49 protein-coding genes (2 of these 49 running past the window's edge) are annotated in these 57,331 nt (G+C 70.8%); 25 read left to right on the top strand and 24 right to left on the bottom strand.

Going from position 1 to position 57,331, the window contains the following annotated elements; genetic code table 11:
* The 3 genes from ACFYY7_RS08320 to ACFYY7_RS08330 form a co-directional block, all read left to right on the top strand.
* Window positions 1–1,277: the 3' portion of an ABC transporter ATP-binding protein gene (locus ACFYY7_RS08320; protein WP_388658646.1), read on the top strand. The gene continues 496 nt to the left of window position 1, outside the view; only the last 1,277 of its 1,773 coding nucleotides appear in the window; its start codon lies beyond the left edge, outside the window; the stop codon is at window positions 1,275–1,277.
* A gap of 4 nt (window positions 1,278–1,281) precedes the next feature.
* Window positions 1,282–1,455, top strand: a complete 174-nt coding sequence (locus ACFYY7_RS08325) for a hypothetical protein (RefSeq protein ID WP_388658649.1) — start codon at window positions 1,282–1,284, stop codon at window positions 1,453–1,455.
* Between the two features lie 163 nt (window positions 1,456–1,618).
* Entirely contained in the window at window positions 1,619–3,652 is a 2,034-nt protein-coding gene (locus ACFYY7_RS08330; RefSeq protein WP_388658652.1) for a M4 family metallopeptidase, read from the top strand.
* A gap of 82 nt (window positions 3,653–3,734) precedes the next feature.
* Here the strand turns inward: ACFYY7_RS08330 and glgP are convergent, their stop codons facing one another.
* Window positions 3,735–6,341, bottom strand: coding sequence for an alpha-glucan family phosphorylase (gene glgP, locus ACFYY7_RS08335; protein WP_388658655.1), 2,607 nt, complete (start codon window positions 6,339–6,341; stop codon window positions 3,735–3,737).
* 587 nt (window positions 6,342–6,928) lie between these two features.
* Here glgP and ACFYY7_RS08340 point away from each other — a divergent pair.
* The 5 genes from ACFYY7_RS08340 (at window position 6,929) to ACFYY7_RS08360 (ending at window position 16,354) form a co-directional block, all read left to right on the top strand.
* Complete coding sequence (locus ACFYY7_RS08340) at window positions 6,929–8,977, top strand: alpha-1,4-glucan--maltose-1-phosphate maltosyltransferase (protein WP_388658657.1); 2,049 nt, start codon at window positions 6,929–6,931, stop codon at window positions 8,975–8,977.
* Window positions 8,974–10,680 (top strand): maltose alpha-D-glucosyltransferase, encoded by a 1,707-nt coding sequence (gene treS, locus ACFYY7_RS08345; protein ID WP_388658660.1) that lies wholly within the window; start codon window positions 8,974–8,976, stop codon window positions 10,678–10,680. The genes ACFYY7_RS08340 and treS overlap by 4 nt, the downstream gene beginning before the upstream one ends.
* Before the next feature lie 238 nt (window positions 10,681–10,918).
* Entirely contained in the window at window positions 10,919–12,322 is a 1,404-nt protein-coding gene (locus ACFYY7_RS08350; protein WP_388658663.1) for a maltokinase, read from the top strand.
* A gap of 55 nt (window positions 12,323–12,377) precedes the next feature.
* Window positions 12,378–14,813 (top strand): 1,4-alpha-glucan branching enzyme, encoded by a 2,436-nt coding sequence (gene glgB / locus ACFYY7_RS08355; protein ID WP_388658666.1) that lies wholly within the window; start codon window positions 12,378–12,380, stop codon window positions 14,811–14,813.
* 317 nt (window positions 14,814–15,130) lie between these two features.
* Entirely contained in the window at window positions 15,131–16,354 is a 1,224-nt protein-coding gene (locus tag ACFYY7_RS08360; RefSeq protein WP_388658668.1) for a hypothetical protein, read from the top strand.
* 124 nt (window positions 16,355–16,478) lie between these two features.
* Here ACFYY7_RS08360 and ACFYY7_RS08365 read toward each other — a convergent pair whose 3' ends face one another.
* Together ACFYY7_RS08365 and ACFYY7_RS08370 are read right to left on the bottom strand one after the other, a co-directional pair.
* Window positions 16,479–16,709, bottom strand: a complete 231-nt coding sequence (locus ACFYY7_RS08365; RefSeq protein ID WP_388658671.1) for a hypothetical protein — start codon at window positions 16,707–16,709, stop codon at window positions 16,479–16,481.
* Window positions 16,710–16,803: 94 nt separating this feature from the next.
* A complete protein-coding gene (locus ACFYY7_RS08370) occupies window positions 16,804–18,036 on the bottom strand; it encodes a helix-turn-helix domain-containing protein (protein WP_388658673.1) in 1,233 nt (410 codons plus the stop codon).
* A gap of 476 nt (window positions 18,037–18,512) precedes the next feature.
* Here ACFYY7_RS08370 and ACFYY7_RS08375 point away from each other — a divergent pair, with 476 nt between their 5' ends.
* Entirely contained in the window at window positions 18,513–19,562 is a 1,050-nt protein-coding gene (locus ACFYY7_RS08375; protein WP_388658675.1) for a MarR family transcriptional regulator, read from the top strand.
* A gap of 249 nt (window positions 19,563–19,811) precedes the next feature.
* A complete protein-coding gene (locus ACFYY7_RS08380; RefSeq protein ID WP_351260051.1) occupies window positions 19,812–20,165 on the top strand; it encodes a beta/gamma crystallin domain-containing protein in 354 nt (117 codons plus the stop codon).
* 43 nt (window positions 20,166–20,208) lie between these two features.
* Here the strand turns inward: ACFYY7_RS08380 and trxA are convergent, their stop codons facing one another.
* The 3 genes from trxA to ACFYY7_RS08395 form a co-directional block, all read right to left on the bottom strand.
* Complete coding sequence (trxA, locus tag ACFYY7_RS08385; RefSeq protein WP_351260053.1) at window positions 20,209–20,550, bottom strand: thioredoxin; 342 nt, start codon at window positions 20,548–20,550, stop codon at window positions 20,209–20,211.
* A gap of 3 nt (window positions 20,551–20,553) precedes the next feature.
* A complete protein-coding gene (locus ACFYY7_RS08390; protein WP_351260055.1) occupies window positions 20,554–20,958 on the bottom strand; it encodes a MerR family transcriptional regulator in 405 nt (134 codons plus the stop codon).
* Window positions 20,959–21,066: 108 nt separating this feature from the next.
* Window positions 21,067–22,425, bottom strand: a complete 1,359-nt coding sequence (locus ACFYY7_RS08395) for a cation:dicarboxylate symporter family transporter (protein ID WP_388658680.1) — start codon at window positions 22,423–22,425, stop codon at window positions 21,067–21,069.
* Between the two features lie 168 nt (window positions 22,426–22,593).
* On the opposite strand from ACFYY7_RS08395, the gene ACFYY7_RS08400 reads away from it, so the two are divergent.
* Entirely contained in the window at window positions 22,594–24,285 is a 1,692-nt protein-coding gene (locus tag ACFYY7_RS08400; RefSeq protein WP_388658683.1) for an ATP-binding protein, read from the top strand.
* On the top strand, window positions 24,282–24,956 hold the full coding sequence (locus ACFYY7_RS08405; RefSeq protein ID WP_376308227.1) for a response regulator: 675 nt from the start codon (window positions 24,282–24,284) through the stop codon (window positions 24,954–24,956). The genes ACFYY7_RS08400 and ACFYY7_RS08405 overlap by 4 nt, the downstream gene beginning before the upstream one ends.
* A gap of 98 nt (window positions 24,957–25,054) precedes the next feature.
* Here ACFYY7_RS08405 and ACFYY7_RS08410 read toward each other — a convergent pair whose 3' ends face one another.
* Both ACFYY7_RS08410 and ACFYY7_RS08415 read right to left on the bottom strand, forming a co-directional pair.
* Complete coding sequence (locus tag ACFYY7_RS08410; protein WP_388658686.1) at window positions 25,055–26,314, bottom strand: vanadium-dependent haloperoxidase; 1,260 nt, start codon at window positions 26,312–26,314, stop codon at window positions 25,055–25,057.
* A gap of 68 nt (window positions 26,315–26,382) precedes the next feature.
* Window positions 26,383–27,075, bottom strand: coding sequence for a hypothetical protein (locus ACFYY7_RS08415; RefSeq protein ID WP_388658688.1), 693 nt, complete (start codon window positions 27,073–27,075; stop codon window positions 26,383–26,385).
* A gap of 341 nt (window positions 27,076–27,416) precedes the next feature.
* Between ACFYY7_RS08415 and ACFYY7_RS08420 the strand changes: the two genes are divergently transcribed.
* From ACFYY7_RS08420 to ACFYY7_RS08430, 3 genes are all read left to right on the top strand, one after another.
* The gene (locus ACFYY7_RS08420; protein ID WP_388658691.1) at window positions 27,417–27,905 is read left to right on the top strand and encodes a sigma-70 family RNA polymerase sigma factor; all 489 of its coding nucleotides are present in this window, start codon (window positions 27,417–27,419) and stop codon (window positions 27,903–27,905) included.
* Window positions 27,902–28,603: a zf-HC2 domain-containing protein gene (locus tag ACFYY7_RS08425; RefSeq protein ID WP_388658694.1), complete on the top strand. Its 702-nt coding sequence runs from the start codon at window positions 27,902–27,904 to the stop codon at window positions 28,601–28,603. The genes ACFYY7_RS08420 and ACFYY7_RS08425 overlap by 4 nt, the downstream gene beginning before the upstream one ends.
* Window positions 28,604–28,840: 237 nt before the next feature.
* Window positions 28,841–29,482, top strand: coding sequence for a helix-turn-helix domain-containing protein (locus ACFYY7_RS08430; protein WP_388659751.1), 642 nt, complete (start codon window positions 28,841–28,843; stop codon window positions 29,480–29,482).
* Window positions 29,483–29,510: 28 nt separating this feature from the next.
* Here ACFYY7_RS08430 and ACFYY7_RS08435 read toward each other — a convergent pair whose 3' ends face one another.
* Both ACFYY7_RS08435 and ACFYY7_RS08440 read right to left on the bottom strand, forming a co-directional pair.
* Window positions 29,511–30,518, bottom strand: a complete 1,008-nt coding sequence (locus ACFYY7_RS08435; protein WP_388658697.1) for a helix-turn-helix domain-containing protein — start codon at window positions 30,516–30,518, stop codon at window positions 29,511–29,513.
* Between the two features lie 225 nt (window positions 30,519–30,743).
* A complete protein-coding gene (locus ACFYY7_RS08440; RefSeq protein WP_388658698.1) occupies window positions 30,744–31,769 on the bottom strand; it encodes an ATP-dependent 6-phosphofructokinase in 1,026 nt (341 codons plus the stop codon).
* A gap of 238 nt (window positions 31,770–32,007) precedes the next feature.
* On the opposite strand from ACFYY7_RS08440, the gene pta reads away from it, so the two are divergent.
* The 3 genes from pta to pyk all read left to right on the top strand — a co-directional run bounded on the left by pta (window position 32,008) and on the right by pyk (window position 36,960).
* The gene (pta, locus tag ACFYY7_RS08445; RefSeq protein WP_388658700.1) at window positions 32,008–34,134 is read left to right on the top strand and encodes a phosphate acetyltransferase; all 2,127 of its coding nucleotides are present in this window, start codon (window positions 32,008–32,010) and stop codon (window positions 34,132–34,134) included.
* Window positions 34,135–34,138: 4 nt separating this feature from the next.
* Window positions 34,139–35,455, top strand: a complete 1,317-nt coding sequence (locus ACFYY7_RS08450) for an acetate kinase (protein WP_388658702.1) — start codon at window positions 34,139–34,141, stop codon at window positions 35,453–35,455.
* 74 nt (window positions 35,456–35,529) lie between these two features.
* The gene (pyk, locus tag ACFYY7_RS08455; protein WP_388658705.1) at window positions 35,530–36,960 is read left to right on the top strand and encodes a pyruvate kinase; all 1,431 of its coding nucleotides are present in this window, start codon (window positions 35,530–35,532) and stop codon (window positions 36,958–36,960) included.
* A gap of 93 nt (window positions 36,961–37,053) precedes the next feature.
* Here pyk and ACFYY7_RS08460 read toward each other — a convergent pair whose 3' ends face one another.
* The 4 genes from ACFYY7_RS08460 to ACFYY7_RS08475 form a co-directional block, all read right to left on the bottom strand.
* The gene (locus tag ACFYY7_RS08460; protein ID WP_388658707.1) at window positions 37,054–38,328 is read right to left on the bottom strand and encodes a hypothetical protein; all 1,275 of its coding nucleotides are present in this window, start codon (window positions 38,326–38,328) and stop codon (window positions 37,054–37,056) included.
* Complete coding sequence (locus tag ACFYY7_RS08465) at window positions 38,318–38,884, bottom strand: DUF6114 domain-containing protein (RefSeq protein ID WP_388658710.1); 567 nt, start codon at window positions 38,882–38,884, stop codon at window positions 38,318–38,320. Before ACFYY7_RS08465 ends, ACFYY7_RS08460 begins: the two co-directional genes overlap by 11 nt.
* A 93-nt stretch (window positions 38,885–38,977) precedes the next feature.
* A complete protein-coding gene (locus ACFYY7_RS08470; protein WP_388658711.1) occupies window positions 38,978–39,619 on the bottom strand; it encodes a DUF6230 family protein in 642 nt (213 codons plus the stop codon).
* A 599-nt stretch (window positions 39,620–40,218) separates the two neighbouring features.
* Window positions 40,219–41,196: a tetratricopeptide repeat protein gene (locus ACFYY7_RS08475; RefSeq protein WP_388658714.1), complete on the bottom strand. Its 978-nt coding sequence runs from the start codon at window positions 41,194–41,196 to the stop codon at window positions 40,219–40,221.
* Window positions 41,197–41,539: 343 nt separating this feature from the next.
* Between ACFYY7_RS08475 and ACFYY7_RS08480 the strand changes: the two genes are divergently transcribed.
* Entirely contained in the window at window positions 41,540–42,169 is a 630-nt protein-coding gene (locus ACFYY7_RS08480) for a TetR/AcrR family transcriptional regulator (RefSeq protein WP_388658716.1), read from the top strand.
* 8 nt (window positions 42,170–42,177) lie between these two features.
* On the opposite strand, the gene ACFYY7_RS08485 is transcribed toward ACFYY7_RS08480, so the two are convergent.
* The 4 genes from ACFYY7_RS08485 to ACFYY7_RS08500 all read right to left on the bottom strand — a co-directional run bounded on the left by ACFYY7_RS08485 (window position 42,178) and on the right by ACFYY7_RS08500 (window position 46,245).
* Window positions 42,178–43,878 (bottom strand): methylmalonyl-CoA mutase, encoded by a 1,701-nt coding sequence (locus ACFYY7_RS08485; protein ID WP_383715320.1) that lies wholly within the window; start codon window positions 43,876–43,878, stop codon window positions 42,178–42,180.
* A 100-nt stretch (window positions 43,879–43,978) separates the two neighbouring features.
* A complete protein-coding gene (locus tag ACFYY7_RS08490; RefSeq protein ID WP_266729642.1) occupies window positions 43,979–44,311 on the bottom strand; it encodes a DUF3817 domain-containing protein in 333 nt (110 codons plus the stop codon).
* An 85-nt stretch (window positions 44,312–44,396) separates the two neighbouring features.
* Entirely contained in the window at window positions 44,397–44,906 is a 510-nt protein-coding gene (locus ACFYY7_RS08495; RefSeq protein ID WP_356086444.1) for a MarR family transcriptional regulator, read from the bottom strand.
* A 10-nt stretch (window positions 44,907–44,916) separates the two neighbouring features.
* Window positions 44,917–46,245, bottom strand: a complete 1,329-nt coding sequence (locus ACFYY7_RS08500) for an MFS transporter (RefSeq protein WP_388658720.1) — start codon at window positions 46,243–46,245, stop codon at window positions 44,917–44,919.
* Between the two features lie 75 nt (window positions 46,246–46,320).
* On the opposite strand from ACFYY7_RS08500, the gene ACFYY7_RS08505 reads away from it, so the two are divergent.
* Complete coding sequence (locus ACFYY7_RS08505) at window positions 46,321–47,319, top strand: DUF5937 family protein (RefSeq protein ID WP_388658723.1); 999 nt, start codon at window positions 46,321–46,323, stop codon at window positions 47,317–47,319.
* 57 nt (window positions 47,320–47,376) lie between these two features.
* Here ACFYY7_RS08505 and ACFYY7_RS08510 read toward each other — a convergent pair whose 3' ends face one another.
* Entirely contained in the window at window positions 47,377–47,670 is a 294-nt protein-coding gene (locus tag ACFYY7_RS08510) for an MTH1187 family thiamine-binding protein (RefSeq protein ID WP_014048385.1), read from the bottom strand.
* On the bottom strand, window positions 47,667–48,017 hold the full coding sequence (locus tag ACFYY7_RS08515; RefSeq protein WP_093544066.1) for a DUF3817 domain-containing protein: 351 nt from the start codon (window positions 48,015–48,017) through the stop codon (window positions 47,667–47,669). Before ACFYY7_RS08515 ends, ACFYY7_RS08510 begins: the two co-directional genes overlap by 4 nt.
* Window positions 48,018–48,264: 247 nt before the next feature.
* On the opposite strand from ACFYY7_RS08515, the gene ACFYY7_RS08520 reads away from it, so the two are divergent.
* From ACFYY7_RS08520 to ACFYY7_RS08535, 4 genes are all read left to right on the top strand, one after another.
* The gene (locus ACFYY7_RS08520; RefSeq protein ID WP_388659754.1) at window positions 48,265–48,897 is read left to right on the top strand and encodes an AIM24 family protein; all 633 of its coding nucleotides are present in this window, start codon (window positions 48,265–48,267) and stop codon (window positions 48,895–48,897) included.
* Complete coding sequence (locus ACFYY7_RS08525; RefSeq protein WP_388658726.1) at window positions 48,897–49,547, top strand: AIM24 family protein; 651 nt, start codon at window positions 48,897–48,899, stop codon at window positions 49,545–49,547. Before ACFYY7_RS08520 ends, ACFYY7_RS08525 begins: the two co-directional genes overlap by 1 nt.
* The gene (locus ACFYY7_RS08530) at window positions 49,544–50,308 is read left to right on the top strand and encodes an AIM24 family protein (RefSeq protein ID WP_388658729.1); all 765 of its coding nucleotides are present in this window, start codon (window positions 49,544–49,546) and stop codon (window positions 50,306–50,308) included. The genes ACFYY7_RS08525 and ACFYY7_RS08530 overlap by 4 nt, the downstream gene beginning before the upstream one ends.
* Window positions 50,309–50,433: 125 nt before the next feature.
* Window positions 50,434–50,910 (top strand): MarR family winged helix-turn-helix transcriptional regulator, encoded by a 477-nt coding sequence (locus ACFYY7_RS08535; RefSeq protein ID WP_266729648.1) that lies wholly within the window; start codon window positions 50,434–50,436, stop codon window positions 50,908–50,910.
* A gap of 144 nt (window positions 50,911–51,054) precedes the next feature.
* Here ACFYY7_RS08535 and ACFYY7_RS08540 read toward each other — a convergent pair whose 3' ends face one another.
* Together ACFYY7_RS08540 and ACFYY7_RS08545 are read right to left on the bottom strand one after the other, a co-directional pair.
* Complete coding sequence (locus ACFYY7_RS08540) at window positions 51,055–52,554, bottom strand: ATP-binding protein (RefSeq protein WP_388658732.1); 1,500 nt, start codon at window positions 52,552–52,554, stop codon at window positions 51,055–51,057.
* A complete protein-coding gene (locus tag ACFYY7_RS08545) occupies window positions 52,551–53,213 on the bottom strand; it encodes a response regulator transcription factor (RefSeq protein ID WP_351265598.1) in 663 nt (220 codons plus the stop codon). Before ACFYY7_RS08545 ends, ACFYY7_RS08540 begins: the two co-directional genes overlap by 4 nt.
* A 119-nt stretch (window positions 53,214–53,332) precedes the next feature.
* On the opposite strand from ACFYY7_RS08545, the gene ACFYY7_RS08550 reads away from it, so the two are divergent.
* A complete protein-coding gene (locus ACFYY7_RS08550) occupies window positions 53,333–53,947 on the top strand; it encodes a PepSY domain-containing protein (protein WP_388658735.1) in 615 nt (204 codons plus the stop codon).
* Between the two features lie 20 nt (window positions 53,948–53,967).
* Here the strand turns inward: ACFYY7_RS08550 and ACFYY7_RS08555 are convergent, their stop codons facing one another.
* Together ACFYY7_RS08555 and ACFYY7_RS08560 are read right to left on the bottom strand one after the other, a co-directional pair.
* Window positions 53,968–56,271, bottom strand: a complete 2,304-nt coding sequence (locus tag ACFYY7_RS08555) for a protein kinase (protein WP_388658737.1) — start codon at window positions 56,269–56,271, stop codon at window positions 53,968–53,970.
* Between the two features lie 28 nt (window positions 56,272–56,299).
* Window positions 56,300–57,331 carry the end of a protein kinase gene (locus ACFYY7_RS08560; RefSeq protein WP_388658740.1) on the bottom strand. Its footprint extends 1,479 nt past the window's final position, so 1,032 of the gene's 2,511 nt are visible here — the last part of the coding sequence; its start codon lies off the right edge, out of view; the stop codon is at window positions 56,300–56,302.

Below are 57,331 nucleotides of genomic sequence, written 5' to 3' on the forward strand. Positions count from 1 at the left end.
GTGCGGTCTTCGTACTGGACCCGCTGCTCGGCGTGTGCGGGGTGCTGGGCCTGCTCGGGATCTGGTTCGCCGCCCGCTGGTATCTGCGCCGGGCGCTCACCGCGTACCTGGCCGAGGGAAGCGCCAACTCGGCGCTCGCGGAGCAGCTCGCGGCCACCGCCGCCGGGGCCCGCACCATCGAGGCTCTCGGGCTTCAGCAGCGCCGTATCACCGCCTGCGAGGAGGCCGTCGAGGAGTGCTGGAAGACCCGGACCAGGACGCTGTTCCTGCGCAGTGTGCTCTTCCCGGCCGTGGACGTCTCGTACGTCGTTCCGGTGGCCGGTGTCCTGCTGGTCGGCGGCGTACTGCACGACCACGGCGCGGTGAGCCTCGGCGCGGTGATCGCCTCGGCCCTGTATCTGCGGCAGCTCTCCCAGCCCCTGGACACTATTCTCCAGCGGCTGGAGCAGCTCCAGAGCAGCAGCGCCTCCTTCGCCAGGGTCGAGGGCCTCGCCCTGGCGGCGCACGTACCGCCGGCCGCCTCCCCCGCACCGGCCGACGACCGGATCGAGGTGACGGACGTGCGTTACTCCTACGACGGCGGGGACGACGTCCTGCACGGTGTCGGCCTGACGGTCCGCCCCGGCGAGCGGCTCGCGGTCGTCGGTCCCTCCGGCGCGGGCAAGACCACCCTGGGCAGGCTGCTTGCGGGCATGGAGGCACCGCGCACCGGCTCGGTGACGGTCGGGCGGGTCCCGGTCGCCGGCCTGGACCCCGAGCGGCTGCGCAGGCACGTCGTGCTGGTCACCCAGGAGCACCACGTCTTCCTCGGCACGGTCCGGGACAACCTGAGGATCGCCTCGGCCGACGCCACCGACGACGAACTGCGCGCGGCGCTCGCCGCAGTCGGCGCCGACTGGGCCGACGAGCTGCCCGACGGCCTGGACACCGATCTGGGCCACGGGGCGCACCGGCCGGACGGCGCACGGGCTCAGCAGCTCGCCCTGGCGCGCGTGGTGCTGGCCGATCCGCACACGCTGATCCTCGACGAGGCCACCGCGCTCCTGGACCCGAGGACGGCCCGGCACACGGAGCGGGCGCTGGCTGCCGTGCTGGACGGCCGGACGGTCGTCGCCGTCGCACACCGCCTGCAGACGGCTCACGACGCCGACCGGGTGGCGGTGATGGAGGACGGCCGGATCACCGAACTGGGCACCCACGACGAGCTCGTGGCGGCCGACGGCGCGTACGCCGCGCTCTGGCACTCCTGGCACGGCGAACGGCCGCCGTCCTCCTGAGTGGATGGAAAAGAATGAGCCACATTTCTACGCCATCTCGGCCAGCGGCGACCACCCGTTCCTCAACTCGTTGTTCGAACACGAGGAGTTCGAGCTCGACCTCGGCGTTCTCTTCGAATTCGGGCTACGGAGGACGCTGGACGGCATCGCGGTGGTGATCGGCGAAACGTCCGCTTAACGAACATGACCTTTCCGGCAACGAACGACTTCCGGCCAACTTGTTGACGCGGTCCTGACAGGAATGGCCTTCGGCTGACACTCTTCACCCCGTTCTGCGCACTTCTCGCTCACCCCGGACGGCTCACCGTGCCGCCGGTACCCCCCTCGCAGAAGGAGTCCGCGTGAGATCCACGCCCAGCCGTCGTGCCACCGCGACCGGCGCTCTGATAGCCGCAGCAGCCCTCATCGCAGTCGGAGTACAGACCGGTACGGCAACTGCCACCCCCGGCAGCACGACCTCGGCGGTACCGGCGTCCGCCGGCGCCAACCAGGGTTCCCTGGCCAAGCAGCTCTCCCCGTCCCAGCGCGCCGAGCTGATCCGCAAGGCAGACGCGAGCAAGGCGGACACGGCCAAGGACCTCGGTCTCGGATCCCAGGAGAAGCTCGTCGTCCGGGATGTCATCCAGGACAACGACGGCACCACGCACACGCGTTACGAGCGCACCTTCGCCGGGCTCCCCGTGCTCGGCGGCGACCTGGTCGTCAAGGAGTCCAAGGCCGGGGCGACCCAGGGCGTCACCAAGGCCTCCAAGGTGACCAGCGGTCAGCTCAAGGCCGTGGACCTGAAGGCGGACGTCGCGCCCGCCAAGGCGGAGAAGCAGGCGCTCGGCCTCGCCAAGGCCGAAGGCTCCAAGAAGACCGAGGCCGACCGGGCGCCCCGCAAGGTGGTCTGGATGGCGCAGGGCAAGCCGCAGCTCGCGTACGAGACCGTCGTCGGCGGCCTCCAGCACGACGGCACCCCCAACGAGCTGCACGTCATCACGGACGCGGCCACCGGGGCGAAGCTGTACGAGTGGCAGGGTGTCGAGAACGGCACCGGCAACACCCAGTACAACGGCCAGGTCACCCTCGGCACCGCCCCGTCGTACACGCTGACCGACACGGGCCGCGGCAACCACAAGACCTACAACCTGAACCACGGGTCGTCCGGCACCGGGACGCTGTTCACCAACTCCACGGACGTGTGGGGCAACGGCAACCCGTCGAACGCCGAGACGGCCGCCGCGGACGCCCACTACGGCGCGGCCGAGACCTGGGACTACTACAAGAACGTGCACGGCCGCACCGGTATCCGCGGTGACGGTGTCGGCGCGTACTCCCGCGTCCACTACGGCAACGCCTACGTCAACGCCTTCTGGCAGGACAGCTGCTTCTGCATGACGTACGGCGACGGCGAGGGCAACGTCAAGCCGCTGACCTCGCTCGACGTGGCCGCGCACGAGATGTCGCACGGTGTCACCGCCGCCACCGCCAACCTGGTCTACAGCGGCGAGTCCGGCGGCCTGAACGAGGCCACCTCCGACATCTTCGCCGCGGGCGTGGAGTTCTACTCCAACACCACCGAGGACCCGGGCGACTACCTCGTCGGCGAGAAGATCGACATCAACGGCGACGGCACCCCGCTGCGCTACATGGACAAGCCGAGCAAGGACGGCGCGTCCAAGGACGCGTGGTACTCGGGCATCGGCAACATCGACGTCCACTACTCCTCGGGCCCGGCGAACCACTTCTTCTACCTGCTCTCCGAGGGCAGCGGCGCCAAGGTCATCAACGGGGTCTCCTACGACTCCCCGACCTCCGACGGCCTGCCGGTGACCGGCATCGGCCGCGCCAAGGCCGAGCAGATCTGGTTCAAGGCGCTCACCACCAAGTTCACCTCCACCACCAACTACGCGGCGGCCCGCACCGGCACCCTCGCCGTGGCCGGTGAGCTGTACGGCACGACCAGCGCCGAGTACAAGGCGGTCGGCGACGCCTGGGCGGCCATCAACGTCGGCACCCGTGACGGCGGCAACCCGGACCCGGGCGGCAAGGTCTTCGAGAACAAGACCACGGTCAACATCCCGGACCGCGGTGCGGCCGTCACCAGCTCGGTCAACGTCACCGGCATCACCGGCAACGCGCCCAGCGCCCTCAAGGTCGACGTGGACATCACCCACACCTACCGCGGTGACCTGGTCGTCGACCTCGTCGCCCCGGACGGCACGGCCTACCGGCTGAAGAACTCCTCGGCCGGCGACCCGGCGGACGACGTCCGCGGCACCTACACGGTCAACGCGTCGTCCGAGGTCGCCAACGGCACCTGGAAGCTCAAGGTCCAGGACGTCTACTCGGGTGACAAGGGCAAGATCAACAGCTTCAAGCTCACCTTCTGAACCACTCACCGGTCATGACCCGGTGACCACCGCCCGGCAGGAGCTCACGCCCCTGCCGGGCGGTTCCATGTCCGGCAGGCCCTCAGCGCATCAGCACGCCCGCACCGTCCACCGCCGCCTCCGCGGGCAGCGCCACCAGGCCCAGTTCCGCCCCGGTCTCCAGCAGCGGATGGGCCGGCAGCACCCGCACCGTGTAGCCGTACGGCCCCGTGCGGTCGAGGGCGAGCGGCCCCTCGTAGAGCCAGCGGCCGTCCAGGTCCTGGCCCCCGGCCGGTTTCAGCGGGAAGAGACGGCCGTCCGAGATCCCGTCGGCGGCGTCCACCCGGCCGGCCACCGCCTGCACCTCCACGTCGTCCGGCTCCAGCACCCCGAGGGCGACCCTGACCCGGAGCAGCAGCGTCGAGCCCAGCTCGGCCGAGCCGTCCGCCGAGGTGGGCGCCACGGCCTCCACGTGGTCGACGGCCACCCGGGGCCAGGCGGCACGGACCCGGGCCTTCCAGTCGGCGAGCCCGCGCGCCGTCGGCGGGTCCAGCGCACGCCGGGCGTGCGCGGCGGGCGCGTACAGCCGCTCCACGTACTCGCAGACCATCCGGTCGGCCAGCACCTTGGGACCGAGGGTGCCCAGCGTGCGGCGGACCATCTCGATCCAGCGCCCCGGAAGGGCCTGATCGCCGCCCCGGTCGTAGAAGCGCGGCGCGACCCGGTCCTCGATCAGCTCGTAGAGGGCGGCCGCCTCCAGATCGTCCCGGCGGTCCTCGTCCAGGGCCAGACCGTCGGCGGTCGGGATCGCCCAGCCGAAGTCCGGCTCGAACCACTCGTCCCACCAGCCGTCGAGCACCGAGAGGTTGAGGCAGCCGTTGAGCGCCGCCTTCATCCCGCTCGTACCGCAGGCCTCCAGCGGGCGCAGCGGGTTGTTCAGCCATACGTCGCAGCCCGGGTAGAGCTTCTGCGCCATGGCCATCCCGTAGTCCGGCAGGAACACGATGCGGTGGCGCACCCGGGGGTCGTCGGAGAACCGCACCAGCTCCTGCACCAGCCGCTTCCCGCCGTCGTCGGCGGGGTGGGCCTTGCCGGCGACGACGATCTGGATCGGGCGGTCCGGGTGGAGCAGCAGCTCCCGCAGCCGGTCGCGGTCGCGCAGCATCAGCGTGAGCCGCTTGTACGAGGGGACGCGCCGGGCGAAGCCGATGGTCAGCACGTCCGGGTCCAGCACGGAGTCGATCCAGCCGAGCTCGGCCGGCTCCGCACCCCTGGCACGCCAGGAGGCGTGCAGCCGTTCGCGGACCTCGGTGACCAGCTGTCCGCGCAGGAACCGCCGCAGCTCCCACAGTTCGCGGTCGGGGACCTCGGTGGCGGAGTCCCAGCGGCCCGGTGTGCCGCCGTAGCGGTTGCGCAGCCGGAAGACCTCGGGCGCGACCCAGGTGGGTGCGTGGACCCCGTTGGTCACCGAGGTGATCGGCACCTCGGCCGGGTCGAAGCCCGGCCACAGCCCGGCGAACATCTGCCGGCTGACCGAGCCGTGGAGGGTGGAGACGCCGTTGGCCCGCTGGGCGAGCCGGAGTCCCATCACCGCCATGTTGAACAGGCCCGGCTCACCACCGGGGTAGGTCTCCGTGCCCAGTTGCAGGATGCGTTCGGCGGACACGCCCGGGAGTTCGCCGTCGTCGCCGAAGTGCCGGGCGACGAGTTCGCGGTCGAACCGGTCGATCCCGGCGGGCACGGGTGTGTGGGTGGTGAAGACGGTGCCGGCCCGGACGGCCTCCATCGCGGAGTCGAAGTCCAGGCCTGTGCCGGAGAGTTCCCTGATGCGTTCGAGGCCGAGGAAGCCGGCGTGCCCCTCGTTGGTGTGGAACACCTCGGGTTCCGGGTGTCCGGTGAGGCGGCAGTAGGTGCGCACGGCCCGTACGCCGCCGATGCCGAGGAGCATCTCCTGGAGCAGCCGGTGCTCGCTGCCGCCGCCGTACAGCCGGTCGGTCACCTCGCGTTCGCCCGGCGCGTTCTCCTCCACGTCGGAGTCGAGCATCAGCAGCGGTACGCGACCGACCCGGGCCTGCCAGATGTGGGCGTGCAGCGAACGGCCGCCGGGCAGGGCCAGCACCACCCGGCTCGGGGTGCCGTCGGCCTCGCGCAGCAGGGTGACCGGGAGCTCGTTGGGATCGAGTACCGGATAGTGCTCCTGCTGCCAGCCGTCGCGCGACAGGCTCTGGCGGAAGTAGCCGTGCCGGTAGAGCAGGCCGACCCCGACGAGGGGGACGCCGAGGTCGCTGGCGGCCTTGAGGTGGTCGCCGGCGAGGATGCCGAGCCCGCCGGAGTACTGGGGCAGCGCCGCGGTCACCCCGAACTCGGGTGAGAAGTAGGCGACGGCGGCCGGGAGTTCCGCGCCCAGCCCCAGTTGTTCCTGGTACCACCTGGGTCCTTCCAGGTAGTCCCGGAGGTCCTGGGACGCCTCGGTCAGCCGGTGCAGGAAGCGCTCGTCCCGGGCCAGCTCGGCGAGGCGGCCCGCGGACACGGCGCCGAGCAGCCGCACGGGGTCGCGCTCCGCCGCCTCCCGGATCTCCGGGTCGACGGCCTGGAACAGCTCACGGGTCTCGGTGTGCCAGGACCAGCGCAGATTGCGGGCGAGGTCGCTGAGCGGTTGAAGGGTGTCGGGGAGGACTGGACGCACGGTGAATCGACGAATGGCCTTCACGTGTTCCACCTTCGCAGGGGACGTACGGATCCGAGGGGACGTACTCCGGTGCGTCCCCCACGCCCGTTCCGGCACATCGGCCACACAGGTAATGGCCGATTCCGTTCCCCCGTTCGGTCTTGTGGCACTCCGCACCAGAAGGAAAGCTGCCCAGTGGCGTCCAAAGGGGCATCAGAGGGCCCGTGAACGCGGGTCGATGCCCGGTGCGAAAAGGTCGTCAGAGAAACGCCCGAGTATTTGACAAACCACCGGATTGGCCCACCTGGAATCGTGGGAAGGCTTCTCCGGCAGGTCGCCCGGATGCGCACCGGGTGCCATATGAACGATGCCCGGACGCAGCACGAATGCGAGGCATCCACGAGCCGGTTTCCATCCGGTTCACATCCACGAAACATACCCGTGCCCCGGCCATTCGACTGCCATTCGAGTGAATGCGGACAGGAGCGGCCATGCCCACACCCCGTCAGCCGTCAACGGAGCAGCTAGAAAGGACCGAACCCATCGGTCGCGGTGCGCGAATTTCGCCCTCCGCCGCTGTGCCGCGCCCCGCTCGACCCCGGTCCCGCTCCCAGTCCCCAGGTGATTCCATGATCGGTCGCATTCCCGTCCTCGACGTCCTTCCCCTCGTCGACTGCGGCAGAAGGCCCGCCAAGGCCGTTGCCGGTGAGACCTTCCAGGTCACCGCGACAGTCTTCCGCGAGGGCCATGACGCCGTCGCCGCCAATGTGGTCCTGGTGGACCCGGGCGGGCGCCCCGGTCCCTGGACGCCGATGCGCGAGCTGGCCCCCGGCACCGACCGCTGGGGCGCCGATGTCACCCCGGATTCGGAGGGCCGCTGGACGTATACGGTCGAGGCCTGGAGCGATCCGGTCGCCACCTGGCGGCAGCAGGCCGGGATCAAGATTCCGGCCGGGATCGACACCGCGCTCGTCCTGGCGGAGGGCGCTGCCCTGTACGAGCGGGCCGCCGAGGGCGTACCGAAACGCGACGGGCGCGAGGCGGTGCTGGCCGCCGTGGACGCGCTGCGCGACGAATCCCGTCCGGGCGCCGCCCGGCTGGCCGCGGCGCTCGTCCCCGAGGCGCGGGCCGCGCTCACCCGTCATCCGCTGCGCGAACTGGTCAGCGCGTCCCCGCCGCTGCCGCTGGTGGTGGAGCGCCGGCGGGCCCTGTTCGGCTCCTGGTACGAGCTGTTCCCGCGTTCCGAGGGCGCCAGGGTCGAGCAGACCGGCCCGCCCACGAAGCGGAGGAGCAGGGCGGCGAAAGGGGCGAAGGCGGCCGAGGTCCCGACGAGGATCGTCGGCGGCACCTTCCGCACCGCCGCCGAACGGCTGCCCGCGGTCGCCGCGATGGGCTTCGACGTGGTCTACCTGCCGCCCGTCCACCCGATCGGGACCACCCACCGCAAGGGCCCCAACAACGCGCTCTCCGCCGCCCCGCACGACGTGGGGGTGCCGTGGGCGATCGGCTCGGCCGAGGGCGGTCACGACGCCGTCCATCCCGATCTCGGCACGCTCGACGACTTCGATCATTTCGTGGCGACCGCCCGTGATCTCCGCATGGAGATCGCCCTCGATTTCGCGCTCCAGTGTTCTCCCGACCACCCCTGGGTGGAGAAGCATCCGGAGTGGTTCCACCATCGCGCGGACGGCACGATCGCCCATGCCGAGAATCCGCCGAAGAAATACCAGGACATCTATCCGATCGCCTTCGACAAGGATCTGGGCGGACTGGTCGCGGAGACCGTGCGCATTCTGCGGTTCTGGATGGATCACGGCGTACGGATCTTCCGCGTCGACAATCCGCACACCAAGCCGGTGATCTTCTGGGAGAAGGTGATCGCGGACATCAACCGGACCGATCCCGATGTGATCTTCCTGGCCGAGGCATTCACCCGGCCCGCGATGATGAAGACGCTCGCGACCATCGGATTCCAGCAGTCCTACACGTATTTCACCTGGCGCAACACCCGGCAGGAAATCACCGAATACGTCATGGAGTTGTCGGGCGAGACCGCTTCCTACATGCGGCCCAACTTCTTCGTGAACACCCCGGACATCCTGTCCGGCTATCTCCAGGACGGAGGCCGCCCGGCCTTCGAGGCGCGGGCCGTACTCGCCGCGACGCTCTCCCCCTCCTGGGGTGTGTACGCGGGCTACGAGCTGTGCGAGAACACCCCGGCCGGGCCCGGCAGTGAGGAGTACCTCGACTCGGAGAAGTACGAGATCCGCCCCAGGGACTGGGAGGCGGCGGAGCGCGAGGGCCGTTCGCTGGCCCCGCTCATCACCACGCTCAACCGCGTCAGACGCCGCAACCCGGCTCTGCAGCAACTGCGCGACGTGCACTTCCACTCCACCGACAACGACGCGTTGATCGCGTACAGCAAGCGTTCGGGTTCGAACATCGTTCTGGTGGTCGTCAACCTCGACCCGCACCACACCCACGAGGCCACGGTCTCGTTGGACATGCCGCGACTCGGCCTCGACCGGCACGATCGCGTGCCGGTGCGCGACGAGCTCACCGGCGACACCTATCACTGGGGCAGGACCTTCTACGTGCGCCTAGAGCCGGGCGCCTCGCCCGCGCACGTCGTCGTCCTGCGACCGTCCCCGCCGACCGGAGGGTCACCCACACCATGATCGTCAATGAGCCTGTCCACGACACGTTCGAGGACACCCCGGCCAAGGACCGCGATCCCGACTGGTTCAAGCGCGCCGTCTTCTACGAAGTCCTCGTCAGGTCCTTCCAGGACTCCAACGGCGACGGCATCGGCGACCTCAAGGGCATCACCGCCAAACTGGACTATCTCCAGTGGCTGGGCGTCGACTGCCTCTGGCTGCCGCCCTTCTTCAAGTCGCCGCTGCGCGACGGCGGCTACGACGTCTCCGACTACACCGCCGTGCTCCCGGAGTTCGGCGACCTGGCCGACTTCGTGGAGTTCGTCGACGCCGCGCACCAGCGCGGTATGCGCGTGATCATCGACTTCGTCATGAACCACACGAGCGATCAGCACGACTGGTTCCAGCAGTCCCGCACCGACCCCGACGGACCGTACGGCGACTACTACGTCTGGGCCGACGACGACAAGCAGTTCCCGGAAGCCCGGATCATCTTCGTCGACACCGAGACGTCCAACTGGACCTTCGACCCGGTGCGCAAGCAGTACTACTGGCACCGGTTCTTCTCCCACCAGCCCGATCTCAACTACGAGAACCCGGCGGTGCAGGAGGAGATCATCTCCGCGCTCCGCTTCTGGCTGGACCTCGGCATCGACGGCTTCCGGGTGGACGCCGTGCCGTACCTCTACCAGCGGGAGGGCACCAACTGCGAGAACCTCCCGGAGACCCACGACTTCCTCAAGCGGGTCCGCAAGGAGATCGACGCGCACTACCCGGACACCGTGCTGCTCGCCGAGGCCAACCAGTGGCCGGAGGACGTCGTCGACTACTTCGGCGAGTACCAGGCCGGCGGCGACGAGTGCCACATGGCGTTCCACTTCCCCGTGATGCCCCGGATCTTCATGGCGGTACGGCGCGAAAGCCGCTACCCGGTCTCCGAGATCCTGGCGAAGACACCGGCGATCCCGAAGAACTGCCAGTGGGGCATCTTCCTGCGCAACCACGACGAGCTCACCCTCGAAATGGTCACGGACGAAGAACGCGACTACATGTACGCGGAGTACGCCAAGGACCCGCGGATGCGGGCCAACATCGGCATCCGGCGGCGGCTGGCACCGCTGCTGGACAACGACCGCAACCAGATCGAGCTGTTCACCGCGCTGCTGCTGTCACTGCCCGGCTCCCCGATCCTCTACTACGGGGACGAGATCGGGATGGGCGACAACATCTGGCTCGGCGACCGGGACGCCGTGCGCACCCCGATGCAGTGGACGCCCGACCGCAACGCCGGGTTCTCCTCCAGCGACCCCGGGCGGCTCTACCTCCCCACGATCATGGATCCGGTCTACGGCTACCAGGTCACCAACGTCGAGGCGGCGATGGCCTCCCCGTCGTCGCTGCTGCACTGGACGCGGCGGATGATCGAGATCCGCAAGCAGAATCCCGCCTTCGGTCTCGGCTCGTACAACGAACTGCCGTCGTCCAACCCGGCCGTGCTCGCCTTCACCCGTGAGCACGGGGACGATCTCGTGCTGTGCGTGCACAACTTCTCGCGGTTCGCGCAGCCGACGGAGCTCGATCTGCGGTCGTTCGAGGGGCGTCATCCGGTGGAGCTGATCGGCGGGGTGCGCTTCCCCGCCGTCGGCAAGTGGCCCTACCTGCTGACTCTGGCCGGGCACGGTTTCTACTGGTTCCGGCTGCGCAAGGACGCGCCGCCGAGCTGACCCGAAAGCACCTCCCACCACCAACAGCGGGGCGGTTTCCGCCGCCCCGCGCGGGGCACCCTCCCCCACACCGCACACGTACGGCCCCTTCCGGGCCCCATCTGGCGTTTTGATCCCATCGAGTCGAGTCCGTACGGACCATCCTGACCCGACACGTCCCGCACAGCCGGACAGCTATTGCCGCAATCCGGGACACTCTTCGCATCCTGTGGTGTGCCCGGGGAAAGGACGCGATGCCATGTCGGAGGCTGCATCCCTTCGGGTCGCCCTGGCCGACAGCCCAGCCCTGCTCCCGTCTCTCGCCCCCCTGTTGCACGACTGGCTGCCCCGGCAGCGGTGGTTCGCGGGCAAGGGGCGGCCGGTCACCGCGTTCTCGCTGGTGTCTGCGACCGAGATACTGCCGGTGGGCACCGGTTCCGTCGCCGCCGGAACCGGAATCGGACTGCTTCATCTGCTGGTCCGGGCCCATCAGCCGGCCACACCCGCGCAGTCGCCGGACGACTGCTACCAACTGCTGCTCGGCGTACGGGCGATGCTGCCGCCCCGGCTGGCACCCGCGCTCATCGGCCGGGTGAGCGAGGGGCCGCTCACCGGCCGCACCGTCTACGAGGCGCTGCACGATCCGCACCTGGCCGAACTTCTGCTGGAACGATTCCGTACGCCCGGCACCCTGGGCGCGCTCCGCTTCGACCGGAGCGGCCCGGCCATCGCGGCGGGGCTCGCACCGCGGCTGCTCGGAACCGATCAGTCCAACACCTCGCTGGTCTACGGCGACGCCTACATCCTCAAGATCTTCCGCCGGATCTTCCCGGGCACCAACCCCGATCTGGAGCTGCCGCTCGCGCTGGCGCGGGAGGGCTGCGGGCGGGTCCCCGCCCCCGTCGCCTGGTTCGAGGCCGCCACCGCCGCGAAGCCGCTCACCCTCGGGGTCCTCCAGCCGTTCCTGAGCGGTGCGCAGGACGGCTGGCAGCTCGCGCTGCGCGCCCTGGCCGCGGGCCGGGACTTCACCGCCGAGGCCCACGCGCTGGGCCGGGCCACCGCCGAGGTGCACACCGCGCTGGCCGCCGCCCTGCCGACGCCCGCCCTGCACCGCGCCCAGACCGAGCACCTGGCCGCCGCGATGGTGCGCCGGCTGGAGGCCGCCGCCCAGGCGGTACCGGAACTCGTGCCGTACGTCCCCGGGCTGCGCACCGCCTTCGACGCGGTGGCCGCACTCGGGCACCGGGGGCGCGACTGGGCGGCCCAGCGGGTGCACGGCGATCTCCACCTCGGCCAGACGCTCCGCGCGGCCGACGGTTTCTGGTCACTGATCGACTTCGAGGGCGAACCGGCCAAACCACTGCCCGAACGCCGCCGGCCGCAGCTCCCGGTGCGCGACGTCGCCGGGATGCTCCGCTCCTTCGACTACGCCGCCCGCTCGCACCGCCCGTGGAACGCCGACTGGGCGGCCCGCTGCCGGACCGCCTACTGCGAGGGGTACGCCCGCGCCTCGGGCGCCGACCCGCGCGGCGAACCGGAGTTGCTGCGCGCCCACGAGACCGACAAGGCGGTGTACGAGGTGCTGTACGAGGCACGGCACCGGCCCGACTGGCTGCCGGTCCCGATGGCCGCCATTCACCGCCTGGCCGCCGCCGACGCCTGACGGCCGGGCACGCGCTCCCTTCTTCCCCCCAACCCCTTCCGAGGAGGCTGTCCCCGTGACCGCCCGCAAGCCGTCCCGCAGAACGCCCGCCCCCACCGAGGCCCCCCGGGCCGAACCACCGGCACCCGAGGCGGTGGCGTCCCCCGCGGCCCCCGCGTCACCGCCGTCACCGCCGTCACCGCCGTCACCGGAACCGGCCGCCCCGGCTGGACGGAAGAAGAAGCCGGCGTCCGAGCAGGCCGGCGCCGCATCGCCCCGCCCCCGCCGGACCACCACCGCTGCCCGGGGCGTACGCCAGGCCCACCCCCTCGACGACGCCGACCGGGGCCGGCTGCTCGCCGGTGAGCACCACGCCCCGCACGACCTGCTCGGCGCCCACCCGGTCCGCGGCGGGGTGACCTTCCGGGTGCTGCGCCCGTACGCCCGGTCGGTGACCGTGCTCGCCAAGGGGCTGCGGGCGCAGCTGCACGACGACGGCGACGGCTTCTTCTCCGGGCTGCTGCCGATGCCCTCGCTGCCCGACTACCGGCTCCTGGTCGCCTACGACGACAACGAGATCGAGATCCAGGACCCGTACCGCTTCCTGCCCGCGCTCGGCGATCTCGATCTGCATCTGATCGGCGAGGGGCGGCACGAGGAGCTGTGGACCGCCCTCGGCGCGCAGCCCATGGAGCACCAGGGGGTGGCGGGCACCCGGTTCACCGTGTGGGCGCCCAACGCCCGCGGTGTGCGGGTCGTCGGGGACTTCAACTACTGGGACGGCACCGGCTTCCCGATGCGCTCGCTCGGATCCACCGGGGTGTGGGAGCTGTTCCTGCCCGGGATCGGGGAGGGCGCGCTCTACAAGTTCGACATCTGCCGCCCGGACGGCTCTCACACGCTGCGGGCCGACCCGATGGCCCGGTACGCCGAGGTGCCGCCCGCCAACGCCTCGATCGTGACGGCCTCGCACCATCAGTGGCGGGACCAGGAGTGGATGGCGCACCGCGGGGACGTCCCGGTGCACGAGGCGCCGGTCTCGGTGTACGAGGTGCACCTGCCGTCCTGGCGACCGGGCCTGACCTACCGCCAGCTCGCCGCCCAACTCCCCTCCTACGTAAGGGATCTCGGGTTCACGCATGTGGAGCTGATGCCGGTCTCCGAGCATCCCTTCGGCGGTTCCTGGGGGTACCAGGTCACCGGGTTCTACGCCCCGACGTCGCGCATGGGCACGCCCGACGACTTCCGGTTCCTCGTCGACTCCCTGCACCGGGCCGGGATCGGAGTGATCGTCGACTGGGTGCCGGCGCACTTCCCGCGCGACGACTGGGCGCTGGCGGAGTTCGACGGCCGTCCGCTGTACGAGCACTCGGACCCCTCGCGGGCGGCGCATCCCGACTGGGGCACGCTGGAGTTCGACTTCGGGCGCACCGAGGTGCGCAACTTCCTGGTGGCCAACGCCACTTACTGGTGCGAGGAGTTCCACATCGACGGGCTGCGGGTGGACGCCGTCGCCTCGATGCTCTACCTCGACTACTCGCGCAAGGACGGCGACTGGTCCCCGAACGAGCACGGCGGCCGGGAGAACCTGGACGCCGTCGCCTTCCTCCAGGAGATGAACGCCACCGTCTACCGGCGCAATCCGGGTGTCGTGACCATCGCCGAGGAGTCCACCGCCTGGGACGGCGTCACCCGCGCCACCCACCACGTCGGCCACCACGGATTCGGGGGTCTCGGCTTCGGGCTGAAGTGGAACATGGGCTGGATGCACGACTCGCTGGTGTACGTGTCGAAGGAGCCGGTGCACCGCAAGTACCACCACAACGAGATGACCTTCTCGATGGTGTACGCGTACAGCGAGAACTACGTCCTGCCGATCTCGCACGACGAGGTGGTGCACGGCAAGCGTTCGCTGGTCTCCAAGATGCCCGGCGACTGGTGGCAGCAGCGCGCCAACCACCGGGCCTACCTCGGCTTCATGTGGGCCCACCCGGGCAAGCAACTCCTGTTCATGGGCCAGGAGTTCGCGCAGGGGGCGGAGTGGTCGGAGGGCCACGGACCGGACTGGTGGCTGCTCGACCCCTCGTACGCGGCGGAGAGCGACCACCGGGGCGTACGCACCCTGGTGGGCGACCTGAACGCGGTGTACGCCGAGACCCCCGCGCTCTGGCAGCGCGACACCGTCCCGGAGGGCTTCGACTGGGTGGACGGGGGCGCCGCCGAGGACAACGTCTTCGCCTTCCTGCGCTACGACGCGCACGGCTCGCCACTCCTCGCGGTCAGCAACTTCTCCCCGGTGGTGCGGCACGACTACCGCGTGGGCGTCCCGGACGTGCCCGGGGACCGGGTCGCGTGGGCGGAGGTCCTCAACACCGACGCCTCGCGGTACGGCGGCAGCGACGTACTCCACCCCGGACCGCTGAAGCCCGAACCGGTGGCGGCGCACGGCCGTCCCGGCAGCATCCTGCTGACGCTGCCGCCGCTGGCGACGGTCTGGTTCCGGCCGGTCTGAGCCGGGGTACGCGGCCCGCGACCGCCTCGTTCCCCCGCTCGCGGGCCGTCAGGGCCCTTCGCCCGGATCCGGCCTGGCCCAGACGGGCCCCGATGCCGCACGGCGCGCCGGGTGTTGCCCGTCCGGGCCACCCCGGTCTGCCCTCTGGCCCCTGGCCCCGCGATCAACCGCCGCGTATCCAGGAAGGGTTGCTGTTCCTTCGTGGGAAAGGCCCTCTCTTCGTGCACGCCCGAGAGAAAGACAGAACTCCACGGACCGAATACCGCCGTACCGCGGCCCGCACCCCCGCAGGGGGCGGGGCGCCGCCGAGGGGCCCCATGGCGCTGCAGGCCGTCTCCGGGAACGCCGCCGTCGTCCAGATGCTCCGCAGAGCCGGCCACCCCTGGGCCCAGGAACAGCACCAGCACGACGCCGGCGACAGCCACCACCGGGCCGAACAGGCACAGCAGCCGGGCGTGCGGCGCGTGCCCGCCCCCGCGGACCTCTCCGTCCAGCGGCTCGCCGTTGAAGACGCGCCTTCGTCGTGGCACGGGCAAGCGGTGCGGCGTTCGGGCGAGGGCGCCGACGGAGTCTTCTTCGTGGGCCCGCCGGGGGCGGAGGTCGTGATCAAGCCCCTGCCGTCCACAGGCAATGTGGAATACGCCCATCGGTTCCTGGAGCACATGGACATCCGGGCGCCCCGGATCGTCCGCCACGCGGTCACCTCGCGCGAGGGGCAAGCGATCCATGACCTCCTGATGCGTAACCAGGCAGTGGGCCGGACCCCGGAAGAGATTCCGAATCAGCTGAGCTCCGCCCAGGCATTCCTCGTCATGGAGAAAGCCCCGGGAGCCACGCTGCAAGGCATGGACGCCAATGCGGCGCTGCAGTTCCTGGGCGACGGGGAAGCGTTGCGGAAGACCGGCCGCACCATGGTCGCCGATGCCTTCCTCGGCAACGACGACCGGATAGTGGGCAGCAGGGTCAACCTCGGAAACTTCCTGTACCAGGCGGCGGCAGCCATCGCGCCGACAGCACAGCTCACCGCGATCGACAACAGCTCCAGGTTCACGGCCCCGCAGGTCCTTCCCACCCGAGCGGGCGGCAAGAGGCTGGACGACAGGCTCGCGGTGAAGCTCGGCTACCTCCAGATGCTCCGCCATCCCGCCCGCACCAACCCGTTCATCACCAAGTTCCTCCAGAGGTTCCGCCAGGCCCACCAGAACAGCCCGGCGGTCACCGCGATCCTGGACGACGACGCGCAGTCCGGACCGATCAAGGACCGGCTGGGAGAAGGGATCGCATCAGCGTTCGCCGATCTCGCGACGGTCTTCACCGGCAACGCCTCTCTGCTGCGTGCCATCGGTTCGGGCTACGACGAGGCGAGTGCCGAGAACCGGTCCGTCTCCGGAGCCAAGGCCGCCGCGAAATACGTCTCGGACACCCAGAACGGCCTGACGCACGACCAGGCGGTCGACGAGCTGATCGGCTATGTGGAACGACGCTGCGCCAAGGACAAGCTGCCCACTGGCCTCAAGTGGGTGGGCCAGCTGGTCGCCTGATCTTTCGAGATGGCGACCGGCCTTCCCCTCGTAGCGTAGATGCCTGGATTGCAGGGGAAGTTGGGAGTCTTGCACTCGGGCCGATACACCCAGCGCTCGTCGCACTCGGCGGCTCGGGGACTGCTCATGCTCCGCGCCTGGATTCGGCTTTGAGGGCGGCGAGGCGAACGGTCAGCTCCTGGCGCGAGGAGAGCACCTCAATACTGTCCGGCTGGGCGTCCCACGACAGTCCGCCGCTGATCGGGCGGAGCTGGATGAGCCCGCCGATGGTCCCCATCACAACGCCGAAGCGATCGGCTTTCGTGTCCTTGACTACCGCCCCGAGCCGGGGTTCGGTCTGCTGGTTGTTCGCCATGCCGAAGACGGTACGTACGGGCTGCGTACCGAACCAGATGCGGAGTGTGGCACTCTCGCAACTGCTCGCCGGGCTGTACCACGCCTCGTAGTTGTTACCCGGCGACACCCAGATGGACCGCCATGTCGCGCATGTCCTCGGTGAGCGTGCGCTTCCGGCCGGCCAGGATGTCGCTCATGATGTATCGGGCCATTTGCTGGTGTCTGAGCCACTCGGGAGAGGCCCGCCTGATGGCGTTCAGCTCGTCCATCGCATCCTGATGGGAGCCGAGCTTCGCGTGGGCTCCGGCGACGTCGAGACGGTGCCGGTCCCAGTTGTTCGCGCTCGGGCGGCCAAGCCTCTTCAGTGCCTTGCGGCTCAGGGCTCCCTCGTCGGCCCGGCTGAGCACTCCGCGGGCATCGCCGATGAGAGAGAGGTCTTCGATCGCCTTCATCTCAGCCGTGACAGGCCCGAAGGTGGACCAGTGCTCCCGGAAGTCCATGTGTTCGGCATCCAGGGCCGAGGCTGCAGCCGCAACCATGCGCCGAGCCTCCTTGGCAACCTCGGGACGGTTGTTCCGCACTGCCGCGGCGGCTACGCGCTGGCACAGCTCCCCCCAGACGGCAAGTTGCCCCGGCAAGGCGTTGGACATGCGCGGCTCCACCTCGACAGCCGTGACGGTGGCCAGGCGCTCAGCTTCGTCGAATCTGTCCTGTCGCAGAAGGAGCCAGCCCATGCCGACGACCCCGGTGGCGGCGAGGAGAGTCTGCCCGGCCTCGCGGGCGTCCCTGATGCCCCGTGCGAGGGCGTGGTAAGCCATGTCGTAGCGCCGGATCTGAGTGAGGTATTTGCCCGTCAGAAGAAAAGCACTGGCCCTGACAGTGGTGGCCCTCTGTCGCGATTCCCCCGCGTCGCTGAGCACGACGGCGGCCTCGGCGGCACTCAGGATAGTCGGCAAGCGCTTCGCGACGGAGTCGTAGCGGTCGGCTTGGTAAAGGGCATGGGAGTCGCCGATGTCCCGCTGGATGGAAGCCAGGCTGACTTCCTGCTCAGGTTCCGCGAGAACCCCGGACAGTCCGACAGGGGGCATGAGCGCGCGGCGTAGTTCCATGAGGCGGGCGCTGTCGCCTTCGTCTCCACGGACAGGCTCGGGAGCCGCGGTCTCGAAGAGGCTGGATGTGGTGGTGCCGAGTGCCCTGGCCAGCATGTGAAGTGTCTCGACCCGCACACTTCCGCCTTGCTCAGCCTTCCGAACGACACCCAGGGAAAGGCCCGCCTGCTCGGCGAGCTGTTCCTGGCTCAGGCCGACGCGGCGACGGAGGTTACGAATGTTCTCGGACAGCGGCATGGGCTCACCTCTCTTCCAGAGTACGTCCGTTGGGATCGATAGCAGCAAGTCATTCCGTGACGCATCACGCCCGGGTGGTGACCGCTCCCGACTCCGCCGGCCGAGACAACGCCACCCTGCGGTCCGCAACCCGAGTTCCGGGCTTCGAGGGTCGGGGTTCGAGCTCCGGGACCGGCTGGCTCACTCTTTCGTGGGTACGAGGAAAGGGCCGGGTCCGAGGCTTGAGCTTCGGGATTCGGAGGGCGAGATCCGGGAGTCGGGGTTCGAGCGCTCTTTTTCAACCGGTAGGCAAAAGAAGGGGGTTGGGAAAACCTCCCTAGCCTCCCCGACCCGTCACGACCAGCAAGTACGACTAATCCGGACCGGCTTGCGGCGCACTGTCACGGCTGCTTACGGTTCCCTTGACCAAGCGACCCCGGACGCGGTGTTAGAGCACCGGCCGGGGTCTCACCCCAAGATCGACGGAGACCGATCCCGTGGCTAGTGAGAACCTTAGTCCTGCCCTGCGCGCACCCGCATCCTCGCGCCCGTACGCGAAGGCCAATCCCGGTTACGGCAAGCGATCCACACCGGACCAACACCCGCCGCGCGCCGACGACTTCATGCTGCTGCCCGAGCGCGAGCGCTACATCGCCGGGTTCGTCGACCATCTGCCCGACGGCGCGGCCATGGACATCAAGTCGCTCGCCAAGAGCATCCCGCTGTACGGACAGATGGCCGTCGGCAGTGCCCTCAGGGCGTTGGGAGTGGCCGGTCACCTGCGACACGCCCGGTGCCGGATCGAGGTGCGCGGCCAGGTCCGCTGGACCACCCGGACCTTCTGGTCCCGCACCGCCCGCGACAACGAATGGTGGGGCACCTTTCTGGACGACGAGAACAGCCGAGCACCCCAGGAGGCGATCGTTCCCCTGTCGCCCCGGGGTCCTGCGGAAGTCCCCGCTCCCCGGGCCGAAGCACAACTGCCGGTCCCGGTCCCCGCGCCCCCGGCCGAGCCCCCGGCGAAGCCCACCTCGCCCGCTCCCGCCCCCGCCGTACCGCAGCAGCGAAACCCTGAGCCGGCCCCGGCATCCCCCTCGCCCGCGTACCTCGCCCTGGCCCAGCTGGGCCGAATCGAACCGCGCCTGGCCCTCTCCGCCGCCGACTGCGCCGTTCTGGAATCCCTGGCCGCCGAGTGGCTCACCAGGGGCGTGGACGCCGACTACCTCACCCGCGCCCTCACCTCCGGCCTCCCCACCCAGGTCGACTCCCCCATCGGCTTCGTACGCCGCCGCCTCAACGACAAGATCCCGCCCCACCTGCCCACCACTCCGACACCGGCCGCACCCGGCACCCCCGTCCGCCGTCTGATGCTGGAATGCACCGAGTGCGGCACACCCGGCCCGCCCGATGCGCTCCCCGACGGCCTCTGCCGCACCTGCCGCGAGCCCGAGTCGGGGGCTGCCCCGGCCGGGCCCGCCGACCCCATCGTCGAACGTGACATCCACGCACTGGTCGGCAACCTCCGCGACCTGATGAGAGCCCCCTGATCGCCGCCACCACCCACCCGAGCCGGGCCCGGACGACTGGCCGCCAGGCCTGAGCCTGGGGCGGTCCGAGATCACGAGAGTTTGAAATCGCCCTTGACCCCGGCGCATTCGGTCAGGCATTCACGTTCAGGTGATTTCCCTTCCAGGCCCTCCTGAATGGGTGATCGACTTCGTACGATGCTTGCTCAGCACCGATGTCCACGTCGCCGAAGTGGGCTGCTGGTTCCATATTCAATTCAAGGGGAAACTATGACCTCGAAAAAGAGGAACGTTGTGCGCACGATGGCCGCGGCGCTTGCCGCAGCCGCCGCGTTCACCCTGGCCGGGCCGGCCGGAACCGCTTCCGCCATCGACCACGTGACCTGCGACCCGGACGCGGGTTTCCTGAAGATCTGGTCGCACGACGGCAGTGGGCACGACAGCGTGGACTGCTATGCGAATCGCGGGAAGACCGACTTCGGCGGGTGGTGGGTCGACCAGATCTCCACGGGGAACAACGACGTGAAGTACTACGACGCCAATGGCGACGTGGTGAAAATCCCCCGGTGGTCGAACATTAAGTATTCGAACGTGCCGAAGGTCGCTGCCATCGAAATCCTGTAGGGATTTCCTCCAGGGACGTTCCGCAGTCCCGGTCGCGCTCGCCTCACGCCGTCTCGAAGACCTCTTCCAGTTCCTGGAGGAGCTTGCGCCTGGGGCGGGCGCCCACCATCGACTTCACGGGTTCGCCGCCCCGGAACACCATCAGGGTCGGCGCCGCGAGAACGGCGTACCGGCTCGCGATGCCGGGGCTGGTGTCGATGTCCAGCTGGACGACCTCCATGCGGCCGGCCAGCTCGGTGGCGACGGCGCTGAGCACGGGGGCGAGTTGGCGGCACGGGCCGCACCAGTCGGCGGTGAACTCGACGAGCACCGGGCCGTCTGCCGCGAGGACCTCGGTGTCGAAGGTGGCGTCGGTGACCTCGGCCACGCCCTCTGCATGAATCATCTGTCATCCTCCCAGTTCACAACGCGGTTCCGGACCGCCGGGGAGCGCCGCCCCGGCCTCCAGCTCGGCCCTGGCGAGCTGAGCACCCACCTCGGCGCGGACCGTCCGGAGCTGTTCGATGAGCGAGTCGAGCTCGCCGAGCTTGCGCCGGTAGACGGCGAGCGAGGCGGGGCAGGCGTCACCGGCCGGGTGGCCGGCGCGCAGGCACTCGACGAACGGCCGGGTCTCCTCCAGCTCGAACCCGAAGTCCTGCAGGGTCCGGATCTGCTGGACCAGCCGCAGGTCGTCCTCGTCGTACGCGCGGTAGCCGTTGTCGGCCCGCCGGGCCGGCAGCAGTCCGCGGGACTCGTAGTAGCGCAGAGTCCGCGTGGTCGTCCCGGCCCGTTCGGCCAGCTCCCCGATTCGCATGTCCTCGACGGTAGACCTTGACGCCGACGTCAAGGCAAGCGCGAAGGGGCCGCCGCGGGGGTCCCCGCGACGGCCCCTTTCCGGTGCCCGTTTCCGGTGCCGGTGTGGTTACGCCTTCGCCACCGCGTGCTGCTCGTCGCCGTCGCGCGGCTCCGGGACGCCGTGCACGTCGGCGTCCTGGTTGAGCATCTGCTCGTTCCACGGGAGCGCGCCGGAGAGCACCTTGTCCACCCGCTCCTTGTCGATCTCCTTGGTCCAGGTGCCGACCAGGACGGTGGCGACCGCGTTGCCCGCGAAGTTCGTCATGGCGCGGGCCTCGCTCATGAAGCGGTCGATGCCGACGATCAGGCCGACGCCGTCGACCAGGCCGGGGCGGTGCGACTGGAGGCCGCCCGCGAGGGTGGCCAGGCCCGCGCCGGTGACTCCGGCCGCGCCCTTCGAGGCGACGATCATGAAGAGCAGCAGCGAGATCTGCTCACCGGCGCTCAGCGGGTCGCCCATCGCGTTGGCGATGAAGAGCGAGGACATCGTGAGGTAGATCGCGGTGCCGTCGAGGTTGAAGGAGTAGCCGGTCGGCACGGTGATCCCGACGACCGGGCGGCTGACCCCGAGGTGCTCCATCTTCGCGATGAGCCGCGGCAGGGCGGACTCGGAGGAGGAGGTGGAGAGGATCAGCAGGAACTCGCGGCCCAGGTACTTCAGCAGGGCGATCAGGTTGACCCCGGCGACCAGCCGCAGGATGGCACCGAGCACCACGAAGACGAAGATCGCGCAGGTGAGGTAGAAGCCGATCATGATGATCGCGAGGGACTTCAGCGCGTCCACGCCGGTCTCGCCGACCACCGCCGCCATCGCGCCGAACGCGCCGACCGGGGCCGCCCACATGATCATGGCGAGGATGCGGAAGACGAGGCGCTGGATGTGGCCGATGCCGCGCAGCACCGGCTCGCCGGCCGAGCCCATGGCCTGGAGCGCGAAGCCCGCGAGCAGGGCGACGAGCAGGGTCTGGAGCACTTCGCCCTCGGTGAAGGCGGAAACGATCGTGGTCGGGATGATGCCGAGCAGGAAGTCGGTGGTGGACTCGCTCGCCCCGGCCGCCTGCTTCTCACCGGCGGCGCGTACGGCTTCGGTGAGGTGGAGGCCCTGGCCGGGCTCCAGGAGGTTGCCGACGAGCAGACCGATGGCCAGCGCGACGGTCGACATCACCAGGAAGTAGCCGAGGGCGAGGCCGCCGACCGCGCCGACCTTGGCTGCCTTGCGCACCGAGCCGACGCCCAGCACGATCGTGCAGAAGATGATGGGCGAGATCATCATCTTGATCAGGTTCACGAAGCCGGTGCCGATCGGCTTGAGCTCGACGGCGAATCCCGGGGCCACGAAGCCCACCAGGATGCCGAGCGCCACCGCCGCGATCACGGCCAGATACAGATAGTGCGTGCGGTCCCGCTTGGCGGCTGCCACTCCCACGGGGGTTCTCCTCGGCTCGTCCGGATCACTCCCCCGTCCCTGGGGGGTGCAAGGGCTGTCCGGCGGATCCGGGCCGGAAAAACCCTTGGTGAATATCTCGCTCCCTGTGATGCCGGTCACCATTGCGTGCATTTCGTTCACGTGTTTTCGGCCAGGCAGACTGGTGCCATGCGTCTCCCCCGTCCCCGGACCCGCCCGCGCAGCCTGGCCGGTCAGCTCTTCGCCATGCAGGTGGTGCTGGTGGCGGCCGTGGTGGCGGGATGCGCGTTCTTCGCGTACGTATCCGGCAGCGCGCAGGCGAAGGAGACAGCGACCCGGCAGGTCAGGGCGGCCGCGCTGGCGATCGCCGACTCGCCGTCGGTACGGGAGGCGATCGGCACCCCGGACCCTTCGGCCGTGCTTCAGCCGTACGCGGAGAGGGTCCGCAGGGACACCGGGATCACCTTCGTCACGATCATGTCCCCGGAGCGGGTCCGCTGGACGCACCCGGACGCCGACCGGATCGGTGAGACGTTCCTCGGGCACACCGCTCGGGCGCTGCGCGGCGAGACGTTCACGGAGACGTACACCGGCACGCTCGGCCCCTCGATCCGGGTCGTCACCCCGGTCCGGGACGGCTCCCGGATCATCGGGCTGGTCAGTGCGGGCATCACGGTCGAGCGGGTCTCCTCGCAGGTGCGGGCGCAGCTCGGGGCGCTGGGCCTGGCGGCGGGCGGGGCGCTCGCGCTCGGCGGCATCGGCACGTATGTGATCAACGCCCGGCTGCGTCGGCACACGCACGGGATGAACGCCGCCGAGCTGAGCCGGATGCACGACTACCACCAGGCCACGCTGCACGCGGTGCGCGAGGGGCTGCTGATGCTCGACGGACGGCGCCGGATCGCGCTGATCAACGACGCGGGCCGGGAGCTGCTCGGTCTGGGACCGGGTGCGGTGGGGCGCAGGGTCGCCGAGCTGGAGCTGCCGGCGCCGCTGACCGGTGCGCTGCTCGCCTCCGAGGAGCGGGTCGACGAACTGCATCTGACGGCGGACCGGGTCATCGTGGTCAACACCCGTCCGGTGGTGGGCGGGGAGCGGCGCGGCACCGTCGTGACGCTGCGCGATCACACGGAACTCCAGGCGCTGTCCGGTGAGTTGGATTCCGAGCGGGGGTTCACCCAGGCGTTGCGCTCGCAGGCGCACGAAGCGGCGAACCGGCTGCACACCGTCGTCTCGCTGATCGAACTGGGCCGGGCCGAGGAGGCGGTGGGCTTCGCCACCGCCGAGCTGGAACTGGCCCAGGCCCTCACCGACCGGGTGGTGGGAGCGGTGGCCGAGCCGGTGCTGGCCGCGCTGCTGCTCGGCAAGGCGGCACAGGCGAACGAACGGGGGGTGGAGTTGGTGCTCGCGGACGACAGCCTGATCGACGACGGCGACCTGCCGACGACACTGTCGCACCGGGATCTGGTGACGATCCTCGGCAATCTGATCGACAACGCGGTGGACGCGGCGTCGGAGGCGGTGACCGGTGTGCCGGGCACCGGGTCCGTGCCCGCCCAGCGAGGACCGGGGAACGGGCGGGCCGCCCGCGCCCGGGTCACCGTCACCGCGCTGGCCGGGGAGGGCGAACTGCTGCTGCGGGTCGCCGACACCGGGGCCGGGATCGATCCGGCGGACGCCGCCGAGGTGTTCGAGCGGGGCTGGTCGACGCATGGAGCGGGCCGGGGCATCGGGCTCGCCCTCGTACAGCAGGCGGTGCACCGCAACGGCGGCACGGTCACCCTGGACGGCGGGGCGGACGGCGGTGCGCGGTTCACCGTGCGGCTGCCGCCGGCCTTCGCCGGGCCCACGGCGCACACCACGAAGGAGGCCACGGCGTGATCCGGGTACTGATCGTCGAGGACGATCCCGTAGCCGCCGACGCCCACCGGCTTTACGTGGGCCGCGTCCCCGGATTCACGGTGGCGGCCGTGGCGCATTCGCGGGCGGAGGCGGTGCGGGCGCTGGACCGTACCCCGGTCGATCTGCTGCTCCTGGATCTGTACCTGCCCGACGGGCACGGTCTGCAACTGCTGCGCTCGCTGCGCGCGGCCGGGCACTCGGCGGATGTCATCGCGGTGACGTCGGCGCGCGATCTGGCGGTGGTCCGGGAGGGGGTGTCGCTCGGGGTCGTCCAGTACGTGCTGAAGCCGTTCACCTTCGCCACCCTGCGCGACCGGCTGGTGCGCTACGCGGAGTTCAGGGCGGCGGCCGGTGAGGCGAGTGGCCAGGACGAGGTGGACCGGGCGATCGGCGTACTGCGCGCCCCGCAGCCGGCCCGGCTGCCGAAGGGGCTGAGCAGCCCGACGCTGGAGGCCGTCACCCGCGCCCTGCGGGCCGCCCCGGACGGGGTGACGGCGGCGGCGGCCGGGGAGGAGCTGGGCATCTCGCGGATCACCGCGCGCCGATATCTGGAGCATCTGGTGACGGTGGGGCGCGCGGTGCGCAGTCCGCAGTACGGCCAGATCGGGCGCCCGGAGCTGCACTACCGGTGGGTGACCCGCAACGGCTGACGGAGCGGCGGCACCCGGGCCCGCGTCCTCGCCGACTCGACGTGGACGCGGGCGCGGGCGCGGGCGCGGGCCCGGACGGCGGTGTTCGCCCGGCCGCTTCAGTGCTCCTTGAACAGCGACCGGGCGTGGCTCAGCCCGTACTTGGCGACATCGGTGCCCAGTTCGACCCCGGCCTCGTCCGCGAGTCGGGTGTGGATGCCCAGCCAGACCCGCGCGTCCATGTTCTCCAGCGTGAGCTGGTGCCATGCGGTGTAGCTACGGACGACGCCCGGTGCTGTGCCGCTGGTCAGGGTGAACGGGGCCGTGCGCGGTCCCACGAGGGCGGTGAGAACGGTTTCCGTCGCGCCCGCGTAGGTGTTGTGGCCACTGGGGTAGTCCGGGTGCGCCGGGGTGGTGTGCAACGGGGTCCATGACGGGTCGGCCGCCATGTCGCCGACGCCGGCCCGGATCGCGGTGACGGGGCGCCACAGCGGGTAGGTGTACTTGCTGTCGGAGGTGGCGATCTGGGTGTCCACCAATGTGGCGTGGGCCAGGGCGACGAGCTCGGCCTGCTTGGCCGGCGGCCGGTGGGACGTGGCGGCGAGCGCGACGCGAATCGGCTTGGTCCACAGGGCGAGCGACGAGTCGAACCAGAAGTTGGCCGTGTCGGTCTGCCGCGCGGTGCGCGCGGTGCTGTTCAGCTCGCCGAAGTCCCGGACCTCCTTCAGGTCGGTCCGGTACCGCTCGGACGTCGGAGCGGGCGGCGCGGGCAGCCGGAACTGGTCGGCGCTCTTCAGCAGGAAGGGCCGGGCGAACCTGCTGCCGTTCTGGATGGCGGGGGCGAACGCGGGCGGGGTGGGCTGCCAGACGCCCGGCGCGGCCGGCGGCACGGTGAAGGGGGCGTTCACGGAGGCCGCGTCGAGGCCGTCGCCCTCGCGGTCGTGCAGGACCTCCAGCGCCTGGCGTTCGCCCGCCGCGACGCCCAGGGTCTCGGCCGGGCCGTCGGGAGTCCGGTCCAGGGTCTCCCGCAGGGCGGCATCCAGCTCCGGGGCACGGGTGGGCGCCAGCTCGACCAGGGCGCGGTGCACCGCGGCGGCCAGCGCCGCGTCCTGGTAGTCCCGGCGGTCGACCCCGGACGGCACATGCTGCAGGGCCCGCGCCGCCGCGATCCAGCTGATCGCCCAGGTGCGGTTGTTGGTCACCGGAGGCAGCGCCGATCCGGCCGTCGCGATCGTGTCGGCCGTGGTGTCGTACCAGGCGAGCGCCACGGAGGTGCGGTCGTGCCCGGACGCAGGGGCGGCGACGCCCGGCGCCGCGCCGGAGGCGACCAGCAGTGCCGTGGAGGCCGCCAGGGCCGCACGGGTCTTCGAAATTTTCACGGGAGCAGCTCCTGATGGTGGGATGGGGCCGGATGCCGGCAGCAGCGTTCCTCCTGACCCGGTGGTGTTCAGGCGGGGTCGGCGTCGATGTGGAAGGGGACGGTGACGATGTTGGAGGCGACGCCCATCCGGTCCAGGTCCTTGGCGCCGATCTTCCCGTCGCCGTCGAGATCCTTCACGACGGCGGGTGCGTCGTTGTAGATGCCGTCGTGGTCGAGGTCGTCGACGACCGCCACGGTCAGGGTGGTGTCGACGTTCTGCCCCACGATCGGGGCGCCGACGATCCAGGTGTCCCACAGCTCGGTCGTGTGCGGGGTGCGGTCGGTGACGCCGGAGAGGTTGAACAGATTGGCCAGGTTGGTACCCGGCCCGGAGAAGCCGGGGAGGGTGCTGTTGGTGGTGGAGTCCAGCACGACCAGTCCAGGGATCTTTTCGTCCCGGCCGGTGGAGAACGTACCGGGGAAGGGGGCGGTGTCGTTGTGCGCGGCAGGGCCGGTGAGCTGGAGCCCGTTGTAGCCGGTCTGGGCCAGGGTCTTGCCCCGGAAGGAGAGCTTCAGGTCCACGATCCAGCCCTTGCCCTCCACGCCCGCGTTGTCCCCGCGCTCGGGCGCGACGACCTTCACCTTGACCGGGTGCTTCGCGGCGGACGGCCTGTCCAGGCTCGACGCGTTCGCGCTGGACAGTCCGAAGGCCGTGGCGCCGAGGCCGAGGATCACGGCCGCACTCGCGCCGAGGGTCCAGCCGAGCTTGTTCTTCCTCATGACTTGTCCTCCTGGGTGTCTGGGGCTTGCGGCCAGGTGTACGACCGCCTGTGGCACCCGGTTCAATCCGCGGGTGAACTCGTACCCCCCGCTCGTCGTACACGTAGCTGCGAGGCGCACGATCAGTGCCTCAGGACACCAGAAGCCGCAGGTCGCAGCCGTCCTCCAGGACGGCGCAGCCGATGCGGTCAGGTATGGAAGTGAGTCGGATGGACCGGATCCGGTTCCGCGCCGCCCCGGGGCGCGGACTGTCAGCCGCCCGCGGTTCGGGCCCGGCGCTGCTCCGAGCGACCCCAGCCCGCGAGACGAGGACATCGAGCGTGACGCCGGACGAGCAGTTGATGACTGCGTTGTACACCGAGCACCACGATGTGCTGCTCTCCTTCGTGCGCAGGTACGTGCGCAGCCCTGAGCAGGCGGAGGACATGGTGCAGGAGACTCTGTTGCGGGCATGGCGCAGCATCGACAGGATCGAACCGAGCCAGGCCACCCTCCGTTCCTATCTCTTCACGATCGCCCGCAACGTGCTCACCGACAGCTGGCGTGCCGAGCAGCGGCGTCCGGAACCGCTCTACGACGACGAGGCGCTCGCGGCCGTACCTTCTGCCGATGACGTGGAGGCGGCGCTGGAGGGCCACGTGATCACCGCGGCGCTGGAACGCTTGTCCGGCGAGCACCGTGATGTGATCCAGGCTCTGTACTTCGAGGGGCTGACCGTTGCCGAGTCCGCGTCACGACTCACGATCCCGGAGGGAACGGTCAAGTCCCGCGCCTACTACGCCGTACGCAACCTGCGCGCAGCCTTTGAAGAAATGGGAGTTCTGCGGTGAGCACCGACCACGATGACGTGCGCATGCTGATCGGCGCATATGTGCTGGGCGGTCTCGGCGAGACCGACCGCCGCGTCCTGGAGTCCCACCTGCCCATGTGCCAGGAGTGCCGTGACGAGCTCGCGAGCTCGGCCCCGCTGGCCGGACTGCTCCGCCGCGCCCCGGCCATGCCCGCGCCCCGCCCCCCGGACGCGCGCGAGACCGGCACCGATGCGGCGCCGCCTGCTTCGCCGGCCGGGCTCGGCCGCCTGCTGGAGCAGGTCCGCACCGCCGATGCCGTACGCAGGCGCCGGGCCCGTCGGCAGTGGCTGGCACTGGCCGCGGCCCTGATCGTGGTCGCCGGGCTCGGAGTGGGGTCGATGCTGCAGTTCCGGCATCCGGCCGGCCCGGACGGCCCGGCCACCGCCTTCACCTCGGCCGCCGGGTACTCCGTGTCCGGCCGTGCCACGCTCACGGACAAGCCCTGGGGCACCGCGGTGAGCGTCACCCTGGCCGACCTGCCCGCAGGAGCACCAGGACCCTTCGTCCTCCAGGTCTCCTCGGTGGACGGCCGCAAGGAGCAGGCGGCCACCTGGGCGATCACTCCCAACGGCAGCGCCGCCGTGACGGGGGCGAGTGCCGTGCGCCTTCCCGACATCCGGTCCATCTCCGTGATGGACCACGAGGGACGCCTGGTCGCCACGGCCCGACCGCTCTGACCGGCCTCGACCGCCATCCCGCGGGCCGCTCCGCCGACGGCCCGCGGGACGGTCCCGCCTGCCCCGGCGCGGGGGCGGCACGGGAAGCCGGTCGCGCGTCTAGGACGTTCCTACGATCCGTGGATATCGGTGGAACACACCGTAGTCATTCCATGCCTTGACTCCTACCGTGGGGCCGTGCACCCGTCCCCGCCGTTCAACGCCCCCGCCGCCCGCCGACTGCGCGAGGCCCTGGGGATGCTTCCCGGCCATGTCGCCTACGGGCTCGGGGCCCAGTACGGGCTCCGGGTCAGCACCGAGACGGTGGTCGCCTGGGAGCGCGGGCTCGCCTCGCCGAACGAGTACGAACTCACGGCGCTGGCCGGGGTGTTGTGGTGCTCGCCGGGCGAACTGCTCACCGCCGCGCGCACCCTGCGGGAGCACCGGGTGGCCAAGGAGCTGGCGGTGGAGGAGCTGGCGCGGCTGCTGGGGCTGTCCACCTCCGCGTATCTGCGGATGGAGGATTCGGGGCGCTGGCGCGGCAACGAACGCCAGTCCGCGGTGCTCGCCGAGGTGCTGGGGCTGACGCCCGCCGGGTTCGTGACGGTGTCCGGGCGGGACGAGGAGCTGGCGGATCTGCTGCGGGGCGCGGTGACCACGCGCTGGCAGGCCCATCTGCGGCCGGTGGCCAAGCTGGTGCCGCTGGAGCGCGGGTTCCTCCAGGACGTGCTGGAGCAACTGCACACCGACTACCAGGCGCTGATGGTGTCGACGCTGAGCTGGAGCAGCACGGGTGCGGAGCGGGCCGGGGCCACGGGCGACTCGGGGCGGGTGTTCCTGGCGGAGATCCTGGAACGGTTCTGGCGGGCGGCGGGGGTGCCGGGGCCGGACGGCCACTGAGCCGCCCCGCCCCTTCCCTCGTACGCGCTCAGCCGCCGGCCGTCTCCGTGACCACCGGGTCGAAGGAGAACAAGCTGCCCCGGTCCGCTCCGTCGCAGCTCGCCTGCACCAGCTTGGCGCCGCGTTCCTTGCTGTTCCCCTCGGCACCGACGCACAGGCGGGTGTGGGCGGGACGGATGCGGTACCCCTCGACGGGACGGCCGACGGGCTCGATCAGGAACTCCTCCGCATCGCCACGCTTGCCGCACCCCTGGTCCTGCAACCCGGCTCCGGCATCCCGCATCCCGTCCCAGATTCCGGTGCAGCCCAGGTCGTATTCCGGGTGATCGGTCACGATCCGCCAGGCGTCGCCGTCCAGCGGCTTGAGGGAGAAACTCGGGATCGTCTCCTGCTCGCACGGCACCTGGTACAGCCGCCCGCTGTCGCTGCCCCGCTTCTCGGAGAGGCAGAACCCGGAGTGCACGGACCGTATCTGCACCGTCCGCCCGGCCACGGGCCCGCTCACGGGGGCGGCTTCCTTCCCGTCGTCGCGTACGAGGAGGGTGACGGTCACCGCGGCGGCGGCGAGCACGACGAGCCCGACGGCGGCCGCCAGAACCTTCCTGGACCGGGGCCGCCGGGCCGGGGCCGGTTCGGGGAACGGGACGGTGGGCGGCTCGGACGAGTGCCCGGCGGTGGCTTCCGGTGCCGCCCCGGACTCCTCCCCCGTCCCGGCCCGCTCCCCGTGCACGGCGAGTTCCTTGCGTACGGCGAGCCACTCCGCCACCTCCGCGGGCCCGCAGCCGCAGGCCCGTACGAAGGCGGCGAGGAGCTCCTCGCGCGGGACCGATGTGCGCCCCAGCATGTTGGCGATCGTGGAGCGCGGCAGCACGTCCCCGACCGCGTCGGCCCGCTGGGCCAGTTCGCGGTACGTCAGACCCGACGCCTCCTTGAGCACCCCCAACAGGGCTATGAACTCGGGCGCGTTGCGCGCCCCACGAGGATCCGGAGCTCTGCCCTCGACGACCATCTGCTGTGCCTCTCCCCTGGATTCCACGCCCGGACAAGGTTGGGACATGTCCCGGACAGGGACAAGCCTTGTTGATCCGGTCCGTCGGCTCAAGAGTTGTTTCCGGCACCGCGGCCCGTCCGGATCCGACCATCCGGAACGGCCCCGGACGCCGGGGGAACGGCGAGCGGCCCTGACCGTCCACGGGGGGACAGTCAGGGCCGCAGGGTCGTCCGAGCGGGGCCGCGGTCGTGCGGCCGGGGCCGAAGCGGGTCAGAAGACCGACTCGGCCTCGTCCATCCGGTCCTTGGGCACCGTCTTGAGCTGTGTGATCGCGTCGGCAAGCGGAACCATCTCGATCTCGGTACCGCGCAGTGCCGTCATCCGGCCGAAGTCGCCCCGGTGCGCCGCCTCCACCGCATGCCAGCCGAAGCGGGTGGCGAGCACCCGGTCGTACGCGGTCGGCGTGCCGCCCCGCTGCACATGGCCGAGAATGACCGGCCGGGCCTCCTTGCCGAGCCGGGTCTCCAGCTCGATGGCCAGCCGGTTGCCGATGCCCTGGAAGCGCTCGTGGCCGAACTGGTCGATCTCGCCCTTGGCGTACGGCATGGAGCCCTCCGCCGGGTGCGCGCCCTCGGCCACGCAGATGACCGCGAACTTCTTGCCGCGCGCGAAGCGTTCCTCGATCATCTTCACCAGGTCCTCGACCTGGAAGCGGCGCTCGGGGAGGCAGATGCCGTGCGCGCCGCCGGCCATTCCGGACTCCAGCGCGATCCAGCCCGCGTGCCGGCCCATCACCTCGACGACCATGACCCGCTGGTGCGATTCGGCCGTGGTCTTGAGACGGTCTATGGCGTCGGTGGCGACGCCCACGGCCGTGTCGAAGCCGAAGGTCCGGTCCGTGGCGGAGATGTCGTTGTCGATGGTCTTGGGGACGCCGACGACGGGCATGCCCGCGTCCGACAGCATCCGGGCGGCGGTGAGGGTGCCCTCGCCGCCGATCGGGATGAGGGCGTCCATGCCGTAACGGCGGCTCAGCTCGGCACAGTTCTCGGCGGCCTCGCGCAGCCGGTCGCGCTCCAGCCGGGCCGAGCCGAGGATGGTGCCGCCCCGGGCGAGGATGCCGCTGACCGCGTTGAGGTCGAGGGGGCGGAAGTGTCCGTCGAGGAGGCCCTTGAACCCGTCCTCGAAGCCGATGACTTCATCGCCGTGGCCCACCACGGCGCGGTGCACGACCGACCGGATCACTGCGTTCAGACCTGGGCAGTCGCCGCCTGCGGTGAGAATTCCGATGCGCATCGTGCCTTGTCTCCTGCTCGCTAGTGCCGTGCATTTCGGGGGACGTCCACTGAATCCCCCGTACCGTGAGCCACGACGATTGTCCCACGCCTGGTCTGGACCTCGCGTTCGCCGTCCTCCGGGACGGCTCCGCGGCCCCCGCGCGGGACGCTTCGCCCGGCGGGCGACGCCTCGGTTCCCGCGGGTATCGTCAACATGGCAATACCATCCCAAACCGCAATTGGACGGGAGAACACGCGTGACGCGCAGCGTGTACGTGACCGGGATCGACCGGGGAGACGGCCGGCAGGTCGTCGATCTGGGAGTCATGGAGCTCCTGACGCGTCAGGTGGACCGGGTCGGGGTGTTCCGGCCACTGGTCCACGACGGACCCGATCGTCTGTTCGAGCTGCTCCGGGCCCGCTACCGGCTCTCCCAGGACCCCGCATCGGCCTACGGTCTCGACTACCACGAGGCGTCCGCGCTCCAGGCGGAACAGGGCACGGACGAGCTGGTCTCCCGGCTGGTCGACCGGTTCCACCAGGTGGCCCGGAAGTACGAGGTGGTGCTGGTGCTCGGCACCGACTTCGCCGCCACCCAGCTCCCCGACGAGCTGGCCCTCAACGCCCGCCTGGCCAATGAGTTCGGCGCCTCGGTGATCGCGGTGGTCGGCGGGAAGGGGCAGACCGCGGAGTCGGTGCGGGCCGAGACCCGCAACGCCTACCGCGCGTACGCCGGACTGGGCTGCGACGTGGTCGCGATGATCGTGAACCGGGTGGCGGCCGAGGACCGCGACGCCATCGCGGAGCGGCTGACGGCCACGCTGCCCGTCCCCTGTTCGGTCCTGCCCGACGACGCGGCGCTCTCCGCGCCGACCGTCGCCCAGATCACCGCGGCGCTCGGCGGCACGGTCCTGCTCGGCGACGACTCCGGGCTGGCGAGGGACGCGCTGGACTTCGTCTTCGGCGGCGCGATGCTGCCGAACATGCTGAACGCGCTGACGCCGGGCTGCCTGGTGGTCACGCCCGGGGACCGGGCGGACCTGGTGGTCGGCTCGCTGGCCGCGCACAGCGCCGGGACGCCGCCCATCGCGGGGGTGCTGCTGACCCTGGACGAGCGCCCCGGCGAGGAGATACTCAGGCTGGCCGCGCGACTCGCACCGGGCACCCCGGTCGTGTCGGTGGCCGGCGGATCCTTCCCCACCGCGGCCCGGCTCTTCGCCCTGGAGGGCAAGCTGAACGCCGCGACGCCCCGCAAGGCGGAGACCGCGCTCGGCCTCTTCGAGCGCCATGTGGACACCGGCGCCCTGCTGGAGCGGATCTCGGTGGCCCGCAGCGGCCGCGTCACCCCCATGATGTTCGAGCACGAGCTGCTGGAGCAGGCCCGCGCCGACCGGCGCCGGGTCGTGCTGCCGGAGGGCACCGAGGAGCGGGTGCTGCGCGCCGCCGACGTACTGATGCGCCGCGACGTCTGCGACCTCACCCTGCTCGGCGACCCCGACGTCATCCGCAAGAAGGCCGCCGACCTCGGCATCGACCTCGCCGGCACGCAGCTCATCGACCCGCAGACCGCCGAGCTGCGCCAGACCTTCGCCGAGCGGTACGCCCAGCTGCGGGCCCACCGCGGGGTCACGGTGGAGCTGGCGTACGACGTCGTCGCGGACGTCAACTACTTCGGCACCCTGATGGTCCAGGAGGGGCTCGCGGACGGCATGGTCTCCGGGGCGGTGCACTCCACCGCGGCGACCATCCGTCCCGCCTTCGAGATCATCAAGACCAAGGCAGCCGAGCGAAGCTCGTCGGGCAGGGCGGTGGCGGGCGACGGGAGGGCAAAGCCGGACGCCTCGATCGTCTCCTCCGTCTTCTTCATGTGCCTCGCCGACAAGGTGCTGGTGTACGGCGACTGCGCGGTCAATCCGGACCCGGACGCGGAGCAGCTCGCCGACATCGCGGTGCAGTCGGCGGCCACAGCCGCCCGGTTCGGCGTGGAGCCGCGGATCGCGATGCTGTCGTACTCGACGGGGACCTCGGGATCGGGCGCCGATGTCGACAAGGTGCGCGCGGCGACGGACCGGGTCCGCGCGAGCAGGCCGGACCTGAGGATCGAGGGCCCGATCCAGTACGACGCCGCGGTGGAGCCGAGCGTCGCCGCGACGAAGCTGCCCGGCTCCGAGGTGGCGGGCCAGGCGACGGTGCTGATCTTCCCGGACCTGAACACCGGCAACAACACCTACAAGGCCGTGCAGCGCTCGGCGGGCGCGGTGGCCGTCGGACCGGTGCTCCAGGGGTTGCGGAAGCCCGTCAACGACCTGTCCCGGGGCGCGCTCGTCCAGGACATCGTCAATACCGTGGCCATCACGGCGATCCAGGCTCAGGGCAAGGAGTGAACGGATGACCACCCCGACCACAGCGGGTTCCACCACGGCGGGCGCGTACCGCGTGCTGGTCCTCAACTCCGGCTCCTCGTCGGTGAAGTACCAGCTGCTGGACATGAGCGACCGCACCCGGCTCGCGGTGGGGCTGGTCGAGCGGATCGGCGAGGAGACCTCCCGGCTGGTGCACACCCCGCTGACGGGCGGCGGCGCCGAGCGGCGTGAGCGCACCGGCCCGATCGCCGACCACGAGGCGGCGCTGAAGGCGGCGGCGGAGGAACTGGCGGCCGACGGGCTCGGCCTGGACTCCCCGCAGCTGGCGGCGATCGGCCACCGGGTGGTGCACGGCGGGCTGCGGTTCACCGAGCCCGTGGTGATCGACGACGAGGTGCTGGCGGAGATCGAGCGCCTGGTCCCGGTGGCCCCGCTGCACAATCCGGCGAACATCACCGGCATCCGTACCGCCATGGCCCTGCGGCCGGACCTTCCGCAGGTGGCGGTCTTCGACACGGCCTTCCACACGACGATGCCGGAGTACGCGGCGCGGTACGCGATCGACACCGAGACCGCCGACGCGCACCGCATCCGGCGCTACGGATTCCACGGCACCTCGCACGCGTACGTCTCCCGCAGGACCGCCGAACTGCTGGGACGCACCCCCGAGGAGGTCAATGTCATCGTGCTGCACCTGGGCAACGGCGCCTCGGCGTCGGCGGTGGCCGGTGGCCGGTGCGTGGAGACCTCGATGGGGCTCACGCCCCTGGAGGGGCTGGTGATGGGCACCCGCTCCGGGGACATCGATCCGGCCGTCACCTTCCATCTGATGCGCGTCGCGGGGATGTCGGCGGACGAGGTCGACGCACTGCTCAACAAGAAGAGCGGTCTGGTCGGCCTCTGCGGCGACAACGACATGCGGGAGATCCGGCGCCGGATCGACGAGGGCGACGAGCGTGCGGCGCTGGCCTTCGACATCTACGTGCACCGGCTGAAGAAGTACATCGGCGCCTATTCGGCGGTCCTCGGCCGGGTGGATGCCGTGGCATTCACGGCGGGGGTCGGGGAGAACTCGGCACCGGTGCGGGAGGCTGCCGTCGCCGGTCTCGAAGAGCTCGGCCTGGCGGTGGACGCGGATCTGAACGCCGTACGGTCCGACGAGCCCCGGCTGATCTCGCCGGACTCCGCACGGGTCGCGGTCGCCGTGGTGCCGACGGACGAGGAACTGGAGATAGCCGTACAGACCTTCGCGCTCGTCGGACAGGCCCACGGCATGGCCGGCGGGGCCGCCCGCGACGCCGTCGGCCAGGCCCGCGACGCAGTCGGACAAGCCCACAACTGAGCACCCCCGCGCCCCTTTGTACCTTCCACCAGACGGAATATTCCGTAGCGAAACAAACCGATAGGATCCGCCTCATGCGCCGTTCCAAAATCGTCTGCACACTCGGTCCCGCCGTCGACTCGCACGAGCAGCTCGTCGCTCTGATCGAGGCCGGCATGAGTGTGGCCCGCTTCAACTTCAGTCACGGCAGCCACGAGGAGCACCAGGGTCGTTACGACCGGGTCCGCAGGGCCGCCGCCGAGACCGGGCGGGCGATCGGTGTGCTCGCCGACCTCCAGGGCCCGAAGATCCGCCTGGCGAAGTTCGCCGAGGGCCCCGTCGAGCTGGTCCGCGGGGACGAGTTCACCATCACCGCCGAGGACGTCCCCGGCGACAAGTCGATCTGCGGCACGACCTACAAGGGCCTGCCGGGCGACGTCGCCAAGGGCGACCCGATCCTGATCAACGACGGCAACGTCGAGCTGAAGGTAGTCGCGGTCGAGGGCCCCCGGGTGAAGACCATCGTCATCGAGGGCGGTGTCATCTCCGACCACAAGGGCATCAACCTGCCCGGTGCGGCGGTCAACGTCCCGGCCCTGTCCGAGAAGGACATCGACGACCTGCGGTTCGCCCTGCGGATGGGCTGCGACCTGGTGGCGCTGTCCTTCGTGCGGGACGCCGACGACGTCAAGGACGTCCACCGGGTGATGGACGAGGAGGGCCGCCGGGTCCCCGTCATCGCCAAGGTCGAGAAGCCGCAGGCCGTCGAGCACATGGAGGGCGTCGTCATGGCGTTCGACGGTGTGATGGTCGCCCGCGGTGACCTGGCCGTCGAGTATCCCCTGGAGAAGGTCCCGATGGTGCAGAAGCGCCTGGTGGAGCTCTGCCGGCGGAACGCCAAGCCGGTGATCGTCGCGACCCAGATGATGGAGTCGATGATCACCAACTCGCGGCCGACCCGCGCCGAGGCGTCCGACGTCGCCAACGCGATCCTGGACGGCGCGGACGCGGTCATGCTGTCGGCCGAGTCCAGCGTGGGCGCGTACCCGATCGAGACGGTCAAGACGATGTCGAAGATCGTCGTGGCCGCCGAGGAGGAGCTGCTCTCCAAGGGCCTGCAGCCGCTGGTCCCGGGCAAGAAGCCCCGCACCCAGGGTGGTTCGGTGGCCCGTGCGGCCTGCGAGATCGCGGACTTCCTGAACGGCCGGGCGCTGGTCGCCTTCACCAAGTCCGGTGACACGGCCCGCCGGCTCTCCCGCTACCGCGCGGCGCAGCCGATCCTTGCCTTCACCACGGACGAGTCCACCCGCAACCAGCTCGCGCTGAGCTGGGGCGTCGAGGCCCACGTCGTGCCGCACGTGGACAACACGGACGCGATGGTCGACCTGGTCGACGGCGAGCTGCTGAAGCTGGGCCGCTACAACGAGGGCGACACCATGGTCATCACGGCCGGTTCGCCCCCCGGCATCCCGGGCACGACCAACATGGTCCGGGTGCACCACGTCGGCGGCGGCAGCCGCGACTGACGTACCCGTCACGCCTGGACGAACGACCGTGGGCCGCACTCCTGACGAGTGCGGCCCACGGCCCTTTGCGGCTCCCGGACGGGACGGTGCCGGCTAGCTGTTGGCGCCGGTGAAGTAGTTGTGCAGCCCGGGAATCCTGAGCGAGCCGCCGAACTGGCCGGCCTGGGTGACCTTGACCTTGGTGAAGAAGGCGAAGGGCACGTTCAGCGGAGGCGGTGTCTCCGGGCTGAACGTCACCGGGATGAGGCCGAAGAGGTTGCCCTTCAGCTCCTCCGTGTACATCGTCACCGTGCCGTGGCGGATGGTGGACTTGGAGCCCTTCCGCGCCTCGACATGGGCCGTCGTTCCGGCCGGACCGACGGTCTTCTGGTGAAGGTTGTCGATGTCGATGGAGCTGGCGGTGAACTTCAGCACCTTCTTGACCTTGCCGCCGTACGTCTTCACCTCGACGATGCCCTTGTAGTCGAGCCCGCTGAGGGTGAGCATCGAGCTCTCCAGGATCCACGGGTCGTCCGGGAGCAGCGGGACGCCGGTCTCCAGATCGGCCGCGGCCAGTGCCTCGGGGTCGGCGGTGGGACACGGGAAGCGCTCCTTGGCGCCGTCCGGGATGTCCTCGTCCTTCTTGGCGTCGAGCCCCTTGACGTCCTCGTCGAGCTCCTCGACCGACTTGCCTGCCTTGTCGGCGGCCTCGCGGATGGCGGCGGCGGTCTTGTCGGCCGTCTCCCTCGCGGCGTCGGCGGCCTTCTCGACGGGCTTCTCCGTGGGCTTCTCCACGGTGTCGGTCGCCGAGGGCTTCGGGGACGCGGTGCTCGCACTCGGGGACGGGCTCGCCGTCTCCTTGTCCGGTCCGTCGAAGAGGTCCCTGAGCGCGTCGCCGACGCCCAGCGGGTCGAGCGGGTTCGTCGACTTCGTGGGGGTGGGCGAGGCGCTCGGCGTGGCGGCCGGTGCGTCGGCCCGGGTCCCGGCTTCGGCTGCCTTCGCCTTCGGCTGGGCCTCGTCGCTCGCGGACGGGGTCGTCGAAGGCTTCGGGGTCGCCGAACCGCCCTTGTCACCGGAGTCGGTGGCGGAGGGGGACGGGGTCGGCGACTTCGACGCGGACGGCGAGGGCTCCTCGCTCGGCTCGTCGGAGCGGGTCACGCAGGGACCGGGCGCGAACGGGATGTCGGAGCTGTCGTCGGCCAGCGCGAGCTTGGGGGTGAGCCCCATGCCCACGAAGACGGCCGTCGGCATCGCGGCGAGCGCGAACGCCTTGCCCGCGGGTATGTGCAGCTTCGTCAGCAAGGACTTCCTGGGGGCCGCGTGGCGCGGTCCGCCTCTCGTACCGGACTCCTCCCCGGTCGAGTTCAGCTGCCTCTCGTCACCCCGCACGGTGCCTCCCGCCGTCGACCTCAACTGTCGTGTCGTACTGCTCCGGCTGCTGCTGGGGCACCGCTGCCGTGCTGTGGAACTCGGGTCCCGACTCCTGCGTGCCGGGGACGGCCCCGGACTTCTCCCCCGCCATGCCGGCCGGCCTGGCGTCCGGCGTCGGCTCACCCGGGGCCCAGGAGATGGAGAGCGCCCCACCCAGCAGGGCGAACAGGAAGCCGACCAGGAAGCCGCCGATGTTGGCGACCGGTATCGAGATCAGCGCCAGGAGGATCGCGGCGACTCCGGCGAACACCCTCACGATGTGGTGGAACCACATGGTGAGACCCAGCGTGATGAGCAGGATCCCGATGATCAGGGAACCGGCACCGGCAGTGGTGGACATCGCCAGTGTGACGTTGCCGAGGTGCATATTGGCGTACGGAAAGTACGCGATGGGTAGACCACCCACGATGGTGAACAGGCCCGCCCAGAACGGCCGGTTACCCCGCCAGGTGCGGAATCTCCGCCAGAAGACGCGGAGGTAGTGCTCGTTCTGCCCTGTGGACTCGGGGCTCATGGAAAACAGCTCCCTGGAACCGGTACTGCTGTGAGAAGAGAATGGGTGGGCGGCCGGAGTCCCCCAGGGAGCGCTCCGGCCACCCGGCGGGTGCTAGTAGCACTCCTTGGTGCCACTGTGCAGCCGCAGGCTCAGGTTGCTGAGCTTGAAGGTGCCGGCAGTGGTCGCCCATGCCGTCTGCTTGACGTCGGTCAGCGTCACCGTCTCGGCGCGCTGCGCGAAGCCGTTCGGGTTGACGGCCTTCTCGGTACCGGCCTGGATGCCGGGCTTGCCCATGTCACCGGCGGCGACACCGATGTCGATGTTCTCGAAGTACGCGTCGGCGTCGAGCTCGGCGACATCGAGGTACAGGTTGGTCGCCTCGACCGGCTTCTTCGGGTTGGTGCCCGCCTTCAGCTGCAGCGTGACGGTGCCCAGACCGAACGGCAGGTTCGGCGTGACCACCGACTGGCACATGTTGGTGATCGTGGCATCGCTGAAGCCGGACACGGCAACGGCGTGAGCCCCGTTCTTGCCCTCGGGGTTCATACCCGTGGCGACGGAGCCGTACTGGACGAAGTCATGGCCGACGAGCTTGTCGGTGCTCACCTTGAAGCTCTGGCCGGACACGCTGAAGGACGCCGCGAGGGCACCCTGCGCCAGACCGACACCCACCGCCGCGGTCGCGACGACGCTCGGCACCATGACCAGAGCGAAACGCTTCCATCTGGTGCCGCCACGAACCTGGGAACTCATAATTTTCCTCCTTCTCGGACGTACATCTCCGGTCCGGGCCTGGGCCCGTCCTGGGATGGGAGAAGTGCTACGTCCTCGGCAAGGAGAGCGCCTGCGGACGGAGGCATGAACCGCGTCCGAATCACCGGCGATCACCCCCGAGCGACAACCACTGGCCACGCATTCGCGCAACCCGTATCGGACAGGCCCTGCCGGACGACAGGAACCCCCCTGTCCGGAGCCCGCGTCACTGCCGCCGGCCCACTCGGTGGGGACCCAACAGGGCCGCCGCACCGACTGGCAGCCGGGCTGGCGTTATTGGACCGAGCGTGGCCGATCGTGGTGCATTCCCGCCCGTGACACAAGGGGGTTCGTTACTCGCTAGTAACGGCCCGATAACCGATGCGCGACCGGCTGGTACCGCCCGGCCACACAGGGTGGCTTCGGGGTGAGGGACGAAAGGGGGATCGCTGCGCCAATACGGACAGATCCCGGTGCTTGATTTACTCCGAGTAACAGGCCCTTGCTTTATCAAGATTTGGTAAAGCAAGGCCGTCTCTTATCGCCCGATCGCGAAAACGGCCGCGGTCCCCGGCGGGGTACCGCGGCCGCTTGTCACATCAGAACAAGACCCGCGCCAGCGCCGTACGCGCGGCACCGACCCGCGGATCGTCGGGGCCGATCACCTCGAACAGCTCCAGCAGCCGCAGCCGCGCGGTGTCCCGGTCGTCGCCGAAGTTGCGCCGCACCGTCTCGACGAGCCGGCCGAAGGCGTCCTCGACGTGACCACCGACCAGATCCAGGTCGGCGGCGGCGAGCTGCGCCGCGACATCGGCCGGCTTCGCGGCGGCCTCCTCGCGGACCTGCTGGGCGTCCATGTCCTTGACCCGGGAGAGGAGTTCGGCCTGGGCGAGGCCGAGCTTGGCCTCGGTGTTGGCCGGGTCGTCGGACAGGACGTTCTTGTACGCCTGGACGGCACCGGCGAAGTCGTCGGCGTCCAGGGCCTGTACGGCCGCTTCGAGCAGGGCGTCGTACGGCCCCGCGGGCGCCTCGGCCGGAGCCTGGTCGGCAGCCCCGTCAGCGGCGTCCTGGTCGACCACGATCCCGGTGAGCCCGAACCGCTCCTCGCCGACCTGGATCAGCTGGTCCAGCGTCTGCCGGATCTGGGCCTCGGGGGCCGCGCCCTGGAAGAGCGGGAGGGCCTGCCCGGCGACGACGGCGAAGACCGCCGGGATGCCCTGGATACCGAACTGCTGCATCAGCATCTGGTTGGCGTCGACATCGACCTTGGCCAGCACGAAGCGGCCGTTGTACTCACGGGCCAGGCGCTCCAGGAGCGGGCCCAGCTGCTTGCACGGCTCGCACCACTCGGCCCAGAAGTCGATGACGACCGGGACCTCGGCGGAACGCTGCAGGACATCGTTCTCGAAGCCCGCCTCATCGACATCGATCACCAGGGCGGACGGCGGTACCGCGCCGCCACCACCCTGCCGGGAGGCCTCCGCACGGGCCTGCTCCGCCTTCACCTTGGCCTCGCCGGCCGCCTTCACAGCGGCGAGGTCGACGACGCCGCTCATGGACATGTTCCTAGGCTGCATACGTACATCCTCCCCCCTCGGTGCACCGATCCGGAAAGCGATACGGGAACCGCGCCCGTCCGCAGCCCCGGCCGGTGTGCGGGGCGTACGGGCGGACACGGTTCGAGGCCGTGATTTCGCAGACACGGCCGAGGGCCCCTGAAAGACCCGGTTCGGCGCCGGGTCCCCACCCGGTGCCTGTGGCTGTCATTCGGTTGCGGCGTCACGACGGCATGATCGTCGTCCTTACGCTACGACCCGTAGCGTAACTGCCGGCCACCCCTCGCGCACAGGTGCTATCGGTGATCTGTCTCACGGCGACCGGGACCGGCCGGTTCTACTTACTGACCGGTATGGTCACGGCATGCTGAGCCGCAGCCACCCCAAACCCCTTCGAGCGGGACGTCCGCGCAGTGCCGCGGCAGATGAAGCGATCCTGGAGGCGACCAGGGCCTCGCTGGTCGACCTCGGCTGGTCGAAGCTGACCATGAGCGATGTGGCGACGCGGGCCGGGGTGGCCAAGACGACCCTGTACCGGCGGTGGGCGGGCAAGAACGAGCTGGTCGTGGACGCCGTCGCGGTCCTCTTCGACGAGCTGGAACTGCCCGATCTGGGCAGCCTGTCGGCCGATGTGCAGGCGGTGGTGCTGCAGTTCGCCGCGCTGCTGGAGCGGCCGGAGACCCAGACCGCGCTGATGGCGGTGGTCGCGGAGTCGACGCGCGACGAGGCGCTGCGGAACCGGATCCGCGACTCGATCGTGGACCGGCAGAAGCGGCTGGTGCTCCAGGGCCGCCGACGGGCTCAGGAGCGCGGGGAGTTGCCCGTCGAGCAGGACGAGGACACGGCGGCGGCGACCGCGGATCTGATCTTCGATGTGATCGCCGGTGCGGTCGTGCACCGGGCCCTGGTGAGCGCCGAGCCCGTCGACGCGGACTGGGCCCGGCGCTTCACCGTGCTGCTGCTCGCGGGGCTGAAGGCAGCGGCCTCCGCGTAGCTCCTGGCTCAGAAGCCGGGCGGCTCCGTGTAGCTGCCCCACTCGTCGCGCAGGACGCCGCAGATCTCGCCGAGCGTCGCCTCGGCCCGTACCGCGTCCAGCATCGGCGCGATCATGTTGGAGCCGTCGCGGGCGGCGGCCAGCATCGCGTCCAGAGCCGACTTGACCCGGGCGTCGTCGCGGGCGTCCTTGCGGCCGCCGAGCACCCGGACCTGCTCGCGCTCGACCTCGTGGCTGACCCGCAGGATCTCCAGGTCGCCGGTGACCGAGCCGTGGTGGACGTTGACGCCGACGACCCGCTTGTCGCCCTTCTCCAGCGACTGCTGGTAGCGGAAGGCGGACTCGGCGATCTCGCCGGTGAACCAGCCGTCCTCGATGCCGCGCAGGATGCCGGAGGTGATCGGCCCGATGGGGTGCTGCCCGTCCGGGTGGGCCCGGGTGCCGCGCTCCTTGATCTGCTCGAAGATCTTCTCGGCGTCGGCCTCGATCCGGTCGGTGAGCTGCTCGACGTACCAGGAACCGCCCAGCGGGTCGGCCACGTTGGCGACGCCGGTCTCCTCCATCAGCACCTGCTGGGTGCGCAGGGCGATCTCGGCGGCCTGCTCGGAGGGGAGCGCGAGAGTCTCGTCGAGGGCGTTGGTGTGCAGCGAGTTGGTGCCGCCGAGCACCGCCGAGAGCGCCTCGACGGCCGTCCGTACGACGTTGTTGTACGGCTGCTGGGCGGTGAGCGAGACGCCGGCGGTCTGGGTGTGGAAGCGGAGCCACTGCGCCTTGTCGGTCTTCGCCCCGTACGTCTCCTTCATCCAGCGGGCCCAGATCCGGCGGGCCGCACGGAACTTGGCGATCTCCTCGAAGAAGTCGAGGTGCGCGTCGAAGAAGAAGGAGAGGCCGGGCGCGAAGGTGTCGACGTCCAGGCCGCGGGAGAGGCCGAGCTCCACGTAGCCGAAGCCGTCGGCGAGGGTGTAAGCGAGCTCCTGCGCCGCCGTCGCCCCGGCCTCGCGGATGTGGTAGCCGGAGACGGAGAGCGGCTTGTAGGCGGGAATGTCCCGGGCGCAGTGCTCCATCAGGTCGCCGATGAGGCGCAGATGGGGCTCGGGCTGGAAGAGCCACTCCTTCTGCGCGATGTACTCCTTGAAGATGTCGGTCTGGAGCGTGCCGTTGAGCACGCCCGGGTCGACCCCCTGGCGCTCGGCCGCGACCAGGTACATGCAGAAGACCGGAACGGCGGGGCCGCTGATCGTCATGGACGTCGTGACGTCGCCGAGCGGGATGTCCTTGAAGAGGACCTCCATGTCGGCGGCGGAGTCGATGGCCACACCGCAGTGCCCGACCTCGCCGAGCGAGCGGGGGTCGTCGGAGTCGCGGCCCATCAGCGTCGGCATGTCGAAGGCGACGCTGAGCCCGCCGCCGCCCGCGGCCAGGATCATCTTGTAGCGCTCGTTGGTCTGCTCGGCGTTCCCGAAGCCGGCGAACTGGCGGATGGTCCAGGTCCGGCCGCGGTAGCCGGTCGGGTAGAGCCCCCGGGTGAAGGGGTACTCACCGGGCCAGCCGATCCGCTCGAACCCCTCGTACGTGTCCCCGGGGCGGGGGCCGTACACGGGCTCCACCGGATCCCCGGAGAGTGTGGTGAAGTCCGCGTCACGCTTGCGGGCCTTGTCGTAACGGGCCTGCCAGCGGCGGCGGCCTTCCTCGATCGCGTCAGCGTCCATACCATCGAATTTACTAGGACGTCCTAGTAAATGTCGATGGCAAACCGCCCGGTGCTTCGCACGGGGCGGTTCGGGCGGCGCGGACCGGGGTCCCGCCGGGTCAGGCCTTGGCGGTCGCGGGGGCGCCGTCGACGATCAGCGGCTCGACCTCGCGGACGACCTTGCGCTCGACGAAGAACGCGGCCGTCGGGATGGTGCCGGAGATCAGCACCCAGAGGAGCTTGCCCATCGGCCACTTCGCCTTGGAGCCGAGATCGAAGGCGAAGATCAGGTAGATGATGTAGAGCACACCGTGGATCTGGGAGACGACGAGCGTCAGGCCCTCGCCCGTCTCGAATCCGTACTTGAAGACCATGCAGGTGCAGAGCACCAGCAACATGACGGCGGTGACGTAGGCCATCACCCGGTACCGGGTCAGCACACTGCGTTTCATGGCATCGAGACTAACCGGACGACCGGGGCGATCTTGCAGCGGGCCGGGCTCTCGAAACGCCGTTCTACGCCCCGTGTTTCCTTCGCTACGCCTCTTCGAAGTCGTGGGCGGCGACCCGCAGCGGGCGCAGCATCGCGAAGATCTCCGCGCACTCCTCGGCGTCGTACGCCCCGAGCCCGAACTCCATGTCGACCAGGTCCCTGGTCGCCGCCTCGACGACCTCGCGGCCCTTGTCGGTGATGGAGGCGAGGGTGCCGCGGCCGTCGTTGGGGTTGGGGCGCTTGGCGACCAGGCCGGAGCGCACCAGCCGGTCCACGGTGTTGGTGACGGAGGTGGGGTGGACCATGAGCCGCTCGCCGATCTTGGACATCGGCAGCTCGCCGGCCTTGGAGAAGGTGAGCAGCACCAGCGCCTCGTAGCGGGCGAAGGTCAGTCCGTACGGCTTGACCACCGCGTCGACCTCGGCGAGCAGGATCTGCTGTGCGCGCATGATCGAGGTGATCGCCCCCATCGAGGGCACGGGGCCCCAGCGCTGCTGCCAGAGTTCGTCGGCGCGGGCGATGGGATCGAAGGGGAGACTGAGCGGCTTCGGCACGGCACCGACCTTACCCACTGGTCATATGCTGGTCAGCCCCGTCTCGAACTTCGGTCCGAATACGGTGGCCGGGGGCGGTCCTCCTGACCTCCAGGACGAGCGGCAGCAGACAGAGGGCGCCGACCGCACCGGCTCCGGCGACCACCTGGTGCACGGGGAGGAACTCGGCGGCGAGCCCGGCAAGGGCCATACCGACCCCCTGGAGCGTCATCAGTCCGGCGGTGAGCAGGGTCATGGCCCTGCCGCGCAGCGCCTCCGGGACGGCTTCGACGAACCACTGGTCGAGGCCGATGACGTACGCCCCGCCCGCCCCGGCGAGCACCAGCGCGAGCGCGGTCGCGACCATGCCCGGGCGCAGTCCGTACACCACCAGGGGCAGCGGTCCCGCGACGGCGGCCGGCAGCACGACCAGGGCGCGCAGCCGGGAGCCGAGCGCCGTGCCGACGTAGAGTTCGGCGACGATCTGGCCGATGGGCATCGCACACATCAGCAGCCCCAGCGCGACGGGGCCGGCCCCGATCTCGTCCGCGTACGGGGCGGCCAGCGCCTCCGGTGCGACGACGAACAGCGGGGGCACCCAGAAGAGCAGCATCAGCGCGCGGATCCTGCGGTTCCCGAGCAGGTCGCGGGCTCCGGCGAGCGATTCCTTGAGCAGGGCGTCACGACGGCCCCCGTCGGACCTGGCGGGCCGGTCCCGGGTGCCGAAGCGGAGCAAGGCAGCCGAGCAGAGGAAGGTCACCGCGGTGACCGTGATCGCACCCCGGGGCGAGAACACGGCGAGCAGCACCCCACCCGCCCCGAAGCCGGCGAGCAGCGCGCTCTGCGAGACGATCCGCAGCAGCGAGCGGCCGAGGACATAGCGCTCGCCCTCGCCCAGGATGTCCGTGAGCGCGGCCATCCGCGTCCCGGTGAAGACCGGCGAGACGGCGGCGATCAGGCAGCGCAGCGCGAGCAGTCCGCCGACCGGGGTGCCCGGCAGCATCATCACGGTGACGCAGCCGGCACAGATCAGATCGCAGGTGACGAGGACCCGGCGGGCGGGGTAGCGGTCGGCGACCCCGGCGAAGAGGGTGCCTCCCACCAGGTACGGGAGAAGGCCGAGCGCGAAGGTGAGCGCGCCGAGCAGGGGCGAGCCGGTGAGCCCGTACACCAGGACGGTGAGGGCGAGCTCGCTGACGACGACGCCGAGGAGGGAGAGCAGATGCGCGGCGAAGACCGCCCGGAACTCCCGGACGGCGAAGACTGCGCGGTAGCCGCCGGAGGTACCGGCGTCGGCCGCGTCGGGGGCGGTCGCCCCGGGGGCGGGAGGGACCGCGGGGTTTTCGGGGTCTGACGGCATGGTCGCAGCCTGGGGGCCTGCAGCGGCTCTCCGTAGACTTTCGGCCCACACCGAAAGTTACGGGGGGGGCCGCGCATGTCCTTCCAGCTGCACCTCGACGGGGGCGATCTGCTGCGCTGCCGGTTCGCGCTGTCACCGCTCGGCGAGACCCAGGCGGCCGTGCGCGTCCTGGCCCAGCCCGAGCGGCACGGGTACCACCTGCCGTGGCTCCGGCTGATCCGCGACGCGGCCGACGGCCTCGAACTCGGGCCGCTGTGGCAGCTGATGGCACGGCACGGGCACAACCCCGACTTCTTCAGCCCGCCGCCGCCCGGTCCGGTCACCACCTTCGAGGAGGAGATCGCCGGGGTGCGGTCCGTCGATCCGGAGGTCGCCCGCCGGGACATCGCGCTGTCACTGGCCAACCGGCCCGAACTGCTGCGCTCCCCCACCGGACAGGCGATGCTCGCCGATCCGGTCGGGACCGCCCGGTATCTGGCCGGCCTGCTGGAGCAGGCCTGGCGGGTGCTGATCGAGCCGCACTGGCCGCGGCTGCGCGCGCTGCTGGAGGCGGACATCGCCTACCACTCGCGGCGGCTCGCCGCGGTCGGCTTCGAGCGGCTGCTGGGTGAGTTGAGCCCCCAGCTGAGCTGGTCGGATTCGACGCTCACCATCATCGGGACGCGCGGCAGGCACACCCGGGTGCTGGGCGGGCAGGGGCTGGTCCTGATCCCCAGCGTCTTCTGCTGGCCGGACGCGGTCAGCGGCTTCGAACCGCCGTGGCAGCCCGCGATCGTCTACCCGGCACGCGGCATCGGCGGGCTGTGGACGGAACCCGCCGACCGCACCCCGCAGGCGCTCGCCCGGCTGCTGGGGCGCGGCCGGGCCGATGTCCTGTGCGCGCTCGACGAACCAGCCGGCCCGAGCGCGCTCGCGCACCGTCTGGGCCTCGCGGTGTCCTCCGTGTCGGAGCATCTGTCGGTGCTGCGTGCGGCGGGGCTGCTGACGTCGCGCCGGTACGGGCATCAGGTGCTGTACGAGCGGACTCCGCTCGGGATCGCCCTGGCCGTGCCGGAGCGCGGCCGGGCGGAATGAGGCGAGCCCCCGGGCCGGGGGCCGGGGGCTCGTCACGGGGGCGTCGCGGGCGGGGCGTCAGTCCGCGAGGTAGCGCTCGACCGTCTCGACCTTGGAGGTCAGGCCGTCGGTGACGCCGGGGCGGATGTCGGCCTTCAGCACGAGGGAGACGCGTCCGGCGCGGGCCTCGACGGCGGCGACGGCACGCTTGACGACGTCCATGACTTCGTCCCATTCACCTTCCACGGAGGTGAACATGGCGTCCGTGCGGTTGGGCAGGCCGGACTCGCGGACGACCCGGACGGCGTCGGCGACGTACTCGCCGACGTCCTCACCGACACCGAGCGGGCTGACCGAGAACGCGACGATCATGCGCTGACCACGCCTTCGCGGCGGGCGCGGGCGGCGATGACGCCGTCGGCCTCGTAGCGCTTGAGCAGCTTGTCGCCGTACAGCCCGCCGAACGGCAGCAGCGCGAGCAGGAAGAAGAGCGCGACGCGCTTCAGCGGCCACTTGGTCTTGGCCCAGACGTCGAGCAGCAGGACGGCGTAGATCACGAAGAGCACGCCGTGCAGGATGCCCAGCGGCATCATCAGGAAGTCGATGTCGGAGACCCGGCTGAGGACCGAGCCGAAGATGATCAGTGCCGGGAAGGAGAGCGCCTCGGGAATCGAGATGAGGCGCAGCCGGTGCAGGGCGGTAGCGGTCTTGATGTCCACGGGGGCACCTTCGGTGGGAGGACGGTGACAGCTTGTGAATACAGGCACAAGCGGACCCATTGTGACATCGGCGCGGTCGGTGCCCGGCGCCGGGGCCCGATACCGGAGGGTCGCAGGCGCCGGGTCATACGTCCCGGTTGCGTACGGGTCCGGTACCGGATGCGTATCAGGGGCGGTTCGGGGCCGGAGATCCTCCCCCGGGCCCTGTCCGGGCCGGGCGGCCTGGCGTTAACGTCGCTCCGTGGCAATGTTCCGACTCCAAGGCAGCAGAACGCTCGCCGTCGACCTGGCCGGTGACGCCGTCAAGGCGAAGAACGGCTCGATGGTCGCCTACGACGGCCGGATGACGTTCAAGAAGATGACCGGCGGCGGTGACGGGCTGCGCGGCATGGTGACCCGGCGGCTGACCGGCGAGCAGATGTCCGTGATGGAGGTGACCGGCCAGGGCACCTGCTATTTCGCGGACCGCGCGAGCGAGATCAACCTCGTCTCGCTGCACAGCGACAAGCTCTACGTCGAGGCGAGCAATCTGCTGTGCGCCGACGCCGGGCTGCGCACCGGCACCACCTTCACCGGTCTGCGCGGCGGGGCGAGCGGCAACGGCCTGTTCACCACCACCGTCGAGGGCACCGGCCAGGTGGCGATCATGTCGGACGGCGCGGCGGTGGCGCTGCGGGTCTCGGCCCAGTACCCGCTGTTCGTCGACCCGGGCGCCTACATCGCCCACCAGGGCAAGCTCCAGCAGCACTTCCAGTCCGGGGTGAACTTCCGGACGCTGATGGGCGAGGGCTCCGGGGAGTCCTTCCAGATCCGGTTCGAGGGAGAGGGCGTGGTCTACGTCCAGCCGAGCGAGCGGAACACCATCGGGGGCGATGTCTGATGCCGTTCCGCGAGATCAACTCGAAGATGGTCGAGGCGACGGTGGTCCCCGGCCAGAAGATGTACAGCCAGCGGGGCGCGATGCTCGCCTACCGCGGCGAGGTGTCGTTCACGCCGAACATCCAGGGCGGCCAGGGCGGCGTGATGTCGATGATCGGCCGGCGGGTGGCGGGCGAGGCGGCCCCGCTGATGACGGTCGAGGGCAGCGGAACGGTGATGTTCGGCCACGGCGGCCATCACATCCAGGTGATCAATCTGGCCGGGGACACCCTCTGCGTGGAGGCCGACCGGCTGCTCGCCTTCGACGGGACGCTCCAGCAGGGCACCATGTTCATGGGCTCGCAGGGCGGCGTGATGGGCATGGTGCGCGGCCAGGTGACCGGACAGGGACTGTTCACCACCACGCTCCAGGGCCACGGCGCGGTCGCGGTGATGGCGCACGGCGGGGTGATCGAGCTGCCGATCACTCCCGGCCGCGACGTCCATGTGGACCCGCAGGCGTACGTCGCGCACCACGGCGACGTACGGAACAAGCTCTCGACCGCGCTCGGCTGGCGCGACATGGTGGGGCGCGGCTCCGGCGAGGCGTTCCAGCTGGAGCTGAGCGGCAGTGGCGCGGTGTACGTACAGGCCTCGGAGGAGAAGCTGTGAGCACGCCCGTGGTCTTCGACCCGATGACGCTGCCGTCGGACGACAACGTCAACTCGTACACCTTCTGCGTAGAGCTCAAGGGGAGCCAGTGGTTCCTGCAGAAGGGCAAGATGATCGCCTATTACGGGCGGATCGATTTCAACGGCATCGGTCACGGCCGCTTCGAGCGGCTGATCCGTACGAGCTTCCACTCACCGCTGCACGCGAGCGACTGGGTGGTCGCCGAGGGCAGCGGCAAGATGCTGCTCGCGGACCGGGCCTTCGACGTGAACTCCTACGACCTGGACGAGGGGAACCTGACGATCAGGTCGGGCAATCTCCTCGCCTACCAGCCGTCGCTGGCACTCAAGCAGTCGATCGTGCCGGGATTTCTGACCCTGATCGGTACGGGGAAGTTCGTGGCCGCCTCCAACGGCCCGGTGGTCTTCATGGAGCCGCCGCTGCGGGTCGACCCGCAGGCCCTGGTGGGCTGGGCGGACTGCCCCTCGCCGTGCCACCACTACGACCACGGCTACATGACGGGTGTACTGGGCGGACTGCGGTCGCTGACGGGGATCGGGGGCACCTCGGGCGAGGAGCACCAGTTCGAGTTCGTCGGCGCGGGCACGGTGCTGCTCCAGTCGACCGAGATCCTGATGGCCGAACAGCCGACGGGCACGGTGCCGGGGCAGGCCGGGGTTCCGGGCGGGGGCGGTCAACCTGGCGCCTCACCCCGTATGCCCGGTCAGCTCGGGGACCTCCAGCGCCGCTTCGGTTTGTGAACGGTAGGCTGCGGAGCGTGACGTCGAACGTCTGCACCCCGCGGTCGGACCCGTCTCCGGACCGGTGCGGACCGTCACACCCCCCTACTTCGTCCGGCTTTCAACTTCTTAGGTAGAATCCATATATGGAGACCGAGACGGCCACCCGCTGGCTGAACGACGCGGAGCAGTGCGCCTGGCGCACCCACCTGGACGTCAGCAGGCTGCTGATGCACCAACTGGAGAAGGATCTCCAGCCGTTCGGCCTGACCAACAACGACTACGAGATCCTGGTGAATCTCTCGGAGTCGGACGACCAGCGCATGCGGATGAGCGACCTCGCCGCCGCGACGCTGCAGTCCAAGAGCAGGCTCTCGCACCAGATCACCCGCATGGAGAACGCCGGCCTGGTCCGCAGGGAGAACTGCGAGTCCGACCGGCGCGGTCTGTACGCGGTCCTGACCGAGGACGGCGCGGAGACGATGCGCAAGGTGGCGCCGCACCACGTGGCGTCGGTCCGCAAGCACTTCATGGACCTGCTGACGCCGGAGGCGCTGGCGGACCTGCACGCGGCGCTGACCCCGATCGCGGAGCATCTGCGAGGACGACGCGGCAAGGCGTGACCAGCGGCGGGGCCGCGTCCGGCACCGGTGACGCGCACCGCGCGTGACCCCGCCGGCGCGGCGCCCGGCCCGGGCAGTGTTCGGCCGGCGCGGCGTGCGGCCGAGGCAGTGCCCAGCCGGCGCGGCGCTCGCCCGGCACGGCGTTCAGCCGGCGCCGGGCAGCCTGAGCTCGAACCGGGCGCCGCCCTCCCGCGCACCGTCGACCGTCAGCCGGCCCCCGTGCCGGACGGCGACGTCCCGGGCGATGGCCAGGCCGAGACCCGCGCCGCCGTCGTCCCGGGTGCGGGCGTCGTCGAGCCGTACGAAACGTTCGAAGATCCGCTCGCGCTCGTCCGGTGGCACGCCCGCCCCGTCGTCGGTGACGGCGACGACCACGCCGCCCCGCTCCGCCGCCCGCACCGAGACGGTCACCGCGCTCCGCGCATGCCGCTCCGCGTTGTCCAGCAGATTGCCGATCACCCGCGCCAACTGCCCACGCGATCCGGCCACTTCGAAGGGCCCGGAGTCCGGCACCGACACCGTCACCGCGATCCGGTCCCCGGTGCGCTGCGAGACCTCCTCGCGGACCAGCGCGCCCAGGTCCACCACCGTACGGCCCGGCCGCTCCCCCGCGTCCAGCCTGGCCAGCAGCAGGAGATCGGCGGCCAGCGCCTGGAGCCGTACGGTGTCGGCGACCGCGCCCGGCAGGTCCAGCAGCTCCGGATGGGCCGCGCCCACCTCCAGCTGGGTGCGCAACGAGGCGATCGGGCTGCGCAGTTCGTGCGAGGCGTCCGCGACGAACCGCCGCTGCCGGTCGACGGAGGCCTCCAGAGCGGTGAGCGTCTCATTGGTCGTACGGGCCAGCCGGGCGACCTCGTCGCGCGAGCCGGGCTCCGGCACCCGCCGGCTCAGGTCCTCGGACGCGGTGATCGCGGCCATCTCGCGCCGGATGCCCTCGACCGGACGCAGCGCCCGCCGGGTCACCAGCCAGGTCACCCCGGCGACCACGAGCAGCAGCAACGGCAGCCCGATCAGCATCGCGCCGCGCACCGTGCCCACGGCCTCCTGCTCGGCGGCCAGCGGGGCGCCCGCGTGCACGGTCAGCGTCACCCCGGCGGGGGTCGTCGCCCGCAGGGACGCGAAACGGTAGTCGGCCGTCTCGCCGTCCACGTTCGCGGTGCCGTTGGTGAAGTCCGGTTCGTCGGAGTCGACTTCGCCGCGGCCGGGGGCGGGGGTGGCGTGACTGTCGTCGTCATCGCTTCCGTCGTCGCCCCCGTTGTCGTCGTCGCTTCCGTCGTCGCCCCCGTTGTCGTCGCTTCCGCTGCCGGACGTCCCGGCGGCCGGGGCCGGGGCCGGGACGGGCGTGATCCGGTCCGTGCCGGTGCCGGAGATCGCCCGGAGGTCCTCGGAGACGGCGACCACCCGCCCGTCCTCGTCGGTCACCTGGACCGGATGGTCCTCCTCGTCGCGCATCTCCAGCCGGTCGTACGGCACGTCGAGGGCGAGCTGCCCGGCCACTTCCCGGGCCACCACCTCGGCCTGGAGCCCCGCCTGGTCGGTGAGGTTGGCACGAAGGACGAGGAGTACGGAGAGCCCGGCGCCGATCAGGGCGAGGGCGACCACCACGGTGGCGCCGAGCGCGGCCCTGGCTCGGACCGACCTCACAGCGCCTCCAGCCGGTACCCGGCGCCGCGCACCGTGCGGATGGCGGCCGGGCCGAGTTTGCGCCGCAGCGTGCTCACGTACACCTCGACGATGTTCGGGTCGCCGTCGTAGGCGAAGTCCCAGACGTGTTCGAGGATGTCCGCCTTGCTCACCACCTGCCCGGACCGCAGCGCGAGCTGTTCCAGCACCGCGAACTCCTTGGTGGTGAGGGTGATCTCGGCCTCGCCGAGGTGGACGCGGCGGGCGGCGGTGTCCATGCGCAGGGCGCCGACGGTGACCACCGGCGAGCCGGAGCCGCCGCCCCGGCGCCGCAGCAGCGCCCGGATCCGCGCCACCAGCACCACGTACGAGAAGGGCTTGGTCAGATAGTCGTCGGCCCCGGTGTCGAGGCCCTCCGCCTCGTCGTACTCCCCGTCCTTCGCCGTCAGCATCAGGATGGGCGTCTCGTGCCCGGCGGCGCGCAGGGCGGCGCAGACCCGGTAGCCGTTCATCCCGGGCAGCATGATGTCGAGGACGATGAGGTCGTACGCCCCTTCGGCGGCCCGGTGCAGCCCTTCCAGGCCGTCGTGCACGACGTCCACGGCGAAGCCCTCGGCGGTGAGCCCCGCGGCCAGGGCCGTCGCGAGCCGCTTCTCGTCCTCCACGATCAACAGGCGCATACGCACAGGGTCGCAAACCGAACCTGAAGACGGCTTCAGGTGGCTTCAGGCTGCGTTCAGCATCACCCCGGCAATGTGGTCCTCGTCGAAACCGGCCACCCGATCGGGGAGGAACCCTCATGAAGCGCAAGATCGTCATCGCCGCCGTCACCGCGGCCGTGCTCGCCGGCGGCGGAGCCGCCACCGCGGTCGCCTTCGCGAACGACGACAGCCACGACCGCGAGGTCAGGAGCAGCGTGGCGAACGACGGCACCGCCCGGGTCGATGTGAAGGACGCGGTCGCGGCCGCCGTCGAGGCCGTCCCCGGCACGGTCACCGAGGCCGAGCTGGACGACGAGGACGGCGGGCTCGTCTGGGAGCTCGACGTGTACGGCTCCGACAAGGTCTGGCACGACGTGACGGTGGACGCCGGCAACGGCAAGGTACTCGCCAAGCACACCTCCGACGATGACGACGACCACGGCGACGACCGCGACCGGCACGCGCCCCGGTCCGCCGCCGTGTCGCTGGACTCGGCGGTCGACGCCGCGCTGAAGGCGAACCCCGGGACCGTGACGTCGGTCGACCTGGACGACCACGACGGCCGGAGCGGCAAGGCACTGCACTGGGAGGTCGACGTCCGGGGCAAGGACGGCAAGCGGCACGAGCTGAACGTCGACGCGAACACGGGCAAGGTGACGGCGGACCGGTCGGACGACGGTCACGACGACGACCGTGACGGGGACGACGACTAGGACGCTTCCCCAGCGGACCGTCAGGGCGCGTAGGCGGAGACGACCGTCCCTTCGTCGAAGCCCACGAACACCACGTCGCCCCGGGCGATCAGCGAGACCGATGCCGGGTCGTGCCGGGCTCCCGGCCCGCCGGGCCACTCGGCGAGCAGGCTTGAGCCCGTGTCGTCCGCCTCCTCCGTGGAGTCCATGGCGAACGCGTCGATCCCCTGTTCGCCCATGACGACGGCACTCTCACCGGCCAGGACCGGCGCGCCCGAGACGTCCAGTCCCTCGCCGCCGTCGTACGTCGCCCAGTACTGCCACCCGTCGGCCAGTCCGAAGGCGTACACCCGGTTCCGGCTGCTCACCACGACCTTGCCGTCCCGGGACACGGCGGGCCGGTAGGTGATGTCCACGCCGGCGGCGACCGAGCGGCGGTTCTGCGGGGCCGTCACATCGACGACCGTCAGGCCGTTCGAGCCCGCGCAGAGGAGTTCCTTGCCCTTCAGGACCGGCGTCCGGCAGGTGATGTCACCGGCACCGATGGCTGCCAGCCGTGCGCCGTCCGCGCCCTTGAGGACGGTGACGCCGTCTCCGACCGCGACGAGCCGGCCGTCCGCGAAGGACAGTTCCGCCTCGTCGGCCGGGTCGTCCCACGGCTTGTCCCACTTGCGGGTCTGCTTGCCGGTGAGCTGGTGGGCGAGGAGCCGGGACGCGCCCGTGCCGGTGGCCCTCGTGGCGTAGTACAGCATTCCGTCCGACTGGACGGAATCGGTCATCCGGGTGCCTTCGGGCAGCGGCTCCCGCCACTTCCGCGCACCGTCGTCCAGGCCGAGCGCCACCAGGGCACCGTCCTGGAAGGCGTAGACGGTGGTGCCGATGACGGCGGCCACCGAGGCCGGTCCGCTGCCCGCCCCGCCCGGCGCGGTCCGCCAGCGCTGTCCGCCGTTCGCGGCGTCCAGCACGGTGATGCGCTGCGGGCCGCCGCAGACCAGGGACGTGTCCGCCAGCACGCACTCCACCGGCCCGTTCTCGACCTTGGTCTTCCACGCCTTCCAGCCCGCCGGCTTCCTGGAGACGTCGGTGGCGGCCGCCCCGAAGTCCCCGGTGTGGCCCGCGTCCGCGCCCGGAATGACCGCGGGCCCCGCCTTCGTCCGCGCGGCGTCCGAGGCGGAAGCGGTCGGCCCCGCACCGCCACCGGTTCCGCCCGCGTTGTCGTCGCTCCCGCCGTCCCCCTCGAAGAGTCCCGGCAGCAGCACCGCGCCCAGCACCACGCACACCACCGTGGCCGCCGCCGCCAACGCGATCCACAGCCCCTTGTTGCCCTTCCGGTCACCCGGTACGGCCACCGGCACGACCGGCGTCGGGGCGAAGGCGGGCCCGCCGGGGTGCGGGGCGGCGGACGGGGCCGGCGGTGCGGCGGCGGCCGGAACGGCCGCCTCGGCTGCGGCGCGCGCCGCAGCCGCGTGCGCGGCGAGCTGCCCCCGTACCGCTTCCGTCCAGGGGAAGGCTCCTGGGGTCGCCCGGGCGGGCAGCAGCAGCTCGGCCAGCTGCTGCGGCGTCGGCCGGGCCTCGGCCTCGCTGCGCAGGCACTCCTCGATCACCGCGCGCAACTGCGGTGGCACACGGGAGAGTTCGGCCTCGCCCTGGGCGATCCGGAAGATCACGGCGGCCATGTCGGAGTCGTCGAACGGGCCCCGGCCGGCCGCCGCGAAGGCGAGCACCGCACCGAGGCAGAAGACGTCCGACGCGGGTACGAGCGCCCGTGAGCCGTTGACGTGTTCCGGCGAGATGTAGCCGGGGCTGCCGACGACCACACCGGTGCGGGTCAGCTGGGTGGCGTCGAAGGCCTGGGCGATCCCGAAGTCGATCACCTTCGGCCCGTCGGCGCCGAGCAGCACGTTGCCCGGCTTGAGGTCGCGGTGGAGTACGCGCACCGCGTGCATGTCGGCGAGCGCGCGGGCCAGACCGGCGCCCATCTCGCGCACCACCGGCTCGGGCATCGGCCCGCCCCGGATCACCGCCTCGGCGAGCGAGGGGCCGGGGACGTACTCGGTCGCCAGCCAGGGCAGCCGGCCGCCCGCGTCACCGCCGACGAGGGACGCGGTGTGCGGGCTGCGTACGGCGCCCGCCGCGTCGATCTCACGCCGGAAGCGGATCCGGAAGCCGTCGTCGAGGTCGAGATCGGCTCGCACCGTCTTCAGCGCGACCAGCCCGGAGAGGGGGTCCGGCGCACCGGCGGGCCGGGCGAGATACACCTCGCCCATGCCGCCCGCGCCCAGCAGTCCGAGAAGCTGGTACGGGCCGATCAGCCGGGCTCTGCCGGGTGGAAGCGGCTCGATCACTGCGCGGTCCCCTCAAGCGGTTCGTCGTTCATCCGGGCAGCGGTACGGAGACCGTGGTGCCGTCGTCGTACACGACATGCACGACGCCGCCGACCGGCAGCACCTGCGGGTCGTTCAGTTCCTTGTCCATCTGGACGCCGTCGGCCATGTCGTACTCCGGTGTGGGGCTCGGGCCCGGGGCGCCTTCCAGCCGGGTCCTGCCCAGCGCGCCCAGGGTGCCGTCGGGGCGGATCGGGACGGTGTACAGCGTCGTGGTGTCGGCCCAGACCACGGTGTCGGCGACGATCAGCGCGTTGGAAGCCGGGTTGCTCATGCCCTCCGCCGCCGCTGCGGCGAGCGGGAACCTGCCGAGCGTCCGGCCGTTGTCGCGGCCGACGACGACGAGCTCGTCGGGCACGTCCGACGCATATTCGCTGCTCCGGCGGAGGATCATCACCCGGTCGTCGACCGCGGTGGGGGTCGCTTCGGCGACGAGCGCGGAGTCCACCGGCACCTGCCCCCGCGTCTTGAGCGTCACCGCTTCGAGCCGCAGCACGCTCATGTCGGTACCGAAGCCCGAATCGCTGTTGTTGGAGGTGTAGGTGGAGCAGTAGGCGAATTCGCCCCGCAGCCGGAGGCCTCCGCAGTCGCCCGTGGAGCCCAGCAGCGCGCCGTCCTTCGGCCGGAACGCCTTCGGCCCGTCCTCACCGGTCGCGTAGACCACCTTGCCGTCGGTGGCGACCGGCCAGAAATTGCCCCGCTCGGCCTGGGAGATGCCCTCCGACGCCAGCGGCTCGTGCCACTTCTCGGTGCCGGTCCTCAGGTCGTACGCGGCGAGCTCCGCCCCCTCGGGCGCCCAGGTGGTGGCGGCGAAGACCAGATCGCCGACGACCAGCGGCGCGCTCTGAAGGTTGTGCGCGCCACCGGACCGGGTCTCCCAGCGGACCTTCCCCGTGCGGGCGTCCAGGGACTGCAGCCGGTCGCCCGCGGCGAGCAGCACGGTGTCGTCGTACACCTGGGGGCGGGTGGCGCTGGCCGGCATGAAGAACTGGCCGGTCGGCCCCCAGCCCGCGACCTTCGA

The organism is Streptomyces sp. NPDC001933 (assembly GCF_042890955.1).
Taxonomy (GTDB): domain Bacteria; phylum Actinomycetota; class Actinomycetes; order Streptomycetales; family Streptomycetaceae; genus Streptomyces.

Excerpts from the sequence above, each read along its gene's own strand:
- ACFYY7_RS08325 (WP_388658649.1), top strand. The coding sequence starts at position 1,282 with ATGGAAAAGAATGAGCCACATTTCTACGCCATCTCGGCCAGCGGCGAC.
- ACFYY7_RS08340 (WP_388658657.1), top strand. The coding sequence starts at position 6,929 with ATGATCGGTCGCATTCCCGTCCTCGACGTCCTTCCCCTCGTCGACTGC.
- treS (WP_388658660.1), top strand. The coding sequence starts at position 8,974 with ATGATCGTCAATGAGCCTGTCCACGACACGTTCGAGGACACCCCGGCC.
- ACFYY7_RS08350 (WP_388658663.1), top strand. The coding sequence starts at position 10,919 with ATGTCGGAGGCTGCATCCCTTCGGGTCGCCCTGGCCGACAGCCCAGCC.
- ACFYY7_RS08360 (WP_388658668.1), top strand. The coding sequence starts at position 15,131 with ATGGCGCTGCAGGCCGTCTCCGGGAACGCCGCCGTCGTCCAGATGCTC.
- ACFYY7_RS08365 (WP_388658671.1), bottom strand. The coding sequence starts at position 16,709 with ATGGCGAACAACCAGCAGACCGAACCCCGGCTCGGGGCGGTAGTCAAG.
- ACFYY7_RS08370 (WP_388658673.1), bottom strand. The coding sequence starts at position 18,036 with ATGCCGCTGTCCGAGAACATTCGTAACCTCCGTCGCCGCGTCGGCCTG.
- ACFYY7_RS08380 (WP_351260051.1), top strand. The coding sequence starts at position 19,812 with ATGACCTCGAAAAAGAGGAACGTTGTGCGCACGATGGCCGCGGCGCTT.
- trxA (WP_351260053.1), bottom strand. The coding sequence starts at position 20,550 with ATGATTCATGCAGAGGGCGTGGCCGAGGTCACCGACGCCACCTTCGAC.
- ACFYY7_RS08390 (WP_351260055.1), bottom strand. The coding sequence starts at position 20,958 with ATGCGAATCGGGGAGCTGGCCGAACGGGCCGGGACGACCACGCGGACT.
- ACFYY7_RS08400 (WP_388658683.1), top strand. The coding sequence starts at position 22,594 with ATGCGTCTCCCCCGTCCCCGGACCCGCCCGCGCAGCCTGGCCGGTCAG.
- ACFYY7_RS08415 (WP_388658688.1), bottom strand. The coding sequence starts at position 27,075 with ATGAGGAAGAACAAGCTCGGCTGGACCCTCGGCGCGAGTGCGGCCGTG.
- ACFYY7_RS08420 (WP_388658691.1), top strand. The coding sequence starts at position 27,417 with ATGACTGCGTTGTACACCGAGCACCACGATGTGCTGCTCTCCTTCGTG.
- ACFYY7_RS08430 (WP_388659751.1), top strand. The coding sequence starts at position 28,841 with ATGCTTCCCGGCCATGTCGCCTACGGGCTCGGGGCCCAGTACGGGCTC.
- ACFYY7_RS08440 (WP_388658698.1), bottom strand. The coding sequence starts at position 31,769 with ATGCGCATCGGAATTCTCACCGCAGGCGGCGACTGCCCAGGTCTGAAC.
- ACFYY7_RS08450 (WP_388658702.1), top strand. The coding sequence starts at position 34,139 with ATGACCACCCCGACCACAGCGGGTTCCACCACGGCGGGCGCGTACCGC.
- pyk (WP_388658705.1), top strand. The coding sequence starts at position 35,530 with ATGCGCCGTTCCAAAATCGTCTGCACACTCGGTCCCGCCGTCGACTCG.
- ACFYY7_RS08465 (WP_388658710.1), bottom strand. The coding sequence starts at position 38,884 with ATGAGCCCCGAGTCCACAGGGCAGAACGAGCACTACCTCCGCGTCTTC.
- ACFYY7_RS08470 (WP_388658711.1), bottom strand. The coding sequence starts at position 39,619 with ATGAGTTCCCAGGTTCGTGGCGGCACCAGATGGAAGCGTTTCGCTCTG.
- ACFYY7_RS08475 (WP_388658714.1), bottom strand. The coding sequence starts at position 41,196 with ATGCAGCCTAGGAACATGTCCATGAGCGGCGTCGTCGACCTCGCCGCT.
- ACFYY7_RS08480 (WP_388658716.1), top strand. The coding sequence starts at position 41,540 with ATGCTGAGCCGCAGCCACCCCAAACCCCTTCGAGCGGGACGTCCGCGC.
- ACFYY7_RS08485 (WP_383715320.1), bottom strand. The coding sequence starts at position 43,878 with ATGGACGCTGACGCGATCGAGGAAGGCCGCCGCCGCTGGCAGGCCCGT.
- ACFYY7_RS08490 (WP_266729642.1), bottom strand. The coding sequence starts at position 44,311 with ATGAAACGCAGTGTGCTGACCCGGTACCGGGTGATGGCCTACGTCACC.
- ACFYY7_RS08500 (WP_388658720.1), bottom strand. The coding sequence starts at position 46,245 with ATGCCGTCAGACCCCGAAAACCCCGCGGTCCCTCCCGCCCCCGGGGCG.
- ACFYY7_RS08505 (WP_388658723.1), top strand. The coding sequence starts at position 46,321 with ATGTCCTTCCAGCTGCACCTCGACGGGGGCGATCTGCTGCGCTGCCGG.
- ACFYY7_RS08510 (WP_014048385.1), bottom strand. The coding sequence starts at position 47,670 with ATGATCGTCGCGTTCTCGGTCAGCCCGCTCGGTGTCGGTGAGGACGTC.
- ACFYY7_RS08520 (WP_388659754.1), top strand. The coding sequence starts at position 48,265 with ATGTTCCGACTCCAAGGCAGCAGAACGCTCGCCGTCGACCTGGCCGGT.
- ACFYY7_RS08525 (WP_388658726.1), top strand. The coding sequence starts at position 48,897 with ATGCCGTTCCGCGAGATCAACTCGAAGATGGTCGAGGCGACGGTGGTC.
- ACFYY7_RS08535 (WP_266729648.1), top strand. The coding sequence starts at position 50,434 with ATGGAGACCGAGACGGCCACCCGCTGGCTGAACGACGCGGAGCAGTGC.
- ACFYY7_RS08545 (WP_351265598.1), bottom strand. The coding sequence starts at position 53,213 with ATGCGCCTGTTGATCGTGGAGGACGAGAAGCGGCTCGCGACGGCCCTG.
- ACFYY7_RS08550 (WP_388658735.1), top strand. The coding sequence starts at position 53,333 with ATGAAGCGCAAGATCGTCATCGCCGCCGTCACCGCGGCCGTGCTCGCC.